Annotated in this window: 54 protein-coding genes and 1 tRNA gene (2 of these 55 cut by a window edge); 32 read left to right on the top strand and 23 right to left on the bottom strand. The window is 43.0% G+C overall.

Annotated features, from left to right (window positions below; all coding sequences use genetic code 11):
• From CXF61_RS10905 to CXF61_RS10890, 4 genes are all read left to right on the top strand, one after another.
• On the top strand, positions 1 to 805 hold the 3' portion of the coding sequence (locus tag CXF61_RS10905; protein ID WP_165598223.1) for a UDP-N-acetylmuramoyl-tripeptide--D-alanyl-D-alanine ligase. It extends 644 nt beyond the left edge of the window; the window shows 805 of its 1449 coding nt (coding positions 645–1449); its start codon lies beyond the left edge, outside the window; the stop codon is at positions 803 to 805.
• A gap of 3 nt (positions 806 to 808) precedes the next feature.
• Positions 809 to 1927, top strand: coding sequence for a phospho-N-acetylmuramoyl-pentapeptide-transferase (mraY, locus tag CXF61_RS10900; RefSeq protein WP_165598222.1), 1119 nt, complete (start codon positions 809 to 811; stop codon positions 1925 to 1927).
• Between the two features lie 139 nt (positions 1928 to 2066).
• Positions 2067 to 3014 carry a putative RNA methyltransferase gene (locus CXF61_RS10895; protein ID WP_165598230.1) on the top strand — a complete coding sequence of 316 codons (948 nt, stop codon included), beginning with the start codon at positions 2067 to 2069 and terminating at the stop codon, positions 3012 to 3014.
• A gap of 433 nt (positions 3015 to 3447) precedes the next feature.
• Complete coding sequence (locus CXF61_RS10890) at positions 3448 to 3729, top strand: hypothetical protein (RefSeq protein ID WP_165598221.1); 282 nt, start codon at positions 3448 to 3450, stop codon at positions 3727 to 3729.
• A 92-nt stretch (positions 3730 to 3821) separates the two neighbouring features.
• Here the strand turns inward: CXF61_RS10890 and CXF61_RS10885 are convergent, their stop codons facing one another.
• Positions 3822 to 4541, bottom strand: coding sequence for a hypothetical protein (locus tag CXF61_RS10885; RefSeq protein ID WP_165598220.1), 720 nt, complete (start codon positions 4539 to 4541; stop codon positions 3822 to 3824).
• Positions 4542 to 5033: 492 nt separating this feature from the next.
• Positions 5034 to 5124 (bottom strand) — tRNA-Ser (locus CXF61_RS10880).
• A 174-nt stretch (positions 5125 to 5298) separates the two neighbouring features.
• On the opposite strand from CXF61_RS10880, the gene CXF61_RS10875 reads away from it, so the two are divergent.
• The 5 genes from CXF61_RS10875 (at position 5299) to CXF61_RS10860 (ending at position 8200) form a co-directional block, all read left to right on the top strand.
• Positions 5299 to 5928, top strand: a complete 630-nt coding sequence (locus tag CXF61_RS10875) for a DNA/RNA non-specific endonuclease (protein WP_227526668.1) — start codon at positions 5299 to 5301, stop codon at positions 5926 to 5928.
• Between the two features lie 70 nt (positions 5929 to 5998).
• On the top strand, positions 5999 to 6139 hold the full coding sequence (locus CXF61_RS14190; protein ID WP_227526667.1) for a hypothetical protein: 141 nt from the start codon (positions 5999 to 6001) through the stop codon (positions 6137 to 6139).
• Positions 6140 to 6365: 226 nt separating this feature from the next.
• Positions 6366 to 7220 (top strand): DNA/RNA non-specific endonuclease, encoded by an 855-nt coding sequence (locus CXF61_RS10870; protein WP_227526666.1) that lies wholly within the window; start codon positions 6366 to 6368, stop codon positions 7218 to 7220.
• 71 nt (positions 7221 to 7291) lie between these two features.
• The gene (locus tag CXF61_RS10865) at positions 7292 to 7555 is read left to right on the top strand and encodes a hypothetical protein (RefSeq protein ID WP_057762038.1); all 264 of its coding nucleotides are present in this window, start codon (positions 7292 to 7294) and stop codon (positions 7553 to 7555) included.
• Positions 7556 to 7816: 261 nt separating this feature from the next.
• Positions 7817 to 8200, top strand: coding sequence for a DUF2147 domain-containing protein (locus tag CXF61_RS10860; protein ID WP_165598218.1), 384 nt, complete (start codon positions 7817 to 7819; stop codon positions 8198 to 8200).
• Positions 8201 to 8393: 193 nt separating this feature from the next.
• Here CXF61_RS10860 and CXF61_RS10855 read toward each other — a convergent pair whose 3' ends face one another.
• From CXF61_RS10855 to CXF61_RS10840, 4 genes are all read right to left on the bottom strand, one after another.
• Positions 8394 to 9656: an ammonium transporter gene (locus CXF61_RS10855; protein WP_160022069.1), complete on the bottom strand. Its 1263-nt coding sequence runs from the start codon at positions 9654 to 9656 to the stop codon at positions 8394 to 8396.
• A gap of 107 nt (positions 9657 to 9763) precedes the next feature.
• Entirely contained in the window at positions 9764 to 10102 is a 339-nt protein-coding gene (locus CXF61_RS10850) for a P-II family nitrogen regulator (protein WP_010197981.1), read from the bottom strand.
• A gap of 478 nt (positions 10103 to 10580) precedes the next feature.
• Positions 10581 to 11435 carry a universal stress protein gene (locus CXF61_RS10845; protein WP_165598217.1) on the bottom strand — a complete coding sequence of 285 codons (855 nt, stop codon included), beginning with the start codon at positions 11433 to 11435 and terminating at the stop codon, positions 10581 to 10583.
• Positions 11436 to 11609: 174 nt separating this feature from the next.
• Positions 11610 to 13109, bottom strand: coding sequence for a SulP family inorganic anion transporter (locus CXF61_RS10840; protein WP_165598216.1), 1500 nt, complete (start codon positions 13107 to 13109; stop codon positions 11610 to 11612).
• 669 nt (positions 13110 to 13778) lie between these two features.
• Between CXF61_RS10840 and murD the strand changes: the two genes are divergently transcribed.
• Complete coding sequence (gene murD, locus CXF61_RS10835) at positions 13779 to 15203, top strand: UDP-N-acetylmuramoyl-L-alanine--D-glutamate ligase (protein WP_165598215.1); 1425 nt, start codon at positions 13779 to 13781, stop codon at positions 15201 to 15203.
• 277 nt (positions 15204 to 15480) lie between these two features.
• Positions 15481 to 16677: an FtsW/RodA/SpoVE family cell cycle protein gene (locus CXF61_RS10830; protein ID WP_182176715.1), complete on the top strand. Its 1197-nt coding sequence runs from the start codon at positions 15481 to 15483 to the stop codon at positions 16675 to 16677.
• 132 nt (positions 16678 to 16809) lie between these two features.
• Here CXF61_RS10830 and gluQRS read toward each other — a convergent pair whose 3' ends face one another.
• From gluQRS to CXF61_RS10800, 6 genes are all read right to left on the bottom strand, one after another.
• Positions 16810 to 17805 (bottom strand): tRNA glutamyl-Q(34) synthetase GluQRS, encoded by a 996-nt coding sequence (gene gluQRS, locus CXF61_RS10825; protein WP_165598214.1) that lies wholly within the window; start codon positions 17803 to 17805, stop codon positions 16810 to 16812.
• 242 nt (positions 17806 to 18047) lie between these two features.
• Positions 18048 to 18485 carry an RNA polymerase-binding protein DksA gene (gene dksA, locus CXF61_RS10820; protein ID WP_057762021.1) on the bottom strand — a complete coding sequence of 146 codons (438 nt, stop codon included), beginning with the start codon at positions 18483 to 18485 and terminating at the stop codon, positions 18048 to 18050.
• Between the two features lie 492 nt (positions 18486 to 18977).
• The gene (locus CXF61_RS10815; RefSeq protein ID WP_165598213.1) at positions 18978 to 19817 is read right to left on the bottom strand and encodes a metallophosphoesterase; all 840 of its coding nucleotides are present in this window, start codon (positions 19815 to 19817) and stop codon (positions 18978 to 18980) included.
• 316 nt (positions 19818 to 20133) lie between these two features.
• Positions 20134 to 20937, bottom strand: coding sequence for a metal ABC transporter permease (locus CXF61_RS10810; RefSeq protein WP_101205961.1), 804 nt, complete (start codon positions 20935 to 20937; stop codon positions 20134 to 20136).
• A gap of 113 nt (positions 20938 to 21050) precedes the next feature.
• Positions 21051 to 21848 carry a metal ABC transporter ATP-binding protein gene (locus CXF61_RS10805; protein ID WP_165598212.1) on the bottom strand — a complete coding sequence of 266 codons (798 nt, stop codon included), beginning with the start codon at positions 21846 to 21848 and terminating at the stop codon, positions 21051 to 21053.
• Positions 21849 to 21920: 72 nt separating this feature from the next.
• Positions 21921 to 22499 carry a Fur family transcriptional regulator gene (locus tag CXF61_RS10800; RefSeq protein WP_165598211.1) on the bottom strand — a complete coding sequence of 193 codons (579 nt, stop codon included), beginning with the start codon at positions 22497 to 22499 and terminating at the stop codon, positions 21921 to 21923.
• A 210-nt stretch (positions 22500 to 22709) separates the two neighbouring features.
• Here CXF61_RS10800 and CXF61_RS10795 point away from each other — a divergent pair, with 210 nt between their 5' ends.
• The 13 genes from CXF61_RS10795 to CXF61_RS10735 all read left to right on the top strand — a co-directional run bounded on the left by CXF61_RS10795 (position 22710) and on the right by CXF61_RS10735 (position 35770).
• The gene (locus CXF61_RS10795) at positions 22710 to 23603 is read left to right on the top strand and encodes a metal ABC transporter solute-binding protein, Zn/Mn family (protein WP_165598210.1); all 894 of its coding nucleotides are present in this window, start codon (positions 22710 to 22712) and stop codon (positions 23601 to 23603) included.
• A 277-nt stretch (positions 23604 to 23880) separates the two neighbouring features.
• Positions 23881 to 24279: an ATP synthase subunit I gene (locus CXF61_RS10790; protein WP_102092097.1), complete on the top strand. Its 399-nt coding sequence runs from the start codon at positions 23881 to 23883 to the stop codon at positions 24277 to 24279.
• 675 nt (positions 24280 to 24954) lie between these two features.
• Positions 24955 to 25821: a F0F1 ATP synthase subunit A gene (atpB, locus tag CXF61_RS10785; RefSeq protein WP_101205957.1), complete on the top strand. Its 867-nt coding sequence runs from the start codon at positions 24955 to 24957 to the stop codon at positions 25819 to 25821.
• A gap of 33 nt (positions 25822 to 25854) precedes the next feature.
• Positions 25855 to 26103, top strand: a complete 249-nt coding sequence (gene atpE / locus CXF61_RS10780; protein ID WP_010197960.1) for a F0F1 ATP synthase subunit C — start codon at positions 25855 to 25857, stop codon at positions 26101 to 26103.
• A 117-nt stretch (positions 26104 to 26220) separates the two neighbouring features.
• On the top strand, positions 26221 to 26691 hold the full coding sequence (locus CXF61_RS10775) for a F0F1 ATP synthase subunit B (RefSeq protein ID WP_101205956.1): 471 nt from the start codon (positions 26221 to 26223) through the stop codon (positions 26689 to 26691).
• 13 nt (positions 26692 to 26704) lie between these two features.
• Entirely contained in the window at positions 26705 to 27328 is a 624-nt protein-coding gene (locus tag CXF61_RS10770; protein WP_057762004.1) for a F0F1 ATP synthase subunit delta, read from the top strand.
• Positions 27329 to 27421: 93 nt separating this feature from the next.
• Positions 27422 to 28966, top strand: coding sequence for a F0F1 ATP synthase subunit alpha (gene atpA / locus CXF61_RS10765; protein WP_057762002.1), 1545 nt, complete (start codon positions 27422 to 27424; stop codon positions 28964 to 28966).
• A gap of 216 nt (positions 28967 to 29182) precedes the next feature.
• Positions 29183 to 30064, top strand: a complete 882-nt coding sequence (gene atpG, locus CXF61_RS10760) for a F0F1 ATP synthase subunit gamma (RefSeq protein ID WP_160022091.1) — start codon at positions 29183 to 29185, stop codon at positions 30062 to 30064.
• Positions 30065 to 30102: 38 nt separating this feature from the next.
• Positions 30103 to 31536, top strand: coding sequence for a F0F1 ATP synthase subunit beta (gene atpD, locus CXF61_RS10755; RefSeq protein ID WP_057761998.1), 1434 nt, complete (start codon positions 30103 to 30105; stop codon positions 31534 to 31536).
• A 114-nt stretch (positions 31537 to 31650) separates the two neighbouring features.
• Complete coding sequence (locus CXF61_RS10750) at positions 31651 to 32067, top strand: F0F1 ATP synthase subunit epsilon (RefSeq protein WP_057761996.1); 417 nt, start codon at positions 31651 to 31653, stop codon at positions 32065 to 32067.
• Between the two features lie 600 nt (positions 32068 to 32667).
• Positions 32668 to 33384, top strand: coding sequence for a response regulator (locus CXF61_RS10745; protein WP_165598209.1), 717 nt, complete (start codon positions 32668 to 32670; stop codon positions 33382 to 33384).
• A 318-nt stretch (positions 33385 to 33702) separates the two neighbouring features.
• Positions 33703 to 35400: an ATP-binding protein gene (locus CXF61_RS10740; RefSeq protein WP_165598208.1), complete on the top strand. Its 1698-nt coding sequence runs from the start codon at positions 33703 to 33705 to the stop codon at positions 35398 to 35400.
• Positions 35401 to 35590: 190 nt separating this feature from the next.
• Positions 35591 to 35770 (top strand): hypothetical protein, encoded by a 180-nt coding sequence (locus tag CXF61_RS10735; protein WP_165598207.1) that lies wholly within the window; start codon positions 35591 to 35593, stop codon positions 35768 to 35770.
• Between the two features lie 38 nt (positions 35771 to 35808).
• Here the strand turns inward: CXF61_RS10735 and CXF61_RS10730 are convergent, their stop codons facing one another.
• Entirely contained in the window at positions 35809 to 37284 is a 1476-nt protein-coding gene (locus CXF61_RS10730; protein WP_165598206.1) for an ATP-binding protein, read from the bottom strand.
• A gap of 509 nt (positions 37285 to 37793) precedes the next feature.
• On the opposite strand from CXF61_RS10730, the gene rpsP reads away from it, so the two are divergent.
• The 4 genes from rpsP to rplS all read left to right on the top strand — a co-directional run bounded on the left by rpsP (position 37794) and on the right by rplS (position 40229).
• Complete coding sequence (gene rpsP / locus CXF61_RS10725; protein WP_021812802.1) at positions 37794 to 38063, top strand: 30S ribosomal protein S16; 270 nt, start codon at positions 37794 to 37796, stop codon at positions 38061 to 38063.
• 165 nt (positions 38064 to 38228) lie between these two features.
• A complete protein-coding gene (gene rimM / locus CXF61_RS10720; RefSeq protein ID WP_101205950.1) occupies positions 38229 to 38762 on the top strand; it encodes a ribosome maturation factor RimM in 534 nt (177 codons plus the stop codon).
• Positions 38763 to 38839: 77 nt separating this feature from the next.
• The gene (gene trmD, locus CXF61_RS10715; protein WP_102092093.1) at positions 38840 to 39604 is read left to right on the top strand and encodes a tRNA (guanosine(37)-N1)-methyltransferase TrmD; all 765 of its coding nucleotides are present in this window, start codon (positions 38840 to 38842) and stop codon (positions 39602 to 39604) included.
• A gap of 205 nt (positions 39605 to 39809) precedes the next feature.
• Entirely contained in the window at positions 39810 to 40229 is a 420-nt protein-coding gene (rplS, locus tag CXF61_RS10710) for a 50S ribosomal protein L19 (protein ID WP_165598205.1), read from the top strand.
• 224 nt (positions 40230 to 40453) lie between these two features.
• On the opposite strand, the gene CXF61_RS10705 is transcribed toward rplS, so the two are convergent.
• On the bottom strand, positions 40454 to 41014 hold the full coding sequence (locus CXF61_RS10705) for a DUF4442 domain-containing protein (protein WP_165598204.1): 561 nt from the start codon (positions 41012 to 41014) through the stop codon (positions 40454 to 40456).
• 514 nt (positions 41015 to 41528) lie between these two features.
• Between CXF61_RS10705 and CXF61_RS10700 the strand changes: the two genes are divergently transcribed.
• The gene (locus tag CXF61_RS10700; RefSeq protein WP_165598203.1) at positions 41529 to 43052 is read left to right on the top strand and encodes a DUF3360 family protein; all 1524 of its coding nucleotides are present in this window, start codon (positions 41529 to 41531) and stop codon (positions 43050 to 43052) included.
• A gap of 154 nt (positions 43053 to 43206) precedes the next feature.
• On the top strand, positions 43207 to 45051 hold the full coding sequence (uvrC, locus tag CXF61_RS10695) for an excinuclease ABC subunit UvrC (RefSeq protein WP_165598202.1): 1845 nt from the start codon (positions 43207 to 43209) through the stop codon (positions 45049 to 45051).
• Between the two features lie 135 nt (positions 45052 to 45186).
• On the opposite strand, the gene CXF61_RS10690 is transcribed toward uvrC, so the two are convergent.
• The 8 genes from CXF61_RS10690 to urtA form a co-directional block, all read right to left on the bottom strand.
• Positions 45187 to 45759 (bottom strand): dihydrofolate reductase, encoded by a 573-nt coding sequence (locus CXF61_RS10690; protein ID WP_160022105.1) that lies wholly within the window; start codon positions 45757 to 45759, stop codon positions 45187 to 45189.
• A 64-nt stretch (positions 45760 to 45823) separates the two neighbouring features.
• Positions 45824 to 46693: a thymidylate synthase gene (locus CXF61_RS10685; RefSeq protein ID WP_165598201.1), complete on the bottom strand. Its 870-nt coding sequence runs from the start codon at positions 46691 to 46693 to the stop codon at positions 45824 to 45826.
• A 148-nt stretch (positions 46694 to 46841) separates the two neighbouring features.
• Complete coding sequence (lgt, locus tag CXF61_RS10680; RefSeq protein ID WP_165598200.1) at positions 46842 to 47726, bottom strand: prolipoprotein diacylglyceryl transferase; 885 nt, start codon at positions 47724 to 47726, stop codon at positions 46842 to 46844.
• Between the two features lie 317 nt (positions 47727 to 48043).
• A complete protein-coding gene (urtE, locus tag CXF61_RS10675) occupies positions 48044 to 48742 on the bottom strand; it encodes an urea ABC transporter ATP-binding subunit UrtE (protein WP_165598199.1) in 699 nt (232 codons plus the stop codon).
• A 78-nt stretch (positions 48743 to 48820) separates the two neighbouring features.
• On the bottom strand, positions 48821 to 49630 hold the full coding sequence (urtD, locus tag CXF61_RS10670) for an urea ABC transporter ATP-binding protein UrtD (protein ID WP_319830349.1): 810 nt from the start codon (positions 49628 to 49630) through the stop codon (positions 48821 to 48823).
• A 44-nt stretch (positions 49631 to 49674) separates the two neighbouring features.
• Complete coding sequence (urtC, locus tag CXF61_RS10665) at positions 49675 to 50745, bottom strand: urea ABC transporter permease subunit UrtC (RefSeq protein ID WP_165598197.1); 1071 nt, start codon at positions 50743 to 50745, stop codon at positions 49675 to 49677.
• Between the two features lie 10 nt (positions 50746 to 50755).
• Positions 50756 to 52582 (bottom strand): urea ABC transporter permease subunit UrtB, encoded by a 1827-nt coding sequence (urtB, locus tag CXF61_RS10660; RefSeq protein ID WP_319830348.1) that lies wholly within the window; start codon positions 52580 to 52582, stop codon positions 50756 to 50758.
• Positions 52583 to 52810: 228 nt separating this feature from the next.
• Entirely contained in the window at positions 52811 to 54175 is a 1365-nt protein-coding gene (gene urtA, locus CXF61_RS10655) for an urea ABC transporter substrate-binding protein (protein WP_193834214.1), read from the bottom strand.
• Between the two features lie 413 nt (positions 54176 to 54588).
• Here urtA and CXF61_RS10650 point away from each other — a divergent pair, with 413 nt between their 5' ends.
• Together CXF61_RS10650 and CXF61_RS10645 are read left to right on the top strand one after the other, a co-directional pair.
• Positions 54589 to 56241 (top strand): DUF4139 domain-containing protein, encoded by a 1653-nt coding sequence (locus CXF61_RS10650; protein ID WP_165598196.1) that lies wholly within the window; start codon positions 54589 to 54591, stop codon positions 56239 to 56241.
• Between the two features lie 108 nt (positions 56242 to 56349).
• A complete protein-coding gene (locus tag CXF61_RS10645) occupies positions 56350 to 57183 on the top strand; it encodes an NRDE family protein (protein WP_165598195.1) in 834 nt (277 codons plus the stop codon).
• Between the two features lie 97 nt (positions 57184 to 57280).
• Here the strand turns inward: CXF61_RS10645 and CXF61_RS10640 are convergent, their stop codons facing one another.
• Positions 57281 to 57671, bottom strand: the 3' portion of a protein-coding gene (locus CXF61_RS10640; protein WP_057761956.1) for an RNA pyrophosphohydrolase. 128 nt of this gene lie beyond the right edge of the window; 391 of the gene's 519 nt are visible here — the last part of the coding sequence; its start codon lies beyond the right edge, outside the window — the gene reads right to left on this strand; the stop codon is at positions 57281 to 57283.

Here is a 57671-nt window from a genome sequence, read left to right as displayed (position 1 = left end):
AGCGCATTTGGGTGAATTTGGTAGCCGTGAAGGCATATGCCAGACCAAAGCAGAGATTTACCATACGTTGACGGACGCGCAGTTTGCGATTGTTCCTGATAAGGATGATTTTACCAATCAGCTACGCCGTATCGCTGAAAAGCACACCTCACATGTGATTGGCTTTGGTAATACGGATGTAAGCGCAAGCCATCTAGACGTAGAGCCTGAGCGTAGCGAATTTAAGCTACATATCGGTAACCAAGTCCATGATATCAACTTACCATTGGCAGGTGAACACAATGTCAATAATGCCTTGGCCGCTGCTGCCTGTGCGCATGCGCTGAATATTGAGGTGAGTGATATCGTCATTGGGCTTGAAAATGCGCGTCCTGCTAAAGGTCGTCTAAATAGTCAGATACTTGGTATGCATCGTCTCATTGATGATACTTATAATGCCAACCCTCATTCGGTACGTGCCGCTGCCAAAGTATTGGCTGCGCAAACGGGTACGCAAGTGATGGTACTGGGCGATATCGGTGAGCTCGGTGAAGCAGCTATTAGTGAACATCAAAGCTTGGGCCGTACTATCGCGACCACAGGTATCAATGTGCTGCTTTGTGTTGGCGAATATGCTCCTTATACCGTTGCGGGTGCACAAGAGGTATCTGATATCAGTGCTCATGCCTTTGCTGACAAAGACAGTTTATTACAGTATTTACAGCCGTATTTGCAAGCGCAACAAGCTAAGCCTTGTACTGTGTTGTTCAAAGGCTCTCGTTCCATGGGAATGGAAACACTTATTCATGCGCTAGTAGAGGAGTAGGCGGTGTTAGTTTGGTTGTTTGGCTGGCTTGGCCAGTATTATTCGCCGTTTTCTGCGGTTTCTTCGTTGACACTGCGAGCATTGCTTGCCGTTGTTACCGCCCTTGTATTTAGCATGATGTTTGGTGGCCGTGTCATTCGGCACTTACGATCGCTCAAATATGGTCAGGCCATTCGTAATGATGGGCCTCAATCGCATTTGGCCAAGACTGGTACGCCAACCATGGGCGGGGTATTGATCCTAAGTGCGATTGGCATATCGACGCTGCTGTGGGCACGATTGAACAATCCCTATGTTTGGATTTTGCTCGTGGTTATGGTTATCTTTGGTGCCGTCGGTTGGGCTGATGATTGGCTAAAAATTAAGTACAAAGATCCAAAAGGCTTAATCGCTCGCAAAAAGTATTTTTGGCTGTCTATGGGGGCACTGTTTGTCGGTGTGTCTTTATATTATATCGCCACGCTACAACCAGATATCAACACCACGCGTGAGATGCAGGATCTGCTATTGCCAGTATTCAAAGACTGGATGATTCCATTTTCAGTAGTGCCATTTGGTATTGGCTTCATCATCTTTACTTACTTTGTGATTAATGGTGCTTCTAACGCAGTCAATCTAACTGATGGTTTGGATGGTTTGGCGATTTTGCCAGTCGTTCTCGTCGCTGCAGGTTTGGGCGCGATGGCCTATGTATCAGGCGATGTACGCTTTGCTGATTACTTACATGTGCCTTATATTCCTTACAACTCCGAAGTCATCATCGTCTGTGGCTCAATGGTCGGAGCAGGTCTTGGTTTCTTATGGTTCAACGCGCATCCAGCACAAGTATTTATGGGTGATGTTGGCGCGCTAGCATTGGGTGCAATGCTAGGTACTATCGCCGTGATGACCCGTCAAGAGATTGCCTTTGCGATTATGGGTGGTTTGTTTGTCGCAGAAGCGCTATCAGTGATGTTGCAAGTTGGCTCGTACAAACTACGCAAAAAACGCGTCTTCCGTATGGCACCGCTGCATCATCATTTTGAGGAAATTGGCTGGAAAGAAACGCAAGTGGTGGCAAGATTTTGGATTATTGCCATTATCCTTGTCATCCTCGGGTTAATGACGCTAAAGCTACGTTAAGCTATAACCGCCGAATATCTATATAGATATCAATTTGCAAAACTCTAAAAAGCCGTTTCAATCATGATTGAGACGGCTTTTTATCGCTCAAGATAGATGAATTTTGTTAGAATGCGAAGCATATTGCTATCACTTTGAGATGCCCGTGTCGTTATTTATTTGTCCACTTTGTCAGTCACCACTACAGCCTGCCGTAGATACTTGGCGCTGTGATGGTAGTTTGCACCCTAAGCAAACTTCACATCCCTTTGATGTGGCGCGTCAAGGCTATGTCAACTTACTACCAGTACAACAAAAAAAGTCCAAAGCACCTGGGGATAGCCAAGAATCTATCGATGCGCGTAAGCGGTTTTTGAATCATGGACACTATGCACCGCTCCAAGGGTTAATTAGCCAAAAAATGATAGAATTGCTGTCTAACGATGAGCTAATAGATAAGCAAGATAACAAGTCAGTCAATTGGCTCGATATTGGCTGCGGAGAAGGCTACTACACGCAGGCAATGGCACAAATGGGATCGGATGTTATAGACACGCTGATAGCCGCTGACATCAGTAAGCCTGCAGTGGTTGAGCTGGCTAAGGTTAGTAAACTATCAGGTCGTCTATGGTATCAGCCGCGCCAAGAAGATACTACCAAGACGACAGCGGTCTATCCATTAGTGACCAGTGCTGCACATTTACCATTACACCCACACAGTGTGACGGGGATTAGTAGTATCTTTAGCCCTATTTTGCCCGAGGCATTTGATAATGTATTGATGGATGGTGGCTATCTGGTTATTGCCAAACCTGATGTCGGGCATTTGGCAACGATGCGTGATGCGCTATTTGATGATGTGCGTGAGCATGACTCTGATAAATTTTTGCAAGAATTGGTACCATATTTTACGTTGGTTGAGACCTGCCGTGTCAGTACAGAGCTGACATTATCCGCAGAGGATTTGGCTGATTTGATGACGATGACACCTTATGCGTACCGTGCTCGCAGCGAAAAAAGGCAAGCACTATTGGCTGCCGTAGAAACAGTAGCATTTAGCACAGAGGCAAAGTTTGTGGTTTATATTTTGCAGAAAACGTCTGTTTAGCACATTTAGAGCATAGCAGTCTGGAGTATTGCTATGTTCGCTTTAAACATTAGCCATTAACTTCTAATGAGTTAGGTTTTTCGAATAGCAGAAAGGTCGATATAGAGAGTTTAGCTTAACCGCCTCCGTATTTGCATTTTTCATTAATCAGCTAGTCATTCGCGTTTTTATAAATATCCTGTTTACGATGCTTACCGATAAAGCATAAATACGCTGTCATTTAACCATACATTACGCCAACACCTAACATGCCTTTAATCGCGCATGCCCTCGTAACAATCGCAACCTTTCTTCAAGTTTCATAAATCTACTTAATACTAGAATCATTTATCATTCTCTTTGTCGATAGAGTAAAGCTTTATCACGATAGTTCATTTAACACTAAGTGAATTATCTATAACGACTCTAAATATAAATTCAAAGGAATAAGATGATGAAAAAGATACTAGTTAGTTCGATTTTAGCCGCTACTGCTTGTTTTTCAATGGTTGGTCAGGCCAATGCTGCACCTAATTTTGATAAGCATCATTCAGCTCAAGTGCAGCAACAAAAGCACAGCAGCAATAAAGCGAGTAATAACTATAAGCATGCCAAAGCTAAGGCAGCAAAGTCACATCACAAAGCGAATGTAGTGGCTGCTAAACACAAAGCAACAGCCAAAAATGTCCATGCTAAAAACAGCCACGATAAAAACAACCATGACCGTCGCTCGTAGAAATATGATCCTACCATCCAAAAATAGCGCCTTAATTAGGCGCTATTTTTTTGTTTATATGACACTATTGATCGTTACTAATTGAGCAAATGCTACTGACTGATAAACGTCATTGATTTGGATGTGCCGCTTTTATTAGGCTGAGTGAGTGTGACCTTACTACTCAAAACATCGCCTTTGGCATTGATTTTATAGCATTCTGACGACGTATCTGCAGCACCAGAAGTCAAAAGTAGATTGCCTGAAGTTTTTATACAAAGCCACGCCGTGTTATTTGTATCTTGTGTGAGCGACCAGTTCTGCTTATAAGTGGCGGTTTTCTGACGCATACTGCTGTCAGCATATACGTTTTCAGTGATGAGCTGATTTGAGTCGCCCACCGTAGCTATCTTAGGGATACTTGTCGTTTGGTTAGCGATTGAATACTCCCCCGTACTATCCGTAAAACCATGAAATACCAATGGATTTAGCGTAAAGTAATTGATAGCGACGGACTGATCCGTAATCTGCTGATTCACAGTGTTGATTGTGCTGACTTCTGCGCCTTGTACCATTTTATTATTAAAGCGCATGCTGCCTTTAGGGGTGATTTGAATATCTGCGGCTACGCTTTGGCCGCCGACAGTAGCGACCAGTTTTTCACTACGTTGTTTGGTATAAATATTGAGTAGGGTAGTCTCAACTGGGTATTGAGTGACCACTTTATCAGAGTTGTTATTTTGATTGGTATTATCTGTTGCCGTGCCGCCTATGCCAGTAGCGCAAGCACTCAATCCGAGTCCTGCTGCGATACACATTCCTAGTGTTTTCATTATTGTATCCTTTAGTTTATTTAAATAAATACTACCAATATCTACTATAATCCAGTTTTTGGACAATGGCATCTGCCAAGTATCAGTGACTCTACCGTTATTACATTTTTGTACGGAATAGCAATGATAGTAAATATAGATATAAAGCTAGATTGAGCGCCACAGAAAAACTCAAAGCCTTTTCGTATAAAGGTTTAATAAGAAAATTAAGCTATTAATAAAACGAATCGTAATAGAGTATCTACTCATTTTATGAGTCACTCTCAGCCCATGGTACGAAATTTTTAGCTTGGTCAATTAATGTGTTATTTGACTAGGTATATAGTTATTAGACTTATACAACATCCGGAATTAAGGCTAAACTGAAATATTTCAGACAGCAGTAGAGGATGAGTATAGACTGAAAGTCTTACTGTTAAAATATATAAAGAATATTTAGGAAAGGGTAGAACAAGATAGAAAAGCTGAGGTTTTACTTAAGCAGAATAAGATTGGCGGTGAAGGAGGGATTCGAACCCTCGATACGCTATGAACGTATACACACTTTCCAGGCGTGCGGTTTCAGCCACTCACCCACTTCACCTTTTTTTGAACGCCTAAGTATAGCGGATACCATTTAAAATGTCACGACTTGCGCGCTATCTTTCTTTATTGGCAAGCGCCTGCTAGGATAGCAAGTATGTAACGGCAAGTATAAATGGTTGAAAGTTGAATGATAAGTTTTAGTAGGCTTAAGTACGGATGTAAGAATAGTGCGATGATGGCAGTATTGCTTGTCGCGACGGGTATTACCCAAGCGCACGCTGATGATTTGACCCAATGTAGCCAGTCTTTTTATGGGGGTGTTTATCCTGAATTTACCAATACCAAGCTAAAAAAAGACACACAAGCGCTATGCATGGATGGTTTTGCGGTTATGTATTCAGGGGTATCGCGTACACCGCTCTGGTCAGCAGAATATCTCGATCGCACACGTCTACAACAAGCTAAGCAGATTGACCGTGAAGACAGCTTCCACGAAGAGAGTAAACTACCAAAGTCAGCACGAGCCTCATTATCTGATTATTCAGGCTCTGGCTACGATCGCGGGCTGTTAGCACCCAATGCCAATATGGCCAATCGCAGCCAGCAGTATGATAGCTTTAGTTTAGCCAATATTGCTCCGCAGTCACCACGTAATAACCGTTATACTTGGCGAAACATCGAATCAGCGACTCGATATCTGACTCAGCAATACGGTGATGTCTATACCGTTACAGGGGTGGCATTTATTGGTAAAAAAACCAAACGTCTTGCTGATCGTGTGCTAGTGCCTAGCCATTTTTTTAAGGCGGTATACATCCCTGCAATCAATCAATCAGGCAGGGGTATATTACGCACCCAATGACGAATCTGAACGCATCGATATCATTAGTGTTGACCAGTTAGCCGCTGAAACGGGTATCGACGTCTTACCAATGCTGGACTCTCAAACCAAAAAACAAGCATCTGACTTACCATTGAAAGCAGGTGAGAGCTCGGGCTTACTTGATGCACCAACAAAAGAGCATACTTGGATGCTGTTTATTTGGGCGATTGTTGAGTGGCTAATGAGCTAGTTTAATGCCTAGATAAGCGCCTATATTGATGATTGATAAATATTATTTGATCAACGCTATACTTGCATAGGTAACTCATATACATATAAATTCGTCGTCTTTATTTACTATTAAGTGCCTGTTAAGATAGGGCGTTAAAGGTACAAATAAATATGGCTAGATGATAAATTTTACATGGGGTATAAATAGTATCAAAAGCATCAAATTTACCATGACAGCTATCATAATGATAAGTACTCCGTTAGTACATGCTTATGATTTTACTCAGTGTAGTGAGTCTTTTTATGGGGGTGTTTATCCTGAATTTACTAATACTAAGCTAAGTGACAACACTCAGGCACTGTGCATGGATGGTTTTGCTGTCATGTATTCAGGAGTATCACGCACACCGCTGTGGTCGGCAGAGCATCTGGATCGTAAGCGCTTGCAACAAGCGAAAGAGATTGATCGTGACGACAGTTTTCATGAAGAAAGTACACTGCCAACGTCTGCACGTGCCGCAGTATCTGACTACTCAAAGTCTGGTTATGATCGCGGGCACTTAGCACCTAGTGCGAATATGGCAACCAGCAGCCAGCAATATGACAGTTTTAGCCTAGCCAATATCGCACCGCAGTCCCCCCGTAATAATCGTTATATTTGGCGAAATATCGAATCAGCGACTCGATATTTGACTCAGAAATACGGTGAGGTCTATACCATTACAGGGGTGGAATTTACCGGTAAAAAAACCAAACGTCTTGCTGGTAGTGTGCTCGTACCCAGTCATTTTTTTAAAGCTGTCTATATCCCAGCGACTAGTCAAGCAGGGGTTTACTATGCACCAAACGATGCGTCAGAGCGTATAGATGTCATTAGTGTTGATGAGCTGGCGACTGAAATTGGTATCGATGTTCTACCTTTGTTAGATCCTAAGACTAAAAAACAAGCATTTGATTTACCGTTAAAGGCTGGTACAAGTTTGGACTTACCTGCTGATAAGCTAGAAGAAGATACCCCTGAGGCACCTGTGGAGGAGCCTGAGTGGATGCTATTTGTCTGGGCTATTTTAGAATGGTTAATTGCACAGTTGCAAGCTTAAGCTGAAAGTAAGACCCAAAAATAGCCTCATTTCGAAAAAAATAAAATGTTACTGATAATAAGGATAATCAAATGATTGAGCCATTCGCCAACGACCATCAAAGCATGCAGATTGGTGATCTTGTCATTGAAAATCAAAAAGACAAGATTATTATATATGGTGATATTGATCTCACTTTTGATGAGTTAGGATACGAGCAAGCCCAACAGCTACATGAGCTGTCGGAGAAAATCGTACAAGCATTTGCAGATAAAAATCTATATAGTAAGAACGATGCTAAGTCAAAGGAAAATGATGACCAATTAGATAAAGATATCGACAATCCTTTCCTATAAGTCTTTGATATGGCTTTATTTTTGTAGAAATAAGAAACTGTAAAAAAATTACTAGGCAAAACCTAAAAATTGCTTATAATGAGTTAAGACATCGCTTGTGTCGCTCGAATCTTTAACCAAAAGCTTATATGTTGTTATGGTAACTATCATTTAAAAAGGTCGAAACCGTAAAGCTCGTAATGAAAGGTTCTAGCAAAGGATAAGCATAGGACAACAGAAACATAACGTTTCGAGTAATCATTGTATGAAGGGAGTCAATCTATGAAATTATTTACAAAGACCACTTTAGTAGTTGCTGGTATTGGTATTGCTAGCATGGCATTCGCCGCTGACCCATTAGCCAACACTACTTGGCAGACATATGATGAAGGCAAGCCAAAAGGTACGGTAAAGATCACTGAGTCAAATGGTGTGTTGACCGGTACTCTTATTGCTACTAACTCAGCTAAAGGCAAAAAGCACGTTGGTACGACCATTATTAAAGGTCTAAAAGCTGACGGTGGTGGTAAATATAGTGGTGGTACGATTACTGACCCTGAAAAAGGCAAAGACTATCGTATGACTGCAAGCTTAAGCGGCAACACGTTGAAGCTTAGAGGTTATATTGGCCCATTCTCTCGTAGCCAAGAATGGAAAAAGAAATAAACTAAAAAACTAGTTTCAGCGTAATACATAAAATCCCGCGTTACCGAAAAGTCTCGCGGGATTTTTTACGTTTTAGATTTAAGCTTATGGCTTCAATAGGGGAGATCTTTAAACACTAAAATTATAAACACCGATACTACAGTAGGTAGTATCAGCGCATTTAACAGTAATCTTTAGCTTACTTAAAAGGAGCTTATCTTATAAATTCTGGGTAAGCTTCCATACCACATTCTGCAATATCAGCACCTTCGTATTCGTCTTCTTCAGAGATACGTAGACCGATAACTAGCTTGATGATAGACCACACCACTAGGCTGGCAATGAATACCCAAGCAAAGATGGTTGCAGCACCCACAATCTGACCGATGAAGGTAGATGCTGGGTTAGTGATAGGTACAATTAGTAAACCGAATAGACCGACCACACCGTGAACTGAGATTGCACCAACTGGATCATCAATCTTGATTTTGTCTAAGGCTAAGATTGATAACACTACAATGATACCGGCGATAACACCAAAGATAGTGGCTTGTAGTGCAGAAGGGGTTGAAGGCTCAGCAGTAATGGCTACTAGACCAGCTAGTGCACCGTTTAGGAGCATGGTTAGATCCGCTTTACCAAAGATGATGCGAGCTAAGATCAAGGCACCGACAGCACCACCAGCAGCAGCAGCATTAGTGTTCAAAAATACTATTGCAACAGAGTTAGCACTAGCGATGTCGCCTAATTTAAGCACTGAACCACCGTTGAAACCGAACCAACCCATCCACAAGATTAGTGTACCGAGTGCCGCCAATGGTAGGTTGGCACCAGGAATAGCACGTATTTCACCGTTAGGACCATATTTACCTTTACGTGAGCCTAAGAGTAGTACACCTGCTAGAGCTGCTGCAGCACCAGCCATATGTACAATACCAGAGCCTGCAAAGTCAGAGAAGCCCATGTCGCCTAGGTTGAATAAACCAAAGACATCGTTGCCGCCCCATGTCCAGCTACCTTCTAATGGGTAGATAACACCAGTCATGACCACAGCGAATAACAAGAATGACCACAGTTTCATGCGCTCAGCAACGGCACCTGATACGATTGACATACAGGTCGCTACAAAGACCACTTGGAAGAAAAAGTCTGATGCGGCAGAGTAGACAGAGTCGCCACCGAAGCCGTTTTCAGCAGAGGCTGCTAGGGCGTCTTCTACTAACGTATCACCGCCTGCAATTCCGCTTAAGAATAGATCGCCACCATACATAATCGCATAGCCGCATACCATATACATGATACTAGCCGTTGCAAATAGTGCGACGTTTTTGGTTAAGATTTCGACTGTATTTTTTGATCGGACCAGTCCGGCCTCTAACATAGTAAAGCCTGCTGCCATCCACATGACCAACGCACCACATATCAAAAAGTAAAACGTATCGAGCGCATATTGGAGCTCAAAGATTTGACTTTCCATTTAAATTCCCCCTTGAATTTATAATATAGATATCGGCATTACCGATAGATAAAAATGCTGTAAGAGTCTGTACCTATAAGTTTATGCCCGTAGGTAGGTCTTCAAATTTAGATAGCGTCAGGTCCCGTTTCACCCGTACGGATGCGGATAACTTGCTCAAGTGCAGTGACGAAAATCTTGCCATCACCAATCTTACCAGTGCTAGCGATACGAGTGATTGCCTCGATAGCAGGCTCAACCATCTCGTCGATCACAGCGACTTCGACTTTTACTTTAGGTAAAAAGTCCACCACGTATTCTGCGCCGCGATAGAGCTCTGTATGACCTTTTTGACGACCGAAACCTTTGACTTCAGTGACAGTGACACCTTTAACACCGATGTCGGAAAGCGCTTCACGCACGTCGTCGAGCTTAAACGGTTTTAAGATCGCAGTGATTAGCTTCATAAAAAATTCCTTATTTGTGTGATGCCGCAGATTGATAGAAGTACTATGGTGCATCATCATATCTCTGCCTTGCTTACTGTAAGTTATTCAAGAACCGTGCCAACCTACTCAAGGGGGGAGGTAGAATTGGCGTGTTCATTAAAAAGTAATGACAGTAGTAACATAGAATATGGGCTACGATGCAACGATTAGAGCCATCGTTACAAGCATAATAAAGGTAGATCAATCTTTAGCGTTTGGTTAACGAAAACTTTATTATAACCAACTTTTTGAGTGCTTGGGGAGGCTATCCCTTTATTTCATGTGACGATTTGCTAACTTGAGTTTGGTCGTTAGCTTGGCCTTTTCATGCAAGCGTATCAAAGATGAATGGCGGAAAGGTAGAGAGAAAATAGAGATAAGCGGAAGAGCCTAACATAGTAGTCAGACCCCTGCGCTTAGGTAGATAAAGGGGTTGGGCGTGTTTATATATACGTCGTTATGCTTTAGGAAAGAGTAGATAAGGGGTTTTTGTACTGACTAATAGCTTTTTTGTGTCGCTACCTTGTAGTAATTCGCGTAGACGAGATTGGCCAAAAGCCCCAGTCATAAGTAAACCGATATCATGTTGGTTTTGATAGTAGTTCAAAGCCGCTGCAACATCTCGGCAGTCAAGCAATGTCTTTTTGGATTTGATACCCGCCTGTTTGAGCTTGGCGTAGGCTTCACGCAACGCATCACAGTTATCAGAAGTTTCCTTGCCAACCATCACAATATGAACCGTTAGTGCACGCACCAGTGGCGTTTTACACAGCCAATTTAGTAGTTTATGGCACGTTGGACTGTTATCAAACGCAAATAAAGCGGTAGTAGGGGGCAAAAATGGTGCATGTGTCACCAAAATGGGGCAGTGACTGACTCGAATGAGTTGGCTCAGTGTTGATTTGCAGGTGACATGATGACCTATAACGATCATTTGTGCTTTGTCATCGACGTAATCAATGCTCTGATTGAGGTTTTCATGACGATGCAGTGTATATGTCTTTAGCTTATGGCGTTGCTGTTCACAATACGAGGTTGCTTGAGATAATAGCAGTCGCCCCTGTGCTTTTAGCTCATAATTGCTCAAATGTTCTTTGGATGTGAACTGTTCGAGCAAAGCATTTTCGTCATCGATATTTAGGCAACCAGAATAATTAATAGCGGCTTTTTGCTGCAAGCTTGGCATCGAGTGCAATAAGCCAACAGGCGCGCGCAGGCGAATAGAAGCCCACATACTGGCCTCTAGTACCGCTTGAACATGATCAGGACAGTCCAAGCAAGCAATCACACTATCTGGTTTTAAATTACTCATAAAACGACCACATCATTTTAATAATAAAAATCGGCTATCTCAGTTTATGGTTGGCGTATGCAAAATACATCCAACCCTTTTACCAATATAACTGTCTATTAATATCCGATATATTAGCCATAGACTAATAATATAGCCACATGGCAACCGCGTAGATTCGCTTAGCAGTTTCGCTTAGTCTAACAAGCCAATGTCTCGGCGGTCATGAACAGAGAAGCGATCAATCAGTGTTCGACTCGCATTGTTGAGTCCTACCACTTTGACATCAATGCCTTCACGTTGCAAGCGCATCACTAGCTTGTCCAAGGTATCAACAGCGCTGACATCCCAGAAATGTGCTTGGCTTACATCAATCTGAATACTATCTACAGCTTCTTTAGTATCGAAACTATGCAAGAACTGAGTGGTCGAGGCAAAGAATACCTGCCCTTGAACATAATAATAACGGGTGTTGCTGCTGTCATCATATTCACTAAAGATGGTTAAGAACTGACCAATTTTATTGGCAAATGCTAAAGCAGATAACAGGACACCTACGCCCACACCGTAAGCCAGATTGTGAGTAAAAACGGTAGTCAATACAGTCGCTAGCATGACAATATTGAACGACATTGGATGCGTTTTAAACTCGCGAATAGACTGCCAGTTAAACGTACCAATCGACACCATAATCATGACTGCAACCAAGGCTGCCATTGGAATCTGACTGACCCATTCACTTAAGAACACGACCATAATCAGAAGAACAACACCGGCCATCAAAGTAGACAAGCGCGTACGACCACCCGATTTGACGTTGATCATTGATTGGCCAATCATCGCACAGCCTGCCATACCACCAAAGAAACCTGATACGACATTAGCCATACCTTGACCACGACACTCTTTGTTTTTATCACTTGGGGTATCGGTCAATTCATCGACGATCGTTGCTGTCATCATAGACTCTAAAAGACCAACGATGGCGAGCGCGATAGAGTATGGCGCAATAATCAATAAGGTATTTAGGTTTAACGGAATGTCAGGTAACAAGAATACTGGTAATGAATCTGGCAAATCACCCATGCTACCAACGTTGCGAATATCGAGATTCATATACATTGCAACAGCGGTCAAACCTACAATACAAATAAGCGGTGAAGGAACGATGCGACCGATTTTAGGGATAAGTGGAAACAGATAAATAATCGCCAAACCAACTGCTGTCATGATATAAACGGTCATGCCGACACGCTCAGTCATTGGGTTCAGTTCTGGTAATTGGGCGGCAAAGATTAATATTGCTAAAGCATTGACGAAACCGATAACCACTGAGCGAGAAACAAAGCGCATCAGATTACCAAGTTTTAGAATGCCCATCACGACCTGAATGGCACCACAAAGCAAAGTTGCGGCAAGCAAATATTGCAGACCGTGGTCAGCAACCAAATCGACCATGACCAATGCCATCGCGCCAGTTGCTGCCGAAATCATACCTGGACGACCACCGACAAAACTGATCACTACCGCGATACAAAATGAGGCATATAAGCCAACCTTTGGATCAACACCAGCGATAATAGAAAAGGCAATGGCTTCTGGAATAAGGGCTAGGGCTACAACCAAACCCGATAAAACGTCACCGCGAACATTGGAAAACCACTCGTCACGCAAGTTATCAATAAAAGATGTCATAAGTAAACTACATAGGGTTAGAGGCAAAAAAAGTAATCATTACTCATTTATAAAATGATCGCGTCGCTAATAATAGCTATTCATTTTTCTTTTACTTCAACATGCACTAGGTCATGTTGCTGTGTTGAATTGTGAGAAACTAATAACCGAGGTATCTACTGATTTTTTTGGTATCAAAAATACGCTCATCAATAATCAATACGATGATAAGGGCAGTAAATTACCTAAAAATATTTTTTAAAAGATTGCTTAAAATAGGCAACTAGATAGATGTACCTACAATAATATATAGAGTCAGCAATCACTTGCTGTAGTAGAAGGTGATATATCACTCGTCAAATTATCAAAATTGTCTGATACACCCTTATCACAACAAGAATCGTTGATGAAGAGGCGTGACAATAGCGCGATAAATGTGACAACATGCTAAACTAAAATGCTTGAGCAATGTGCTCAGCAAAATACTGATAAATATTAATCAAGCTGACTATTATAGCATTAGCCACTTAATATAAAAACAGGCGAATAATAGCATAAACTCATAAAAAATCAGTACCGAAATCTGAACGATGGCGTTAAGATGCTGCACATCTTAGCGGCGTCGATTAGAGTCGCTATACAGCAGGTTTATTTGATACAACTTTTCTCGTTTATATAGAAGGAATAGATATGACCACTAATACAGCAACAGAAGCCTTACTTCATAAGGGTAGTGGTCTACAAGTCGTGGTGGGTTTGGGGCAGTCTGGATTGTCAGTCGTGCATTATCTGGCCAAGCAAGGCTATCAAGTCGCAGTCACTGATGCTCAAGTTACCCCTAAATTGGCCGATCAGTTGCCAGCCGAGATAGATATTCGTCAGTTTGGTGAGATAGATGCCGATTTATTGCAACAAGCGGCACGTATTATTATTAGCCCAGGTGTTTCTCTTGAAACTGCCGCTGTAGCTGCTGCTCGCCAAGCTAATATTCCTGTAGTCAGTGATATTCAACTGTTCTGTGAAGCGTGTACCGCACCCATCGTAGCGATTACAGGCTCTAACGCTAAAAGTACAGTCACTACGTTAGTTGGTCAAATGGCGGTAGATGCTGGCGTTAATGTGGGTGTCGGCGGCAATATCGGTGTACCAGCTTTAACATTGCTAGATAATCCTGATATGGAACTTGCGGTACTTGAGCTGTCTAGCTTCCAATTAGAAACCGTCACTAACTTGGGCGCAAAAGTAGCAACTGTGCTTAATATGTCGCCTGATCACTTAGATCGTCATGGAGACATGCTTGGCTACCATCAAGCCAAACACCGTATCTTCCAAGGTGCTAAATCAGTGATGATTAACCGCGAAGATGCACTTACTCGTCCATTGGTCGCAGACAACCTACCGAGAATTAGTACGGGTATTCATGCCCCTGATAAAGGTCAGTATGGTCTTATTACCGACACAGAAGGCCAAACTTATCTTGCTCGTGGTACAGAACGATTACTGTCGGCAGATAAATTGTTGATTAAAGGTCGTCATAATCTACTGAATGCGCAAGCGGCTCTGGCACTTGGTGAGCTTGCAGGATTACCGCTAGAGAGCATGCTGACCACTTTGCAGCAGTTCACAGGTCTTGAGCACCGCTGCCAATATGTGGCCAATGCTGCTGGCATTGATTATTTCAACGATTCTAAAGGCACAAATATTGGTTCGACCATGGCCGCTATTGAAGGCTTGGGTGCAGTCTATGCGCCAAAAGACGGTAAGCTATTATTGATCTTAGGCGGGCAAGGCAAAGGGCAACAGTTTGGTGAATTAACGCCTTTTATCAATCAATATGTGAGCCAAGTCTTGTTTATTGGTGAAGATGGTCAGCAGATTGAACAACATCTAAGAGCTGCAAAATTGAGTGATGATGTCGCACTACATCAGTGTCAGACATTAGAGAATGCCTTTGCGACTATCCAACAAGTCACTACCAGTAGTTTATCGCAAGTACAGGCTGTATTGTTGTCACCTGCCTGTGCTAGTTTTGACCAATATAGTGGTTATGCGGCTCGCGGTGACCACTTTAGCCAACTGGTCAATCAATTAGATACCGCACAATCAGAAGCTTGATAGGTAGTCGAATATATTAAGCAGCTATATAGATTGGCATAGCAGATGTCTCTTTTCTAGCAACAGCCAGTATATTCTGGATAAATGATTGTTTTGCTTATAGATTGCTGCTACTGTCAAGCATATAATCTTGATTACTGAAATAGGTGTTAGCTCAGACGTTTGCCGAGGGTTAAGGGCTTTCTAGCATCTATCTAGTACGATTTACTTTATGATTTTTTAAACGGTGGCGTTTCATAGACGCCGTGTTTTTTCGTTTGTTAGTGTATATAAAATTATGGCGCTCTCTTCTTTTTTTCGTTCCTCGCCCCAAACCAAGCAAACCTCCGGCTCAGATGGTGTCCTATCTATGCCATCAGCGCGCGCAATTTTATTATCAAGCGTCGGCTGTATGATGGTGCTTAGTCTGCTGATGGTTGCTTCTGCTTCTATTCCTTTTGCGCTTAGCCGTGGTATGACTGAGCTGTATTTTTTCAAAAACCAGTTGTTGTATATGACGATTGGTTTAATCGTTGCGGTCATTCCTTATTATGGCGTGTCTTTACGCACCCTATATAAGACTGAGACCCAGTTTGCTTTGCTGGGCATCACGGGGCTATTACTTGTTGCCACACTGTTTAGTACGCCAATTAATGGCTCCAAACGCTGGCTCACAGTAGGCGGCTTTAACTTTCAGGTAGCTGAGTTGGCCAAACTGGTCATGATTGTGTTTGTATCTGATTTTGTGGTGCGGAGATCTTTTGAAGTTCGTAATGGCTTAGATGGCTTCTTGCGAATTATGCTAGTAGTGGCGCTGATAACGATACTGTTATTATCGCAGCCAGATTTTGGTTCTTTTGTCGTCATTATTGGTACGCTGTTCGCGATTTTTTATATTGCTGGAGCACCTTATAAGCACTTCTTAGCCTTGGGTGCTGCTGCTGTTGGCGGTGCAGTGTTGATGGTGACTACGGCAGAGTACCGACTGGTGCGTGTGATGTCGTTTATGGATCCATTTGACGATGTACAAGATACTGATTATCAGCTCGCACGTAGTTTGATCGCCTTTGGTCGTGGGCAGTTCACGGGTGTTGGCTATGGCGAAAGTGTACAGAAACTGTCGCATTTGCCTGAGGCACATACGGATTTTTTATTAGCCATTACAGGTGAAGAGTTAGGGTTTGTCGGTGTCAGTATGGTACTGATACTTGAAGCGTTGATCATCGGTAGTGCGATGCGTATCAGTTACAATGCGCTGAAACGTCGTCAAATGCGCATGAGCTATACTGCTTTCGGAATCGGCGTGGTATTTATTGCCCAGACGATTATTAACGCTGCGATGAATATGGGTGCTATTCCAACCAAAGGTCTCACTATGCCGTTCTTTAGTTATGGTGGATCGTCTATGTTGATTAGCTTGGTTATGGTTGCGCTATTATTAAAGATATATAAAGAAAGCCCTGAAATCGAGAAAAGCCAATGCCGTTATTACTAATAGGCTTTGCCTATAATTGGCTGAGTGTCATGTAACTTTAAGATTTCGGTAAATCATGCCCAGTACGATTGGCATCAAAGCGTCACTCATAGTGGCGCTTTTTGTTGTCTATTTATAGCCTTTGAACTCTTATTAATAGGACAAGTTTAATTGCTGCTTGCCTTGTAGTGGGGTATTGTCCCATTGAGCAATGGCTTGTTTGAGCATGTTTTCTGGGGTATCGATATCAACCTTTGGTTGCTGCAGTAGCGATAGGGCTTCAGCAATAAGTTGACTCGGGTCTGATGTGTCGATGGGTTGAGCAAGGTTTTGCTTAGAGAGCTTTTGGCCATCGGCATTATTAATCAATGGCAGATGATACCATTGGTCAATAGTGGGTAGGCGGGCTGCTTGCATGATACCGATTTGCGCGGTCGTCATAGGTAGAATATCAAGGCCACGCATGATATGAGTAACCTGCTGTAGACCATCATCGAGGCTGGCCGCCAGTATATAGTTAATCATGCCATCCTGACGACGAGCGACCATATCGCCTAACGTCTGTTGCGGATTATCCCATTGTAGTCCCTGAATACCGTCATTGAAGCCAATCCGATAGTCTGGTAGCTGAATACGTAGCTTATGCTGCTGTCTATCAAGGTCAGCTGCCACACAGCGACGTGGATAGCGCTGCCGATTTGGCTGTACTTGGCCAATTGATGAAACTTGTTCGTCTAATAATGTCTGATCGGTCGCCGTGGTTAAGCTGGCACTACTATGGTTTTTATTTATCTCTTCTTGCGCCCAGTACTGTTCTAAGTCTTTACGAGAGCATTGGCAGCCATAGGTCAACGGATCCAGATATGATGACAGATAATCGTTATAGATATCAATGCGCTCAGACTGATAAATAACATCACCATCCCAATGCAATCCAAGTGCCTCAAGATCCATCAAAATTTGCTCAGTGAACTGTCTATCACAGCGTTCAGTATCGGTATCTTCCATACGCAACAGCCATTTACCACCGATTGATTTGATATGGCAAAAGCTGGCAAGCGCAGTCGTTAGAGAACCAAGATGTAACTCACCCGTTGGTGAAGGCGCAAAGCGACCAATAGGCTGTGATGGTAGCGTTTGAGTCGGCATGGTGGTAGGCGTTGTTTTCAAAATAAATGGCTGTCTATAAGAGGTAATAAAGATAGAATAATAAATATGAGTATCAAAAGATATTCATTAAATGAGATTGTTTTGTTAGTCATGTCATTATTCAGGCGATTATATTTGTCAGAGCAAAGTCAGTAACGCAGCAAAATAGTGACAGTCTAAAATACAAAAAGCGACCTATTACAAGGTCGCTTCTGCTGACATTTATATCTGTAATATCTGATCTAAGCGCCTTGGTTTTGACGTTCTTTGATTTCAGATAAGGTTTTGCAGTCGATACATTGAGTTGCGGTTGGACGTGCTTCAAGGCGACGTAATCCAATCTCTACACCACAAGTCTCACAAAATCCATAGTCGTCATTTTCAATTTCTAACATAGATTTGTCGATTTTGCGGATAAGTTTGCGCTCACGGTCACGAGTACGTAATGCCAATGCAAACTCTTCTTCTTGAGTGGCACGGTCATTGATGTCTGGCATGGCGCTTGACTCATCTTGGATGTAGTTTTTGGTACGATCCGCTTCGCCAATCAGTTGGTTTTTCCAATCCAATAAAATAGCCTTAAAGTGCTCCAACTGCGCATCAGACATATACTCTTCGTCTTTGGCCGGCACATAAGGAGTAAATTTAACTTCACTCGGATTCGTGGTCAGGGTGCTCATATGGGTATCCTACTTTTTCAAATTAATTCAATAAAACGACGTATCAAAAGACAAGACGTTATTAATGCTACAAACGCTACAATTTGTCCTTTTATCAAACGTTTCACCACTTGGTAATACAAGTAACACAGCTGATCAAATAATATCGTAGACTTTATATCTTGACAGTTATACACCGATTGTTAGATAGGTTGTTATATAAACTTCGGTTTTAATAATACTGTCTAAAGCATGCCGTAGGTCATTGATTGTGAAAACTGAGCTTGTGGTTAATGGGCCATCCTAGCTATCGTGCAGTGGCTTCATATTAGATATTTGGCCACCCTTGCTTTATTTCATAAGTTGTATCATTGTTTGTAATAATAATGAAGTGATTTTTTATATTGAATGCATATTTTATTTGTTCATCACTGCATTTTTGATTGGGGATTATTGACGGAAGCTATAAGTAATAAGGGCTAAGACTTATACCAGTACCAATAATTCTGGGCATCAAGTATCCAGTCTTTCAACCCAGCTTGCAACTGTTCCATTGTTGGCTAATTGCAACCAGCGATATCCTGGTAATGCCTGCTCATCATAAGAGAAATCATCTTCATAAGGTTTGAACTGATAGCAGGTAGATGGCGTGCTATACACCGTGACGCCTTGGCGCAGTCGAACTTGCTCTTGGTGAGTATGCCCACTGATCACCACTTGTAGCTGTTCAAATGGTGCCATATGCTGCCAAAAACTCTCAGTGTTTTCTGCCATATGGGTATCAATCCAGTCAGAATCAACTGGAACAATATGATGGTGTAGGGCGATTAATGCGGGCTTATCACAGGTGCTGAGTCTCTCACATAACCAATTGATATCAGTGGGCGTAATCTCGCCTGCGACCTTACCAGAAATGGAGGAGTTTAATAACAACAGCTGCCAACATTCAGTCTCAATGACATGACGACTTAACAAACGTGAGTCAGCAGGCTGAGCGATAAGCTCTCGCTGAAAAAACGGCAAGTCTTTACCATTTTCATCCGTCACATCATGATTACCAGCAATACAAGCAAACGGAATCTGAGTCGCCTGTAATACAGTAAAGATATGATCGTAAATTGAAGACTTTACTCGATTGACCAAGTCACCGGTCACAATAATCAAATCACAGCGAATATCTTCACTAAGTGCCTGCTGGAGCACTGCTTCAAAACTATGCTGACAAGCCATGTCATCACTATAGATGTCACTCTCATCAACAAAGACAGGCGTCGATAAATGCAAATCAGTAATCTGTAAAATATTTATCGTTTGGTCAGAGGTGCTTAACTTATTGGCAGGATAGTTTGGCATTGGTTCAGTCCCTTATCGAATCACAACAATAAGTATTGTTAGCGCGAGTATGGATAAATGAGCTACTATTTTTCACTGGGTATTTATAATTATCATCAATCTACTATAAAAGAGCACAGCGTTTGCCTTGAGCTTACTTTGACTCTAATCAACGATATTTATACTATCAACTAGCAATAGCAAATTTAAAGTCTAGAGCCACCTTATAGTATTATCGAGCTAAAGTATTCATTATATTAATAAAATAAAGTCGAACAAAAAGATAGCGAAAAACAGTCGTAATTTATTCATTATAACGTATTTACAGCGACGCTAACTAAAGTTTTATCTTTATTAACTTCGAAAAAATGAGTGCAGTAAAAAATAAAGCAGCTAATATCAAGACGATAGAAAGACCTGTTTGAATATCTAGCCAAATACTGCCCCACACACCAAGTGTCACACCCAGTTGAGCGATTATCAACGCTATAATCACCATTTGTTTTGGTGATGCTGACCATAGACGTGCGGTCAGTGCAGGTAGCACTAATAATCCGCTGATTAATAAACTTCCAACCGCTTGTAGTGCAATCGCACAAAACCCTGCTAGTACACCCATAAAAAACAGCCGTTGCCGTGTTGGATTGATACCTTGAATACGTGCCAATGCTTCATGCGTTGCGAGCTTGATTTGCGCAGGCCAAATGTAGATAAGCAGTCCCAAGCCAGCTAGTACGCTACCAGCAAGTAAAGGCAAATCTGCCCAATCAAGATCCAACAAGTTACCGAATAAAAACCCGAGCACATTGGCCTGTTGGTCAGTCAATTGGGTCAAAGCCAGTAAGCCTAGGCACAAGAGCGACACTGACACGACTGCCAATACAGCATCCACTGGCAGACGCTCATCATCAATCAAGACCAGTCCCAGTACGACCATGACACTGACTAATGCAATGCCGATACCCATTGGTAATTGCCACCACACAGCCAAAGCCACACCTAGCAACGTGCCATGAGCTAAGGCATCGGCGAAAAACGCCATGCGCCGCCACAATACCAAGCAACCTAACGGCGCTGATAATAACGCTAATATACTGCCAGCGATCCAAGCAGGCGCAATGATGGCTAACCAAGCAGTCATAATGAATGTCCGTAAAATTTTTTATAAAAGAGTAAAGCCGTATTATTTATATGTTTAATATTTTTGGCTTTAATGAGCTGGATTTTAGCGATTTTGAGCCTTGATTACTAACGCTATAACTCGCTTGGCGCATGGTGTTCACAGGCATGAGGCTGATGCACGTATGGCTGCTCATAATGATGACCAAATAGCTTTTGAAATTCAGTACTAATGGCCAGCTCGCTTGGTTGTCCTTCACAGCAAATATGCTTATTCAAACAAATGACGCGGCGGCTGCCTTTCATGACCCAGTGCAAATCATGAGACACCACTAGCATGGCGCAACGTAAGAAATCAGGCAGCTCATCAATAAACTGATATAGCCAAACTTCAGTATCGGGATCGAGACCTTGCATCGGCTCATCTAAAATAAGCAAGTTAGGTTTGTCTAGTAGCGCTCTAGCTAGCAACACGCGCTGCGTCTCACCACCTGATAAATGCAACATCTGCCGTGACAGTAAATGCGTTAATGATAAGTTATCAAAGATAAACTGTCGCTGCTCAGAGGTTAAACGTTTTTTATCTGCTTGCCCCAACAAGTCGCAGACACGCAGTGGTAATATCGGTGGCACAGCAAATCGCTGCGGTACATAACCAAGCCGTAGCGGCTTATGTGCTGTCATAGAGCCATCAGTTGACTCAATCAAACCTAAGATGAGTTTGACTAGTGTTGATTTACCAGCGCCATTGGGACCGATAAGACTGACCGTCTCATTAACAGCAATGTCAATATCGATGTGAGAGAGCAGGCGTTGAGGCCCAATATGGTAACTGATATTGTTTAAGCTCAATAATTTGTCAGCATTACTCACAGTACTGCTATTCGCAACAGTAGTATTTAACTGATTAGAAGGTAGGGTAGAGATATTCATAATATGACAACGCATAGTTAAATAGACAATCGACGAATCATGCTTAAAACGTTTACACGAACCACAGTAGCCTTACTGACAAGCTTGGCAACGACCGCTAAGCTCAATGACGCTACGCTCAACCACAAACCCCACATCTTGCTCGGCAAAGCTCATCATTTCCTGAACGGGCAGGCTGCTGCATTCTTGCACCCGTTGACACTGATCGCAGATCAAAAATGCGGCTGTATGCTGGGCGCGAGGATGACAGCAAGGAACATAAGCATTAATAGAGGTTAATTGATGAATCAACCCTTCACTTAGCAAAAATTCTAAACTGCGATAAACCGTTGGCGGCGCGACATTTTTCGGCGTGCGTTTTTTGGTTATCTTAGTTTCTACCGACACTGTTGGTGAACTCGCTACTTTTTGAATATTACTATCATTAGGTATAGACAACCGCATTTGCTGCAACTGAGTGATTAGGTCATAAGCGCCAACGGGCTGATCTGCCTCCAAGACTAATTGGTATATCTGCTGACGCAAAGGCGTAAAGCGCGCGCCATTTAGACGGCAATGCTCTTTAGCTGCTGCTAAGCGTTCATGAACATCATGCGGAGTCAGATCTTGCACATCATGCAAATGTTCGCAGATCGATGAAGTAATAGACATGGTACAAGCTCCTAAAAATAGCATGGTAATCGCATGACGTTTTTTATGATAGCGTTTTTTATTGTTATAGTATAACATACTACTATAAGAAATGAGTTAATTTTCTTATAGTAGTCTTGTATATCTACCCTTTTTACAGGAGTGGGGCAGGACACTATTACTTGTACGTTCGTTATCCAACAATGCTATCTAACAATAAAAGAGCTTACTATGAACGCTGTTTTTACTTACTCCGTACGTTCGCTTATTACATTACAGCGCTTGCTAATGACAGGACTGATAGTTCTAGGAACTTTCACACTGAATGCACAAGCTGCAACGGTCAGTGTTAGCAATTATCCGCTATTCTTGTTAAGTGAAGCAGTAACAGAAGGCGCGCCATCAGCCAATCGACTATTGCAAGCGGGGGAGGTAGGACATCATGGTAGTATCAGCCCTGGTGATATCAAAGCAATCAAAGACAGCAAGTTCGTCGTATGGTTCGGTGAGCCGCTAGAAAACAATCTAGCAGCGAGCCTGAAAACAGCCCCAAATGCCATTGCTTTATTTGAGTTCGATGCATTCAATCGACATCCATTACGTGATGTAAAGGGCGACGCTATCGCGGGTACACTAGATCCACATATTTGGTTAGACCCTGAAAATGCCAAAGCCATTACCCGTGCATTGGCTGTGATTCATAGTCATGCCAATCCACAATATAAAGACCTATACCAAGCTAACGCGAAAAAATTTGCGCAGCAGCTAGATGAAGAAGTTGCTACATTTGAGCAAAGCTCTACTCAGAGTGACTCAAAAACACGACCTTATTGGGCTTATCATGATGCGTATCAATATGTCGAAGATAGCTTACACTTAACGCTCGTTGGCAGCCTGAGCGTAGATCATCATCTCTCACCCAAAGCAAGCCAACTCCGTTGGTTGAATGAGCAGCGCCCAGCCAAGCAAATGTGTTTGGTTAGTCCAAGTGAGCCAGCGAAAGGCTTACTTGCGAAATTGCAGCCAGTGAAGAGTACGGTACAACCAGAAGACATGAGTAGTAGCGATGACTTTATCAGCGGTTGGCAGAGTATGGCCAAACAGATATATCAATGTATTTCGTAATGTAGCCAAAAACAGCAATTTGCTCAGATTGATTGAGTTGGTTGTATAGCTTCGCTTCAAGCATTTATTACAGACTACATAATATAATAATCTTAGCAAAATGCGTTAGGTGACTGATAAAAGTCATATTTTACTTGCTTAATAGTTACGCTCTACCTATAATAAGTAGCGTTTTATTTTGGCCGAAAGGTAATGCCTGTAGAGTAAGTCATTCACGGATAAAATTATCATAAGTATGATATATTGTCCCAATGCTGTAAGGGCTATAGGAATACCGATGACCAAGCCTGCCAAACGCACGCAAAAAGACAAGATTGGCATCTATATTAAACGACAAGCATGGATACTATTTATCCTTATTATCATTGCTTGGTTAGTAGATACTATTTGGTTACATAGTGAGCTTACGATAGCAAAAAGCACTGCAATTGGTGCGCTACTAAGTTTTATCACTCAGGCAGTATTTGCGTTTTTTATTTTTTGGTACACCGGATATCGCGCGCGCCAACATATCGTTAGCCAGCTATATCGGGGTCAAATGTCAAAATGGTTATTGACCGTGTTTGGTTTTGCACTAATTTTTATTACCGTACAACCCCTATCTGCGCCAGCGCTGTTTATCGGTTTTATGGTAATGCAAATTAGTCACAGTTGGATGTTGTGGCATATACGCTAGCGCTAATAAATGATCGCTAAACAGATGGTTTATTAATAGTACTGGCAAGTCACCCTGCCGTCCAGCTTCTCTATGACTAGTTCGAAAAGTCGAACACAACGCTGTCTTAGGATAGCACCAGTGATTATAAAGACCGCACTATGAGTCTCAATGTTAGACGTAGTATGCAGTGAGAGGGTAGGGGGTATTCAACTATCTGTATCGCTGATAATTAGATTACTGATATCTGATTATGGTTAGTGGCTATATTAGCAAGTAAAACTGGTGGCTAACTTATTCATACAGTGGATAAAAAAATCACAATTGACTTTACACGAATACAACGCTGCATTAATATAGGCGGCTAAATATTTTGCTTATAAGCGCTACATTAAGCGCCGATCGTAAAAAACGGTCAGTGGGCAAGCACATATATAATAATTTTGCGTATAAAAATGCAAGGGCTATTACTGAGTTATCATAAGCCCTTTTTTGATAGCTAAAATTTATCTCACGCTATCAAATATTGCATATTAGTAATAGAACTATGGGTTGGATGTTGTTGGTTACATGAGTGATTTAGTACGGTTTATTTATTTGTTTAATAGCAAGATAGATATAAATACTACACCTCATCAGATGACAACCATATTTTTGGTAGTTGATTAAATCGTTGATTAATAAGAAGCTTACATTATGGCATCCGAGCAAACATCATCAGAATATATCTCTCACCACTTAACGAATTGGACGTATGGCTATCTGCCGGGCGAAGGTTGGAAAGTTGCTCATACTGCTGAAGAAGCAGGGGCAATGGGCTTTAACGCTATCCATCTTGATTCTATGCTATGGTCGATTGGTCTAGGTATCTTATTTTGCGCCGTCTTTTGGATGGTTGCCAAAAAAGTCACTTCAGGCGTGCCAGGAAAAACTCAGGCAGCAGTTGAGATGATCGTTGAGTTTGTTGATAACAACGTTCGTGATTCATACAGTGGTACATCAAAACTGATTGCGCCATTGGCGTTGACCATTTTTGTCTGGATCTTTTTGATGAACTTGATGGATTTGATACCTGTTGATTTCATTCCAGGTATTGCTGGGCAAATCGGTGCCGCTATGGGCCATGATCCACATCATGTTTTCTTTAAGATTGTTCCAACGACTGATCCTAACATCACGCTTGGTATGTCGTTCTCTGTCTTTGCACTGATTATCTTTTATAGCATTAAAGAAAAAGGTTTGGGCGGCTTTATCGGTGAGTTAACACTGCATCCGTTTGGCGCCAAAAACCCAATCGTACAAGCGATTTTGATTCCCATCAACTTCATCCTAGAAGCAGTTACTCTAATAGCCAAACCTGTATCACTTGGTTTGCGTCTATTCGGCAACATGTATGCTGGGGAATTGATTTTCATACTGATTGCTCTAATGCCGTTTTGGATTCAATGGGCGTTATCGGTACCGTGGGCTATCTTCCACATCTTAGTTATTACACTTCAAGCGTTCGTATTCATGATGCTGACGATAGTTTACATGTCGCTTGCATCATCAACTGAACATTAATTAGACATTCAATAGGTAAATGAGGATACATCAATGGATCCAGTATTAGGTGGTTACACAGTTATCGCAGTAGCACTACTTATCGGTCTTGGCGCACTTGGCACAGGTATTGGTTTTGCTATTCTAGGTGGAAAATTCTTAGAAGGCGTTGCGCGTCAACCAGAGCTTGGCTCACAATTGCAAACTCGTATGTTCATCGTAGCAGGTCTTCTTGATGCTATTCCGATGATCGGTGTTGGTATTGCTATGCTATTGTTGTTCGCTAACCCTCTAGCAGGTTAATCCGAAAGCTCAGTTGTAAATGTTTGGTATTCGGAGACTTTCTATCAAATATAGTCAAGATTTGACTACCAAACATGATCAATGAAACTGATTTTTCATTAACAAAGAGGTGATCACGTGAATATCAATTTTACCCTCGTCGGTCAAGCCATTGCTTTTGCAATATTTGTGATTTTTTGCATGAAATTCGTGTGGCCACCACTTATCGGTGCCATCAATGAGCGTCAGCGTAAAATTGCTGAAGGTCTGAATGCCGCAGAAAAAGCAAAAGCAGATTTGGCGACCGCGGAGCAAAATGTCCAGCAGGAACTTGATCTTGCAAAGACCAAGGCTGCCGCTCTAATCGAGCAAGCGAACAAGAGTGCCAATCAGCTCGTCGAAGATGCAAAATCGCAAGCCCAAGCGGAAGGCGAGCGCATTCGTCAACAAGCGCAAGCATCTATCGATCAAGAAATCAATCAAGCGCGTGAATCATTGCGTGCCCAAGTTGCTGAACTGGCTGTACTTGGTGCAGAGAAGATTTTGCAAGACAAAGTCGATGTGCAAAAACATGCCAGTATGTTAGACCAACTGGCGGCGAAGCTGTAATTGTGAGGATATAATGGCTGACTTATCAACCTTAGCACGACCGTACGCTAAAGCCGCGTTTGACTATGCCAACGAAAACGGCGCAGTCAACGAGTGGGAAAACTTCTTACTTGTTGCTAGCACTGTTGTCAATGACAAGTCGTTCAGTACTTGGCTAGACAATCCAGCTGTTTCTGCTGAGCATAAGTCAGCTGCTTTGGTCGATCTTTATGATACGCAAGTAGCTAGCGCTAATGATTCTGCTTTTAAGCAGTTATTAAGCGAAGCTCAAGGGACTAGCCTTGACAGTAACGTAAGCTATCCAAAAGTATCAGTAGCACTTAGTAACTTCGTTAAACAGTTATCAGAACAAGAGCGTCTGGCGCTGCTTCCTGAAGTTTATGAGCATTATCGCCGTCACAAGGCAATAAGCTTAAAGCAGCTTGACGCATATGTGACCTCTGCCTACCCATTGACTGATGAACAGCGTCAAACGCTACAAACGCGTCTTGCTGCCTCGCTAAATGCTAGTGTAGTGATTCACGAATCAGTTGATCCAAGTCTATTGGCAGGCGCTACAATCAAAGTCGGTGACAAAGTCATTGATGATTCGATGCGCGGCAAGTTACAACAGTTAAAAACACAGCTAACTGCCTAATGCCAATCATCAATACAGTCAAATATTGACTGTATGATTATAAGAGCAATTAAGTCAGTGGGCGGGTTATCATAAATTAAAGGAAACAAGGCAATGCAACAATTGAATCCAGCGGAAATCAGTAACCTGATTAAGCAGCGTATTCAAGACCTTGATGCGGGTGCAACTGCAAAGAATGAAGGCACGATTGTCAAAGTATCTGACGGTATCGTGCAGATTCATGGTCTTGAAGATGCCATGTACGGCGAAATGATTGAGTTTGAAGGCGAAATCTACGGAATGGCTCTAAACTTAGAGCGTGATTCTGTTGGCGCGGTAGTACTTGGTGATTACCTAAAGCTGCAAGAAGGTCAAAAAGCCTATTGTACTGGTCGTATTCTTGAAGTACCAGTAGGTCCTGAGCTGTTAGGCCGTGTTGTTGATGCTTTGGGTAATCCTATTGATGGCAAAGGTCCTATCGATGCCAAGATGACTGATAAAGTCGAAAAGATCGCTCCAGGCGTTATCGACCGTCAATCAGTAGATCAACCAGTAATGACTGGTTATAAAGCTGTTGATACCATGATTCCAATCGGTCGTGGTCAGCGTGAGCTTATCATTGGTGACCGTCAGACTGGTAAAACAGCGATGGCTATCGATGCGATCATCGCACAGAAAGCTTCAGGTATTAAATGTGTATACGTGGCTATTGGACAGAAACGTTCGACTATCGCTAACGTAGTACGTAAGCTTGAGCAAACTGGCGCACTAGAATACACCACTGTTGTGGTTGCTTCAGCATCAGAGCCTGCAGCACTTCAGTATATCGCACCGTACTCAGGTTGTACGATGGGCGAATACTTCCGTGACCGCGGCGAAGATGCACTGATTGTATTTGATGATTTATCAAAGCAAGCAGTCGCTTATCGTCAGATTTCACTACTATTACGTCGTCCGCCAGGTCGTGAAGCTTATCCTGGTGACGTATTCTATTTACACTCACGCCTACTTGAGCGTGCATCACGTGTAAATGCTGATTATGTAGAAAAGTTCACTAACGGTGAAGTGAAAGGTAAAACTGGTTCTTTAACCGCACTACCAATCATTGAAACACAAGCTGGTGATGTATCTGCATTCGTACCAACCAACGTGATTTCGATCACTGATGGTCAGATCTTCCTAGAGTCTAGTTTATTCGCCTCAGGTATCCGTCCAGCAGTAAACGCTGGTATCTCGGTATCTCGTGTTGGTGGTGCCGCTCAGACTAAGATCATCAAAAAGCTATCTGGTGGTATTCGTACCGCTCTAGCTCAATATCGTGAACTAGCAGCATTTGCTCAGTTCGCATCAGATCTTGATGACGCAACTCGCGAACAGCTTGATCATGGTGAGCGTGTGACTGAATTGATGAAGCAGAAGCAGTATCAGCCGATGTCAATCTCTGAGCAAGCAGCCGTTATCTATGCTTCAAACGAAGGCTTCTTAGCTGACGTACCTGTCGAAAAGATTGGTTCTTTCGAAGAAGCGTACCTACGTTATATGCATGATGAGCAAAGTGAATTGATGCGTGAGATTGATGACACTGCGAACTACAATGATGATATCGCAGGTCGTTTAAAGTCATCTCTAGAGACCTTTAAACAAAATCACAGTTATTAATTTAACGGGTTAAGCCGAATTGGTTATAACTGTAGCTTAGAGCTGATAAAGTGGCGCGTTGTCTGACCAGATATTTGCGCCACTGTTTTAACCATTACCGGTATTAGATCGCGTAATGCCACAAGATATAAAATGTTATTCTATAATATTGATGTTGTATATCAAACGATTGTCGCATGCGCCAATGCTTTTTAACCCTCTTATATTGGAATCATTATGGCAAGCTTAAAAGAGATACGTGCCAAAGTCACCAGTATTAAAAGCACCCAGAAAATTACTCGTGCTATGCAAATGGTAGCGGCAAGTAAAATGCGCCGTGCGCAAGAGCGCATGGACGTGGGTCGCCCGTATGCTGATAGTATGCGCCGGGTTATTTCACATTTGGTGCATGCCTCATCAGACTACAAACATCCGTATATGGTATCGCGTCCAGTCAATAAGGTTGGCTATATTGTCATTACCTCTGACCGTGGCCTAGCGGGTGGTTTGAATATTAACTTATTCAAAGCCCTAACTAAAAGTATCCAAGATTATCAAGATCAGTCTGTACAAGCTGAGTTTGCAGTCATCGGTGCCAAAGGTGTGAGTTTCTTCAAAAACTTTGGTGGTAAAGTTACGTCGGCTGTGACCGATTATGGCGATAAACCAACGTTTGAACAATTGAATGCACCGGTTCAAGCAATGCTTGAAGACTATAGTAACGGTAATATTGACCGTATCTATGTGGTCTATAACCGATTCGTCAATGCGATGACTCAGAAACCAACAGTTAATCAGTTGGTTCCTCTACCAGAGCAGTCATTTGATGATGAAGACAGTGGTCTACAGACAGAACTTAGCTGGGATTATATCTACGAGCCTGACATCAAGACGTTAATTGATGAATTGCTTGGTCGCTATATTGAGTCGATTGTTTATCAAGCGGTAATGGAAAATATTGCCTCTGAGCAGTCTTCACGTATGGTTGCGATGAAAGCGGCAACAGATAATGCTGGTGACCTTATTAACGATTTACAGTTGGTTTATAACAAGCTGCGTCAAGCGGCGATTACCCGAGAAATCTCGGAAATCGTTGGCGGTGCTGCTGCTGTTTCATAATTGACTACACCTATATATAGAAGTTCAAGGAGAACGCAATGAGTAGCGGTCGTATTGTACAGATTATTGGCGCGGTTCTTGACGTTGAGTTCAACCGTAATGAAGTTCCTCAAATTTTTGATGCCTTGCAAGTAGACGGTACCGAAACTACCCTAGAAGTACAGCAACAGCTAGGTGACGGTATTGTACGTACTATTGCAATGGGTTCAACCGAAGGTTTAAAGCGTAACCTACCTGTTACTAATACTGGTGCACCTATTTCTGTGCCTGTAGGTACTGGTACGCTAGGTCGCATCATGGATGTTCTTGGTCGTCCTATCGATGAAGAAGGTCCTGTTGTTGCTGACGAAAAATGGTCTATCCACCGTGAAGCGCCAAGCTACGCGGATCAGTCGAACAGTACTGAGCTACTAGAGACTGGTATTAAAGTTATCGATCTACTTTGCCCGTTTGCTAAAGGCGGTAAAGTTGGTCTGTTCGGTGGTGCTGGTGTTGGTAAAACCGTTAACATGATGGAGCTGATTAACAACATCGCTCTAAAACATGAAGGTTTGTCAGTATTTGCTGGTGTTGGTGAGCGTACTCGTGAAGGTAACGATTTCTATCACGAAATGCAGGAAGCTGGCGTTGTAAACACTGAAGACTTCAGTAAGTCTAAAGTAGCAATGGTGTATGGCCAGATGAATGAGCCACCGGGTAACCGTTTACGTGTTGCACTGTCTGGTTTGACCATGGCTGAGTACTTCCGTGATACCAAAGATCCTGTTACTGGTAAAGGTCGTGACGTCCTATTGTTTGTTGATAACATCTACCGTTATACACTAGCGGGTACAGAAGTATCAGCACTACTTGGTCGTATGCCGTCAGCGGTTGGTTATCAGCCAACACTAGCTGAAGAGATGGGCTTACTACAAGAACGTATTACGTCAACTCAGTCAGGCTCTATTACTTCAGTTCAGGCGGTATACGTACCTGCGGATGATTTGACCGATCCATCACCTGCTACAACGTTTGCTCACTTGGATGCAACAGTTGTACTAAGCCGTGATATCGCATCACAAGGTATCTATCCTGCGGTTGATCCATTGGATTCAACATCACGTCAGTTAGATCCACAAGTAATCGGTGAAGATCATTACAATGTTGCTCGTGGTGTTCAGGAAGTTCTACAGCGTTATAAAGAGCTTAAAGACATCATCGCTATCTTGGGTATGGATGAGTTATCAGAAGAAGATAAACTGGTTGTTTATCGTGCTCGTAAGATTCAGCGCTTCTTGTCTCAGCCATTCCACGTAGCTGAAGTCTTCACTGGTGCACCTGGTAAATACGTACCATTACGCGATACTATTGCTAGCTTTAAAGCAATCATCGCTGGTGAATACGATGACCTACCAGAGCAGGCGTTCTACATGGCTGGTAGCATCGATGAAGTAGTCGCTAAAGCTGAAAAAATGAAGTCTAAGTCAGCGTAAGTTGTATGAGCATAAGCTAACGAGTAGATATAATATAAATCTTGTATCTACTCTTCAGTAACGCATCGCAGTTTTACTGTTTTTTGATCGCGCTTTGATGGTAAGGAATTAAGTATGGCAACGTTACAATGTCGCGTCGTAAGTGCTCGTGAAGAGTTGTATTCAGGCGAAATTAGCATGTTAATAGCTACTGGTACCGAAGGCGAGATTGGTGTATTGCCAGGTCACACACCGCTTATTACTTTGCTAAAGCCAGGTGCAATGCGAGTGCAAACACCAAACGGTGAAGAAGAAGTAATTTACGTCTCAGGTGGCGTACTAGAAGTACAGCCTAAGATGGTTACGGTATTGGCTGATACAGCCATGCGTGCACACAATCTTGACGAAAGCAAAATCGTCGAAGCACGTAAAAAGGCTGAGCAAATGTTAGTTAACCAGTCTGATACGCTACAAACCAATGCGGCTTTGGCCTCACTTGCAGAGTCTGTAGGACAATTACAGACTATTCGTAAGTACAAAAACCGCGCATAGTTTATTACTGATAGCTCTAGCCAATCATTTAGAGTTATCGCTATAAGTAATGATAAAAAGACAGTCCATTATATGGGCTGTTTTTTTATGTCTATTCATTATGAAATTAACGGTTCTGCATTGAATACACATGATTATCACTTGGATAATATTTGTGGCAGTTCACTCTATTCTCAGGAAAAATCTTTTATTATCAATGAATCATCGCCTATTGGAGTTTTCTTAAAAAGACACTGGCGACAACGGTAATATATGGTTATATTAGACATAACGTATTATAAGCAACGAGCAGTAATTGTACGCGATAACGTTGGCTCGATGGTTTGGATAATTAGCAACCGATAGATAATACAGATTGCAATGTACTAACGAAGTAATTGACGTAATTTCTGGACGCAAACTAAAGTTTTGATAGGGGTAGTTTATAGGTTTTGTTACCGACTATCAGCTATAGTATAGGAAGCTGATAATTTAATAGTATACTGTGCTACCAAGTTTGTAACAGCTATACGAACATCAATTGTGCCACTATATGGTGCTATTAATTTTACCGCTCTTACTTTTACTGCTTTTAAATTAGATGTATTAGAGGATATAACAATGACAACGAATGAAGAAGACAACACCCCCCGAATCTTGATTGTTGAAGATGATGAGCGTCTGGCCATGTTGACTCAAGATTACTTGGTCAAAAATGGTTTAGAAGTGGCAATTGAAACTGATGGTAATCGTGCTATTCGCCGTATCGTCAATGAGCAGCCAGATATGGTTGTACTTGATGTTATGCTACCTGGTAGCGATGGTTTGACCGTATGCCGTGAAGTACGCCCGCATTATCAAAATCCAATTTTGATGTTGACTGCACGTACTGAAGACATGGATCAGGTATTGGGTCTTGAGATGGGTGCTGACGATTATGTTGCCAAGCCTGCTCAGCCACGTGTATTGCTTGCCCGTATTCGTGCGCTACTGCGCCGCTCAGAAAATGCACCATCAGAAGATGTGCCACAACGTCTAGAGTTTGGTGAGTTAGTCATTGATAACGGTGGTCGTTCAGTTAATCTAGGTGATGAGTTCGTCGATTTCACCAGTGCTGAATATGATTTACTATGGTTGCTTGCTTCTAATGCAGGTCGTATTCTATCTCGTGAAGATATCTTTGAGCGTCTACGCGGTATTGAGTATGATGGTCAAGATCGTTCAATTGACGTACGTATCTCACGTATTCGTCCAAAAATCGGTGATGATCCAGAAAATCCAAAACGTATCAAGACCGTACGTAGTAAAGGCTACCTGTTCGTGAAAGAAGGTAACTAGGTCGAACTGATTCATATAATCATGAAATATTGAGAATCACTTCACAAAAAAACCAGCCATTATGCTGGTTTTTTTGTGGCTAAATTTTAATTTTTAAACTTAAATGTAGTGTTATGTGGTTTAATTAAGCACTTATTATAGACGCGAACTAAATGCATAAAATGTCTATTCTGTTTGGATGATCATTGCACATCCATTAAAATGTACCATTTAGCGTCTGATAATCCTATTCAACAGTGTTCGATATCAATTACATAGCAGCGATTATATGCTAGATGATGTCAGCAGTTTTTATCTATTAAGTTGGTCACGGCACGTATGTCATTAGTCTCTTCTTTAAAACACAGTATTTTTGTTCGTATCTATGCTGGACTACTCATAGTCTGTTTGTGCGTAGCATTGTTTGCGCAGTTATTGATGGGTACTATCAATAAGGAGCGTGTACAGTCCTACCGTGAAAACATGGCAATGGGGGCTTTTCATTTGGTGAGCGAAGGTATCTCTCACCAAAACACTGTAGAAGAGCGGGAATACTGGTTGTCTGATGCCAGTAGTTTGTTTGGTGCAAATTTTAAAATCATACCTATTGATGACATAGATTTTACCGCAAGCGAGCTGAGACGTTTTGAAAATGACAATACCGTTGTGCGTTATGTCGAACAGCCTGTGTATGCAGATGTTTATTATCGCTTGCCGGATAATGAGAATGTCCTAACAGCACGGATATCGGAGGTTACGGAGCAGCAAGTCAGAGCAATTGCTGTCTTTTTATTGGATGATTTGTCTTATGAAGTCACCTTGTCTGATAAACGTGCACGCTTGGCCGAACTTGAGGAGAAATTTTCTTTTCCTCTGGCATTTGTGCCTGTTAACACGCTCGATTTAGATTCAGATCAAATGTCACGCCTACGCCGCGATGAAGTGGTCATCTCATTACAAGACCCTAATAGTAGTACCAGTAGCTCAGCCATCAAGATAGTGGTTCCGTCTGAAATCAATGATATGGCAGTCTTGATAGGGCCTGTACCCTTATTTAACTGGTTTCCACTTAATTTGATTATTAGTATGATCCTGATTAGTATGTTTTTAATCAGTTTGGGTGTTTATGCGCTCATTTTTCCACTTGAGCGCAAGCTACAGCTGATTCAAGTTGGTGTTAATGAGGTGAGTAAAGGCAACCTTGATATTCAAGTACAGGTTATTGGTCAAGATGAAATAGCACGTTTGTCAGCGACTTTTAATGCCATGACCTCGCATATTAAGCGTTTGATTGAATCACAGCGAGAGCTTACCCGAGCGGTTTCACATGAGCTTCGTACTCCAGTGGCTCGTATTCGATTTGCCGTAGATATGCTTGCTGATACAGATGACGAAGACTCACGTTTTATGCAGCGTGATTATATTGATGAAGATATTGAATCGCTTAATGGTTTGATTGATGAAATTTTGACCTATGCTAAGCTTGAGGAAGGGTCACCAAAGTTAGATTTAGAACCAGTAAACTTAAGAGAGCTGTTAGAGCAGATCGAGCGCGAAACCAATGCGCTAGGTAAACCTATCAAAATAGTAACCAGTTTGCCAAATGCAAAAGTAACAGCAGTGGCAGATAGACGCTACTTACACCGTGTGATTCAAAATCTTGCAGGTAATGCATTACGCTATGCAGAAACAACCATTATCATTAGTGCTGGTGTCAAAAAAGGCAATGCCTTCGTTAGTGTCGAAGATGATGGACATGGTATTCCTGAAGCAGATCGCGAAAAAGTATTCATTCCATTCTCACGCTTAGATGACAGCCGTACACGCGCGTCAGGTGGCTATGGCCTAGGCTTGTCTATTGTATCGCGTATTGCCTTTTGGTTTAATGGTAGTATGAAGGTAGATGAGAGTCGTGAGTTGGGCGGTGCAAGGTTTGTGATGACATGGCCTATCAAACCATTGACGCAAATTCTGGCTGCTGATGAATTGATGCAGGAGAAAAGCGAGCGCGACTTCGATACTAAGTTGTCAGATTAGACCAAGTTATACGGCTAAGCTATAAGAGCAAGCTATCAGACTAAGTTATCATACTACGCCATAATTATTAGTCATGTTCCTAAAGAGAATCAGCGTCATCTTAACGGTATAACACGATAGCGCTTTATAGCTAGGTGACGCACTTGTCGCTATTTTTAAGACAGTTGGACAATGTCATAGGAGGCATAGGATGCCATATTTATTTGGTGGCTTGGTAGTGTTGAATGCGATTACGCTAGGCTATTATTTATTTTTAAAACAGCCGTCAATGACCCAAACACTACAAACAGCTCAGGCTGAAATTACCCAGCCATTAGCTTTTACTAACAGTGCTGAGTATATTCCACCGGCTATTGGTAGCAAAGACTAGCGTTGACCTCTTTGCTTATTCAAATTAAAGTTTCATCGCTATTTTGAATTTGTCACCGTACTGTCTACCTCAGATACCTCTTCTACGTCAGCCGCTAATGTCGTATCTCCAGCGACTTTAGAGAGTAGGGGAATACGTACGCATACTTGTAGCCCACCTTCAGGGTGGTTGATGGCTTCGACGGTACCGTGATGTAATCGTGCAATACGATCAACAATCGCAAGACCTAGTCCGCTACCTTGGGTAGTCCGTGCCGTCTCTCCACGTTCAAACGGTTGCATAATCCGCTCTAATTGATCGTCGGCGACGCCATCACCGCAATCTCGTACACAAATCACTAGTTGTTCTTGAGCTTCTTTGTTCACCACATTTTCGCTGACCACATCCGTATCTTCGTCTTCGATAGTTTCGATAAATGTCGGTATAACCGTAGCCGATAAATAAATAGGTGGCTTTCCATAACGATTGGCATTGTTGACCAAGTTGATAATCAGACGCTTGATGGATAATGGACGTACGGGAACGACCTTGTCGCATTCTGACTCATATACAAACTTCATAGGCGCAAACTGCACCATGATTTCGTTAAATATAGTGTCTAGATTGGTCAAACTGACTGGCTCATCAGAACCATCTTTCATAAATGAGATGAACTGCTCCAAAATAGCATCCATATCCTCAATATCGTAGATTAGCCCTTCACGAAAGAAGTCATCTGGTAGCATCTCTGCGGTCAAACGCATACGTGTCAACGGCGTCCGCAAATCATGTGAGATGCCCGCGAGCATAATAGTTCGCTCTTTTTGCGCTTGATTCAATGTCGTAAACAGTCGGTTAAACGCCATGTTAACTTGACGTATCTCTGTGGGGCCTTTCTGAGTGGGCAGTGTGGTTGCATGACCAAGCCTAATATAGTTAGTAGCTGCACGTTGTAGGTAGCGTAGCGGGCGATTCAACTGACGCGCTAACAGAATAATCGTGAGTAACGATAGGATAGGCAGTCCAATCAAAAACAGCACCAATAACGTTGGGCTATATTGTGAATAGTAAACCACAGGCTCACGTATCCAAAAACTGCTATCACGGCTATCTTGTACCCATAGCTGGGGTGTTGGCTTAAATTTAAAATAAACTTCTACAGGGCGGCCGAGCTGCGCACCGATTTCACGTTGTAGTACGTCAGTAAAAAAGCTCACGAATGGCTTGTCAGCGACTTCTGGAAAGTCGCTCGGATTGTTTACCACGACGACATGAGAGTGCTGGTAAATCCATTGGCGTACTTCGGGACGACCTTGCCAGTCTTTATTAACGCTATTAATCAGCTGCAACTCACTCGTTAAATAGCGTGCATGGTTTTTTAACTCTGGCAGATACAGACTGCGCCAAAAGAACAAAATCGATAAGCTCACACTGATAAGCACGATAAAGGCAACCATCAAGGTCGTTAGCCAAGTGTTGGAATAAGAGCGTGGCAGCCAACCTTTACGACGCGGCTTTGGGTTCGGAGAGATCATATGTGTCCAACAGAGTAAAAGAAAAGTTAGCGTGATATAGCGTGTAGCTCTTTAATTGCGATTGCCTTAAAGCTAGTCCGTGCATCAATCTATAGCGGTATATCATAGAATAGCATAATCAATAAATAGTACTGATACAGTATGCAATCGACGAGCGAGCCAAACAGTTATTGGAATAGATATAAAGTTAAGCTTAAGGATAAATGTATTTAGCAATCATCTATTTTTCAGAGAGAGCGACAGTAATCTATAGAATAGACCTCTTGCATAAGTCATCGCTAGCCCTCGTAACTCCGTCAACGGAGGTCAATGAACTGGTACTTTCGCAAGAGGTCTAATCTAAAGAAAAACTTTAAAAATAAGCCATTATTATCAGTTATATTTTACTTAGGTCGACATTTAAGCTATTGTTAATAAATAATTAAATATGCACAGTTTATGTTTTCAACAAATAAAGACTGTGATATAATTATGCCCTTTTTGGTATACCTGCGAAAGAGAGAATTCACATGGTTGTTATTCGTTTAGCACGGGGCGGTGCCAAGAAACGCCCATTTTATCAAGTAGTTGTTGCTGATCAACGCCGCGCGCGTGACGGTCGCTATATTGAAAACATCGGCTTTTTTAACCCACTCGCTAAAGAGTCTGAAGAAGCAGTACGCCTAAACATGGAAGCGTACAATGCGTGGATCGCAAAAGGTGCACAACCTTCAGATCGCGTTGCTTCATTAGCAAAAGCTTACAACAAGTCTGCAGCTCAAACTGAAGCAACTGCTTAAGTTTTGGTTGTTACTGAGACGTTCATAGCAAAACTATGACATGACTCAGTAGACTTTAGAATACATAGCGTAACTGGTCTGACCAGGGTGCGCCATTAACTGTTTATCGCTTTTGACGCAATTGTTTTTGCAATTGCTGTTTTAATCATTGTTAGGTTAGCTGCTATGTCATCTGTTCCAAACGCTAGTGCCCTTATGAAAATTGGTCAGCTTAAGAAGCCTTACGGCATTAAAGGCTGGCTTTGGGTATTCAGTGATACTGATGACCGTACAGCGATATTCGACATGAAGCCTTGGTGGATGAAAACTGCCACTGGCATGAAACCTTTGACTGTGAAGGCTTGGCGTGAGCAAGGAACAGGAATTGTGGCTCAATTTGAGCAGATTCCTGATCGTAATGTTGCTGAGACTATGAACGGTGTTACCGTTTGGGTCGAGCAAAACGTCCTACCTGAAACAGCTGAAGACGAATATTATTGGTCGGATTTGGTCAGTCTGCGCGTGATGAACGAGCAGGATGAGTATCTAGGTAATATCACTGAAATGTTTGAAACCGGTGCCCATGACATCATGCGTGTAACGGCAAATTCAGACAGTTTGGACAATGAAGAACGCCTGATTCCATGGCATAAGCAGACTGTGATAGAAGTCAATATGACTGAAAAAACAGTGCTTGTGGCATGGCCGAGTGATTACTAATAGCGTTTCTGGCTTTTTAGTCAGACGTTATTATTACTTACACCGATTGTTTTAGCCTCAACGCAAGTAGACATCAGATGTATTTTGCCGTAATTAGTATTTTTCCTGAGATGTTTGCCACGATTCGTGAATTTGGAATCACGGGCCGAGCAGTGACTCAAGAGCAAGTTACGATTGAATGCATTAATCCACGTGATTATACCACCGATAACTATCGCCGTATTGATGAGCGCCCTTATGGGGGTGGTCCTGGGATGGTGATGATGGCTGAGCCATTATCGAAAGCCATTGAGGATGCACGATTGCGTGCCAGTCAACATGGTTGCCGTGTCGATAGTGAGCACTGTCCGGTGATTTATATGTCACCGCAAGGACAGACGCTTAGTGAGAGTAGCGTAGTCAATATGACTGATTACGATGGCATGATTTTATTATGCGGTCGTTATGAAGGTATTGACGAGCGTTTACTATCACAATATGTCGATATGGAAGTATCGTTAGGTGATTACGTGTTGACTGGTGGCGAGTTGCCAGCAATGGTGCTGATGGATAGTGTGATACGTCGTCTGCCCGATATCATGGGTGATGACAAGTCAGCGGAGCAAGACTCTTTTGTCGATGGCTTGCTTGACTGTCCACACTATACTAAGCCGCATGAGTTTGCGGGTATGGCGGTTCCTGAGGTATTACTTTCAGGTCACCATGCCAATATCGCTAAGTGGCGCTTTAGTCAGCAAGTCAGTCGTACGCAAACGCGTCGTCCAGACTTATGGCAAGCGTTTACCCCAACGGTAGAGCAAGCGAAGTGGTTGAAAGCATTGGCCAAAGCAGATAAAAAGTAGATTTTTAAAACCTGACTTTATCGTTACTAGGTTTGATAAACAGTTAAGAAACAGAATTTTGAGCAATAATAAAACGAGTCATCACATAGTGGCCGTTGGTTATAACCCATTTACGTTGTGTCTCACTATAAAGAGATGCGATTAATTATTACAAACAGGTGATATGCGTTAAGCCTCTATTATCTAATGTGAGGAGATAACTCTCATGAGCAACAAGCATCCATTGGTTCAGGTCATCGAAAACGCTCAATTGCTTGAGCGCCCAAGCTTTGCACCCGGCGATACCGTTGTGGTACAAGTAAAAGTACGTGAAGGTGAGCGTGAGCGTTTACAGGCGTTTGAAGGCGTTGTAATTGCTAAGCGTAACCGCGGTTTAAACTCAGCGTTTACCGTACGTAAAATCTCAAGCGGCGTTGGCGTTGAGCGTGCATTCCAATTGCACTCACCAATCATCGATAGCATCGAAGTGAAACGTCGCGGTGCTGTTCGCCGTGCGAAACTGTACTACTTACGTGAGCGTTCTGGTAAATCAGCACGTATCCGCGAAAAACTTGCGCCACGTCCAGCTCAGAAAAAAACTGACGCTGGCGTACCTGATGCAGTTGATACTGCACCTGGTATCTAAGCACAAGTTTGCCGTTTTGAGTTAGTCCTATAATTTTAGTATTGGCTCAAGACAAGGTAATAGTAGATACAAGCCCTTATTCATAGGTTTATTTATAAATAAGCGGGCCATACCAAAAAAGACGAAACCCCAATCTATGCGCAAGCTAGATTGGGGTTTTTGTATGTATAACATTAATAATTTAAGTTTTATCAGCTCTGACAGTGCCAGTTATAAGCTAAAACTTATTGAGCATCAAACGTATCGATGCGGTTGATTTGCTCTTTGGACTTACTGTATTTGCGCAGTCTAATGTATAACGTCTTGGTAACGGTTGCGATTAGCTTTTGCTGCTCATCAACGATGTCGACTTTATACTCACGGAATACTGCTTCGCCTCCTTTTGCTAGCTCTTGAATAGTAATAATTTCAGAGCTAGGTATTTTCATGCGCGCAGTGACCTTGCTATTGCCAGGCGCAACAAAATCAATGTGCGAGCTTTTGTCCCACACTACATAATTGCTACCCAGTTGATGCATCAGCATAAGCATATAAAAAGGGTCAACCATCGAATACAAGCTACCACCGAACTGAGTACCGACGATATTTTTGTTCAGAGTATTTAGTCCCATGCTTACCACACATAAACCCTGATCGAGACTGATATGATCGATTTTGATACCTGCGCCAATGTATGGTGCATAAGTATTAAGGCGCAGCTTTAATAAGTGCGGTGTCAGCAGCGGCATGATGCTTTGCTTGGCCCGACGTTTCAAGGTCTCAAGGTTGGTAGGTAATACGCTCATAAACTTGTCCTGTTGCCTTTTTTCTCAATTTTTTGATTGTATCAATAATGCGGTTTTACACAGTGTCACTGAGAAATAAATCGATAAAAAGTATTTATCATAATTAAAAAGTACTCAGCCCGCTAGCTCTAAAGCGTAACCGAAATGACATATTTATGCCCACTTATAAGTAAAGATCGTTATTTATTATAACTATCTTTGCTATTCATCTATGTGATAAAAAATCATCTAGATGCAAATCATTATCCATAAAATGGTCATTTATCCTAATTCAAAGTCCATAACAGAGAGATTTTTTCCTCATAGTTTTCTATTAAGGTTAATTTTGTCTCAAATAGAAACTTTAGTTTATATATTATAATGAGATACATAGTATCTTTAAATGGTTTTAGGTTCGCATTTCATCAAGTCTTGGCATACAATAGTTCGCAGTTTGTAATAGGCGCTTTGGTCTATGACATTAGAGCAGAGCGTGTGCAGTCAATCAAAGACGTAATCGACACAAGGAAATGTGATGAGTAACCCTCAGACCCCCTCTTCAGGGTCTAATCCGCCGACCTCGAACGTAAACCACGACAGTCAAGTACAAGGCAGTTATGTAGATTTGCATAAGCCCAGTTCTAGTTTCGACAGTCGTGATGCTTATTTAAACCATGAATTACAAATCATGCAGCCGAAACGCTGGCGTCCTAATTTACCATTCCGTGATTACCGTTTTGAATACGAAGATACTATTCCAGCAATGGCCGCGACCATCGGTAAAGTTGTTATGGTGGGCGCCATTGCAGCAACCTTTGCAGGTCCACTTGGCCTAGGTGATGCGTTTGTTCTAGAAAACGTGCGCTATGAGCTATTGATTGTCTCTTTCTTTATTATTTTATTTTCGGGCTTTCTACTGCCGACAGCCAACCTTGCTGGTACTCACGGCCCACTAATCCCTCTGATTCCTATTGTGGTAGCAGCTGGTGGGCACCCGATGGCTTTTGGTTTGCTTATCGGTGCTTTTGGTCTGCTCCTCGCGATTAGTAAAGGGGGGAGTCTGCTTGCTAACTTGACCAGTAAAGGTGTGTGCGGTGGCCTCTTGATTTACTTGGGCTTTATCGGAACCACGTCACAGGTCAAAAATCTCTTTGCTTGGGCAGAAGGGATTGGCATGTCACATATCGCTTTCTTTATTATTCTGGCGACTATCCTGCTGTATGCATTGCTTGAGCATTGGCAGAAGCGTTGGCTCGCTGTACCGCTAAGCTGTGTGTTAGGTGGTGGTCTTGCCTTTGCATTGGGCGCACCTTTTGCGTTCAAAACAGCACCAGGTCTACCAAACATGAATCCAATGTATTGGTGGGGCGAAAATACAGGTTGGATGCTAGGTCTGCCGACGATTGAAAGCTTCATTGTAGTATTGCCGTTTGCTATTTTGGCTGTGGCGATGTGGTCACCAGATTTTTTGGGCCATCAGGTATTTCAAAAAATTAGCTATCCTAAGCGTACTGAAAAAGTGCTTATGGATATCGATGACACCATGACTAGCGCTTCATTTCGTCAGGTAGTCGGCTCTGTATTGGGCGGCGCCAACTTTGCGTCATCGTGGGGAACGTATATTGTTCCTGCGGCGATTGCTAAACGTCCAATTCCTGCCGGTGCTTTATTGACGGCTCTATTTTGTATTATCGCAGGGGTTTGGGGCTATCCAATGGATTTAGCCATCTGGCAACCAGTGATGTGTGTGGCCTTGATCGTTGGGGTGTTTATTCCATTACTAGAAGCTGGTATGGAGATGACGCGTGAAGGCAAAACCACGCAGTCTGCTGCGATTGTGGTGTTTGCCTCTGCATTGGTGAATCCTGCCTTTGGTTGGTCGCTCACGTTGTTGCTTGATAACTTGGGCTTGATTGGCTCTAAAGAGCGTAGTGCGAATTTGACTAAGATGAGCCGCTGGATCATACCGGGTATTATGTTCGTGGTACTGACAGGCGTCATGGCTATCGTCGGTATGCTACCGGGTATCCCAGCATTGATGGCAAACTTCCGTCATTAGCAGTAGGTTATTGCATAAACGATAATAGAACAAACTAAGCCGGCGAAAGCTGGCTTTTTTATGGGTAGCACTGCGATAATAATTAGCTTGTAAAACAATGACTCCCGCCCCATAACTAGCAGTATTACTAAGATTTTTAAGAGCAATAAATTCTATGGTTAATGTCTCAGAATCGAGTCCTGTCGATGATAAAAAAGCCCGTCTTAAGCATCTGATTAAACGCCTTCCTAACTTGCCAGGAGTGTATAAGATGCTGGGTAAGAACGGCGATATATTATACGTTGGTAAAGCTAAGTCGCTAAAAAGTCGGGTAAATAGCTATTTTGCCAAGACGATTGACCATCCAAAGACACGGGCGCTAGTGGCGCGGATTCATAATATTGAGACTATTATTACGCGTAGTGAGACCGAAGCGCTGTTGCTTGAACAGAATCTAATCAAGGAGCATCGTCCGCCCTATAACGTGCTGCTGCGTGATGATAAATCCTATCTTTATGTGTTTATCTCAGCCGATAAGCCTTATCCACGTTTAGCCTACGGTCGCGGCAAAGGCAATCATCAAAAGGGTCGATTCTTTGGCCCGTTTCCCTCTGCACATGCGGCAAAAGAAACGTTGGTATTGATGCAAAAGATGTTTCAAATGCGTCAATGTACTAACACCTTTTTTAAGCAGCGTCAGCGTCCTTGCCTTGAGTATCAGATTAAACGTTGTCGTGCGCCTTGTGTCGGTTTGGTATCGCCAGAAGAGTACGCAGAAGATGTGAGTAATACCATTCGTTTTCTAAAGGGCGACTCTAGTGACATCCATAGTACGCTGATTGAAAAGATGGAAGCGTCAGCTGAAGCATTAGATTTCGAAAAGGCGGTATTTTATCGCGATCAGCTGTCTATGTTACGTGAAGTACAAGCAAGGCAAGCGGTCTATACCGTACAAGGTGAGGCAGATGTGATTGCGATTGCTAGTCAGGCTGGCATGACTTGTGTGAACGTACTGACGGTACGTGGCGGTCGTGTGTTGGGCGGGAAAAACTATTTCCCTGATGTGGATAGTAGTGAGTCGCTAGCGGATAATTTATCGGCTTTTATTACGTCATTTTATTTCCAAGTGACCGATGATTTGCCCGCTGAAATCATATTGAGCCATCAGATACCAGATCAAGTGGCAGTTAGTGAAGCATTGGCAACGCATTTCGGCAACAAGGTGGTCATCAAGACCAATGTGCGTGAGCACCGTTCAGAGTGGCTGGACTTAGCAACACTAAATACCAGTAATGCATTAAAAACCAAGCTTGGCGATTATCTAGAGCTACATGCGCGCTTTGGTGTGCTAAAAGACGTACTGGCGACTGTCACCGATCGGACGATTGATCGCATTGAGTGCTTCGATATCTCACATACGATGGGTGAGGCGACCATTGGTAGCTGCGTGGTGTTTGACCAAGGTGGCTCGCGCCGTCGCGATTACCGTCAGTATGCTATCCATGATATCCAAGGTGGCGATGATTATGCGGCGATGAAACAAGTGCTGACCAGACGTTATAAAAAGCAGCCGTTGCCGGATTTACTATTGGTTGATGGTGGTAAAGGTCAGCTTGGCATTGCTAAAGAAGTATTAACTGAGTTAGGTATTCTTGGCGATACCTTGCTCATCAGTGTGGCAAAAGGGGAAGGGCGCAAGGCTGGGCTTGAGGTATTGCACTTTATCGATCACGAACCGTTAGATTTACCGATGGATAGCAAAGCATTGCACTTGCTGATGCATATTCGTGATGAGGCGCATCGTTTTGCGATTACTGCTCACCGTAAAAAACGCGATAAGCGTCGCTCGTCATCAGTATTAGAGGTAATACCGGGACTGGGTGAGAAACGTCGTCGTGACTTGCTCAATCACTTTGGTGGTATGCAGCAGCTGCTTGGTGCTTCACAGCAGGAGTTGGCAGGCGTACAAGGTATCGGACCAGTACTCGCAAAAACGGTTTATAAAGTATTGCATGAGTAAAGAGTTAGATATTATCAAGCATCAGTTTTTATCTTATTAATTGACTATAAATAAGACTGTGTGAAGATTAAAAAAAAGGGGCAGTCTTGGATAATTTTACTTATCCAAGATTGCCCCTTTTTTAATAGGCTTTTACTACTTATCAGTTTCTACTTTATAAGTGGTAAATTTAAAGCTTAAATCGCTTTTTTCATCGTGCATCTGCTCAGACTCGTCTGCTACTTTAAAGCGTTCTGGCAGCTCAGGGTAAAATGCATCGCCGTCTGCAATATCAGTATTTACATGAGTCAGCTCAATACGGTCGGTGTACATCAGAGCATCACTAAATACGCGCTCTCCGCCAATTACCCAAATCGTATCGAGATGCGCGCCATGTGCTAGGCTAGCTGCCTGTGTCAGAGCGTCGTCTAGGTTGTGTACCACATAAGCATTGCTGCTATCTGTAAGACCTTTCGTCTCAGCATAATCCATCTGTGTCGTAACAATAAAGCTCACACGCTTTGGTAATGGTTTGCTACCCATCGACTCAAATGTCTTACGACCCATGATCACAATACCTTGAATCTTACTATCATTTTCTTTGGTCGTCATGCTTTTGAAATGTTGCAAATCTGCTGAGATATGCCACGGTAGCTCATTGTTTTTGCCGATACAACGATTGCTACTAATAGCAGCGATTTGGGCAACTTCGGTATGGGCATAGCTCATAATATATCCTTTTTATTATATTCTTAAGTTTTACTTTTATTTAGCGTAGTTAATCAAACTAACTTTATACGGCAACTTTGGCTTTGATAGCAGGGTGCGACTCATAGTCATTGACGCTAATGTCTTCGTACTCAAACGCAAATATGTCTTTAACATCAGGATTCAAAGACAATGTCGGCAGTTTATATAGCGAGCGTGTTAACTGTAGCTCAGCCTGTTCACGGTGGTTTTGATAGATATGGCAATCACCACCTGTCCAAACAAACTCTCCAACTTCTAGACCACACACCTGCGCGATCATATGAGTCAATAGCGCATAGCTCGCAATGTTGAAAGGCACACCTAAAAATAAGTCAGCCGAACGCTGATACAGCTGGCATGACAGCTTATTGTCTGCGACAAAGAACTGAAATAACGTATGACATGGTGGTAGGGCTACTTGCTCTGCCTCACCTGGATTCCAGCCTGACACAATCAAGCGGCGCGAGTTAGGGTTTGTTTTGATTTGCTCAACGACCTGTGCGATTTGATCGACGCCATCAGCGTTATAACTGGCATCTTCATTTTTGGTCGCGCCGTAGTTACGCCATTGATGACCATAGATAGGACCCAAATCACCAGCAGGTCTGTTGAAGCGTGCTGTCTGTTCTGCTGTCGCCCACTCATTCCAGATACGAACATTATTCTGTTGTAGATAATCGACATGAGTGCTGCCACTTAAAAACCATAATAGTTCATAAGCGATAGATTTAAAGTGAACCTTTTTGGTCGTTAGCAGTGGAAAGCCATCTGCTAAGTCAAAGCGTAGCTGCGCGCCAAAATGGCTAAGCGTACCAGTACCAGTACGATCGCCTTTTTCGCTGCCATTGTCGAGAACGTGGCGTAGTAAATCTAAATAGCCTTGCTCGTTATTACTTTGGGTGCCATTGATCATAAAATGCTCTTTAGTTACTGCTGACAGTACATACAGGCTAGATGGATAGTCGATATATACACTGTCATTATTGAAAGTATTGCTAGGATAAGCGTTTTGACAGCTTACCCTATTTTAAGTCATCAACCTTTATCACAAAAGGGTAGGCTTAATAAGCAGCTTGCTTACCCCAGTCGTAGATGCCACGTTTGTAAGCGTAACCGATCAAGAACAGACCGATAATTATCATTGGGGCGCTTAGTATCTGACCTTTGGTCATCCAACCCAGCAAGATGAATCCTTGGTCGATGTCTGGCTGGCGAAAGAACTCAATGATAAAGCGGCTAAAGCCATAACCAAGCATAAAGACACCGGTCACTGCCATCCGAGGACGGGGCTTCGATGAGTACCACCACAAGAATAGAAATAACAGGAGACCTTCTGCAAGGGCTTCATACAGTTGCGACGGGTGACGAGGCAACAGGTACTGACCATTGACTTCAGTCATCAGATCTTGTAGCGCAGGATTAGCTTGTAGCTGCTGCATATCAACACTAGCGGCCTGCGGGAAGTAGGTCAACCAGTTATAGCCACCGTCAGATATGCGGCCCCATAGTTCGGCATTGATGTAATTACCAATACGTCCGAACAATAAACCAGTTGGTACGCAGGGAACGACAAAATCGAGCACTTGGAAAGGTGTCTTTTTATATTTGCGGGCAAAATACAGCATACCCAACATGACACCAATCAGACCGCCATGGAATGACATACCGCCTTCCCAGACCTTGAACAGATAGGCAGGGTTTTGGAGTAGCTCACCGAACTGATAAAATAATACATAGCCGACACGGCCACCTAATATCACACCAAGTGCGCCAAAAAACACTAGGTCAGAGACCATATCTGTCGTCCAGCCTTCACGCTTGGTACTGCGGTGCCATGCCAGTCCGTAAGCGGCGGCAAATGCCAACAAATACATCAGCCCATACCAATGGACTTCGACAGGTCCAACTGCTAATGCTACAGGATCGTACTGAGGATGAATCATCATAAGGGCATCATAATATTGATAATAAAATGCTGACTATAATAGCAAATTTCGTTCAATGGGCATACACAATTGCTATGACGCCAATCAGAGGATATTGGTAATGTGAGTTTTTGAAATGGCACAGAATATATAGGCTAAGAGTCAAAAAATAAGAAGTGAGGTAAAAAGTGACTTTAATTAAGGAGTGTTTTCGTGATGATATGTAATCTTGGTAGCTAGCAGCTCAGAATAAAAGCGTGATTTCTGTTGTTTTAAGCGGTCACTACCAAGTGTTCGTAAATAAACGCAGTTAAGCCAATATAGCTAAGTAAATGCAGCTAGATGGCGACTAAGTCTTGTACTTTGTTTTCGACCATCGTGTCGCCTGCGCCTTGTGAGACTACCTTGCCGCGTGATAATACCGTGTAATTGTCAGCAAGATCTTCGGCGAATTCATAGAACTGCTCAACCAGTACAATGGCCATGTCACCTTTGTCAGCCAAGTCACGTAGTACTCGGCCAATATCTTTGATGATAGAAGGCTGTATACCCTCAGTTGGCTCATCTAAAATTAACACAGTCGGCTCGGAGGCTAAGGCACGGGCGATAGCAAGTTGCTGCTGCTGACCACCAGACAAATCACCACCGCGGCGATGTTTCATCTCATCGAGTACCGGAAAAATATCGTATAAATGCTTGGGTACATGTTTGGCCTTACTGCGTGAAAACTTGGCCATACCAATTAATATGTTATCTTCTACCGTCAGTGTCGAAAAAATATCGCGGCCTTGTGGTACATAAGCCAATCCTGCTCGTACCCGTTGCTCTGGAGACATCTTGCTGATGTCTTTATCATTAAGCAAAATTTCTCCTGATTTAATCGGTAGTATCCCCATCAGGCATTTAAGCAGAGTAGTTTTGCCCACGCCATTACGTCCAAGTACCACGCTGCATGCGCCTACAGGCGCTGTAAACGAGACATCTCGTAAAATATGACTGCCGCCGTAATACTGGTTGATATCGTTCACTTGTAACATGGCTGTCTCCTAAACTCTAAAACTTTTCTAATATTTCAAAGGGAATGTTCGTTTGGCTCGTCTAGATGATACGTTTAGCTATCGACCTAAGTAGGACTCAATCACTGCTTCATTGGCTTGCACTTCCGCTAACGTACCTTCGGCCAAAATCGCCCCTTGTGCCAATACTGTGACTTTTTCACTGATAGCATCGATAAAGGTCATGTCATGCTCAACTACTACTAAGGTATGATTCTTTTTAAGGCGTAGACACAGCTCAGCGGTATGTTCAGTTTCTGCATCAGTCATACCGGCCACAGGCTCATCAAGCAGAATTAGCTTGGGGCTTTGCATCAAAAGCATGCCAATCTCTAGCCATTGCTTTTGTCCATGTGAGAGCAAGCCAGCAGGTTTATTGATCTTATCGATCAGGCGAATTTGTTGTAGGGTCGCGTCGAGGGTATCGCGAGTATCGGCATTGAGTTTGTTAAATAAGCTTTTAACCACACGTTTGTCTTTTGGCGCAGCAAGTAACAGATTATCCATTACCGTAAAATTCTCAAAGACAGTAGGTTTTTGAAACTTACGGCCGATACCTGCTTCAGCGATTTGTTCGGTAGATAAGCTGGCAAGGTTGTGAGTCTGACCAAAAAACACGCTGCCTTCGGTAGGGCGGGTTTTACCTGTAATGACATCCATTAGTGTGGTTTTGCCAGCGCCGTTGGGGCCGATGATACAGCGTAGCTCGCCTTCTTCGATATAGAGTGACAGATTGTTGAGTGCGCGAAACGAATCAAACCAAACACTTAAATCTTCTAAATATAATGCAATACCATGGCTAAAATCGACGCCAGATTTTTTGGGATGACTGAGACCGTCACGTCCATCAGTATGATCATATTCAGACAGCGCCTTAGTCGATTGTTCGGTCGATGGTGATTTATCATTTAGCATTATTGTTTCTCCTTTTTGAAGCGATCGAACAAGCCCATAATGCCATTGGGTAAAAATAACGTCACGACGACGAACAGTCCGCCTAATATCAATAGCCAAAACTCAGGGTAGGCGACGGTAAAGTAGGTTTTCACAGCATTTACCACACCAGTTCCTAAAATCGCGCCAATTAAGCTTCCTCGACCACCAGTCGCTACCCAGACGGCTATCTCAATTGAGTTCACTGGGTTCATCTCACTCGGATTGATAATTCCGACTTGTGGCACGTATAGCGCACCAGCGACACCAGCGATGACAGCGGATAATACCCAAGCGGATAGCTTGTACCATAATGTACGGTAGCCCAAATATTGCAGGCGGTTTTCGCTGTCACGAATCGCACCAAGTACTCGACCATAAGGTTGGTTCATTAAATGACGCAAACCCATATAAGAAATTAACAATGCTAAGGCCGTGACAAAGCACAGCATTGAACGAGTAGAGGCAGCGGTAATGTCGTAGCCGAGAAGGGTGGTAAAACCAGTAAAGCCGTTATTGCCGCCGAAGCCTGTCTCATTACGGAAGAACAGTAAGGCTGCCGCGTAGACCATGGCTTGAGTGATGATAGAAAAATAAACGCCTTTAATTTTTGAGCGGAAAGCAAAAAAACCAAATATAAAAGCAACTAATCCAGGTACTAATACGACCAGTGCGACTGCCCACCAAAAATGCTGCGTGCCAGCCCAATACCAGGGCATTTCAGTCCAGCTCAAAAAACGCATAAAATCAGGAAGCGCGTCGCCAGCAGTCTCACGTGTTAGGTACATGCCAAACGCATAGCCACCTAAGGCAAAATACAAGCCATGTCCCAAGCTCAAAATACCGGCATAGCCCCAAACGAGATCTAGCGCCAATGCCACCATCGCTAGCGCCATGATTTTACCAATCAGGGTAATCCAGTAGGCTGAAAGGTGAAAAGCTGAAGTCTCCGGCATAAGATGTAGCCAAGGTAGTATCAATAGTATGGCAAAACATAAGCCAATTAAAACAGCACTACGCGGCGTATCAGACAGTAATTTGGTCAGTATCATAGAAGTCTCCTTATTCGACAAAGCGGCCTTTGAGTGCAAATAAACCTTGTGGCCGTTTCTGAATAAACAGAATCACAAGAACCAACAACACAATCTTTGCCAATACCGCACCGATACCAATCTCAAGTATCGTACCGCTGACTCCAAGTCCTAAGGCGGCTAGTACAGCTCCCCATACTTGGCCGACACCGCCGACGACGACAACTAAAAACGTATCAATGATATAGGTTTGACCCAAATCAGGACCCACATTGCCCACTTGAGCAAGCGCGCAGCCTGCCATGCCTGCAAGTCCAGAACCTAAACCAAATGCCATCATATCGATACGTGCAGAGGGGATACCGACAGCACGTGCCATTTGGCGATTTTGGGTGACAGCTCGTATAAACAATCCAAAGCGCGTTTTGTTGAGTAAGTACACCAATAGCGCCACGACGATGACGGTAAAACCAATAATGGCAATACGGTTGTAAGGCAGTACTAAACTTGATGACACCTGATAGGCGCCGCTTAACCATGCCACGTTACTGACTTCAACATTCTGCGCACCGAAAATCATCCGTACTAACTGCATCAAAATCAGACTGACGCCAAAGGTCGCTAGTAAAGTCTCTAGCTCACGACCATATAGTGGGCGAATCACAATGCGTTCAATAATCATACCGATGACAGCGCTGACTAAAAAAGCGGCTGGAATAGCGGCAAGCAAATACCAACCTGCCATATCTGGCATATAAGCTTGAAAGAAGTTTTGTACCATATAAGTGGTATAAGCCCCGATCATAATCAGCTCACCGTGCGCCATATTAATTACGCCAAGCAAGCCAAAGGTAATGGCGAGACCAAGTGCGGCGAGCAGTAAAATACTGGCGGTACTCATACCGGTGAAGATATGGCCGGTCCATGTGCTGATTTCGATACGGCGTGACACGCTAGATTCAGCATCGATAAGTGCAGCTTTAAGCGAGGCATCTAAGTTATCCGCAGCGAAGGCAGATTCAATATCGACCAAAACTTGTGGGTTATCACTATCAGCAAGTAGCTTTACGGCTGCGATTTGAGTGGGTAGGTCACCGTTTTTGAAATCAATACGAGCTTGTAGTGCGGTTAGTGCTTTTTGAACTTTAGCGCTGTCTTCATTTGCCGCTGCTGTCGTAATAATGGCTGGATCTACTTGGTCAATATTGTCAGCCAAAATCTCTACAGCTTGCAGGCGCTGTGCGGGCTTGTCAGAAGCCAGCTTTACCTTAGCCTGTCCAAAGATAAGCGCTGAGCGAAGGGCATTAGTCAGGGTGATTTGTGATAAATCACTTGGCCAATCGTCAGTCTCTTTTTTATCAGGATAAGTAAACAGCTGATCTTCTTTATTCAATAAATACGTTTGCCCACCGTTGCCTTGATATAGCTCATCATTGGCAATAAATTCAACCAAACTATCTAAACTCTCAACGGATCCTGGCCAATCACTTAGCATGGCTTGGCGCTTACTAAAATCGCCGGCCACGAATTGTTGAATGGCATCACCTGAGCTTGTAGTTGCTGTTGAAATATTTGAGGTGCTGGCTTGAGTAGAAGTAGATACGTTCGCAGTCGTGACCAGTGATTGCTCACTATGAACGGTATTCGTATCGTGGTCATGTACCTGACCATCATGATCCGCATACGCTGTGGTGGTGAAAGTTGTTATGCATAATGCTATCAATGCAAGTAACCGCAGAGGCACATAAATTGAAAAACGAGCCGCCTGCTGCATGACTTCACTGACTGATGCTTGTGGGTTATTACCATTTTTAGACGATGTTTGCCCTACAAACGGGCGTAAAGTATGGTGCTGCATGTGCGGCTCCCTGTTTTTCACAGACAACAAACCCTTAGCCACTACTACTTAACGGATTAAGCGATAGAAGAGTTGATAAGGTTTGGTGTTATTTAAAAGTTGAGAATAAGTGTTGAAAATAAATGTGAAAAGTAGGCGTTAGGATTGTTATTAGTGTCATTTATCCATCCGCCTACTATTCAATTACTATCCACGTGCTTTTCAGTATCATTTTATTTTTAGGGCAGCTTATTTAGGAATGTACTCGCTCCAAGGCTGCGCTTGGATAACTTCTGGCGTTTTGAAAATCGTATCAAACTGTCCGTCGGCACGAATTTGACCAATCATGACAGGCTTCCATAGGTGATGGTTTTCTTCATCCATTTTTAGCGTGTAGCCAGAAGGTGCGTCGAACGTTTGTCCCGCCATGCTAATACGTACTTTATCGACATCAGTCGTACCGGCTTTTTCGACAGCTTGCTTCCACATGTTGATACCGACATAAGTCGCTTCCATTGGATCATTGGTCACGACTTTTTCAGCATTCGGTAGTTTTTGGTCCAATGCATACTGCTTATAGCGTTTGGTGAAGGCACTGTTGGTTGGGTTTTTGATCGACATAAAGTAGTTCCACGCCGCCAAATGCCCTTGTAGCAGACTGGTATCGATACCGCGTAGCTCTTCTTCACCGACAGAGAATGCCATGACTGGAATGTCTGACGCTTTGATACCTTGGTTCGCTAGTTCACGATAGAACGGAACGTTTGAATCGCCATTGATGGTCGAGATAACCGCGGTCTTTTTGCCCGTTGAGAACTTTTTAACGTTAGATACGATGGTTTGGTAGTTGCTAAAACCAAATGGCGTGTACTCTTCCATGATGTCTGCATCAGCCACGCCTTTTGATTTCAAAAATGCCTTTAAAATCTGGTTGGTGGTGCGTGGATAAACGTAATCAGTACCTAACAATACAAAGCGCTCTGCACCGCCGCCTTCTTCGCTCATCAAATACTCGACCGCTGGAATGGCTTGCTGGTTTGGTGCCGCACCAGTGTAAAAGATATTTTCTGATTGCTCTTGTCCTTCGTACTGCACTGGATAGAACATCAATCCGTTTAACTCTTCAACTACAGGCAACACGGATTTGCGTGATACTGAGGTCCAGCCACCAAATATGACATCCACTTGATCTTGAGTAATTAGCTGGCGGGCTTTTTCAGCGAATAATGGCCAATCAGAAGCAGGGTCAACGACGACTGGTTCGAGTTGCTTGCCTAGCACGCCGCCATTGGCATTGATTTCATCAATCGTCATCAACGCGGTGTCTTTTAGAGAGGTTTCAGAGATGGCCATGGTGCCAGACAACGAATGTAATATGCCGACTTTAATGGTGTCGCCATCAGCAGCAGGCTCAGTGGTTGTTTCTGTACTCGTTTCTGTACTCGTTTCAGCGGTTGTCTCTGTCGATGCCGTAGTTTCGGCAGGTTTTTGACATCCAATAAGGCTTAAGCTGCCAACGACAGCTACCGCTAGTAACGATAAACGCGATTTGATTTTTCCGTGTGATTGAGGGGCTACTACTTGAGTATTGGCTAAAGTTGGTAACGAAAACATGGACATCTCCTAAATAAACACAAAAGATAAAATATGGCTCCTGAACACTTATTAAGAGTTCAAGTTCCGTGCCAAGTAGAAAAAGCCAATAATCGTGTAATAATTGAGCAATAATTAAGTATTGTTTAATATATTCATTAATTTAGTGCAGGAAGGTTAATAAACTGCACCATAAAGGGGAGATGAACAAAAAAATGGTGCAGTATTAAAAAACAAATTTTAAAAATTGAATAGCTATCATATGAAGAGATTTATCGTTAAAAGTGCTTATTGCTAAAAGTGCAGTCTGCCAAAAGCATTTATTGCCAAAGACCTGTAAAACGGCTACGGTAATATCTCTAAGATAGTTGCTATTTTGCGCGTTGAGCCAATGCGTGACTGCCATGAGGGATTTTACTGCTAAGGAATGATGTATGAACGCACAATTAACAGAGTCATCTGTCTCAACAGGCCATGGCAGCGTATTGCCGCCGCTTAACCAAATGACTAGATTTACTATCTTGCCATTTGTACTTGGTAGTAGTGCTATTTTGGGATTGTCTTCGGCAAAGGCAGCCACCAGTAGTGTCGAGCAAGTGACTATTTATCAAGGGCTGGCAAGCGTGACGCGCGCATTACCAGTCACAGGTAGCGGTGAGCAAACGGTAGTGTTTTCGTGCCTGTCACCTTATATGGATAAAGAAAGTCTAAGCGTACAAACGATGGATAATGTCAACGTTGGGGAAGTCAGTATCGAAGAGCTGACAGGTGAACAGGCAGCCCAATGCCAATATCAAGGTGACGCTAAGGTACAGACGCAGCAAAATACCCTAGCCAATATCAATGCTGAATTAGAAGCAGCACGATTAGCAAAGGCCTATTTGAAAAATCTGACCAAAGCCACGCAAGTCAATACGGATAGTACGATTGCCAATAATGCCCGCGATATAGAAACTCAAGCGACCAGTATTAACCAAAGAATTTTAGAGATTCAACACCGACAAGCGCGTGCCCAAGACGCACTGAATCAACTGATGGCAGGCAGCGCGACATCGACCTTTAACAAGGTGACACAGGTAAGTGTACGTACAGCAAGTCGCTCGCCAAGTAGTATTAAGTTGCATTATCAAGTGCAAGGTGCAGGTTGGGAACCTGCGTATCAAGCTCGTCTAAACACAAATAGTGATCAATTGAGTATCACAGCCTCTGCGATTATTGCTCAGCAAACTGGCGAGAACTGGACAAACGTACCACTGACACTCAGCACCGTGAACCCCAATCAAAGTACGACGGGGCAACTGCCATATGTGCAGCGCCTATCATTGTATGAAGAGAGCGAAGATGCCCGAGTAAGACGCGAGCTACCTATGATGGATGCGTCCCCTGTTATGATGGAAGAGCCTGCTTATAATAAAGGAGCAGGGGCAGCTATGGCACCGCTACCGAATTTCACGGTCAGTAGCCAAAATAAAAATGGCATTATCGAGTATCGTTTACCGCAGTTGGTCAGTATTCCGAGTGACGGGAGACGCGTACGAACAGTGATTGGGGAGCAGGCAGGTAATAGTAAGCTCTGGATTCGCAGTACGCCAAGTGTTGAGACTGCTGCCTACTGGTATGCGTCAGCGCCGTTTTTGACGCCGGATTGGGTCGACGGTTCGCTACAGTTGTACCGTGATGACAACTATGTAGGTCAGTCGCGTTATAATTATCAAGTGCTAAAAGAGCAGGGGATTGGATTTGGTCGTGACTCAAATATGCTCGTAAAAGAGCTGACCAATGAAGATAAGCAAGGTGAGAAAGGCGTGCTAAACCGTACGCAAACACTGACGACCACCAAAGCCTATCAGTTTACCAATCAGCACAATCGTAGCGTACGCTTACAAGTACTGGGCAGTGAACCTATCAGTCGTGACGATAGTTTAAAGGTTGCGGTGACGCATACGCCGCCTGTGACTGAGCGAGATTGGAATGATAATCAAGGTATGGTGGCGTGGGAATTTAACTTACCAAGTAAACAATCACAAGTAATACGTTCAACCTCCCAAATTAGTTATCCTGCCAATAAATTGCTAACTGGCAATTAATAAGTACTGCCTGTAAGTGCTACCTTATTAATAGGTAAAGTCTGAAATAATATCTTTGCCTCTATTAAGAATTACTCGCATAACGAAAATTATTATAAAAGGAAAGCTATGTGTATTGTCGCTATTGCTTGGCAATTATTTGATGAGTTACCGCTGGTACTACTGTCTAATCGTGATGAGTTTTTGCAGCGCCCAACTGAGCCGCTCCACCAGTGGTCTGACCAACCTATTTATGCTGGTCGTGATAAACAAAGCGGTGGCACGTGGTTAGGCATTCATCAGAACGCGTCACCAGCGCAGAGTGCAGAGTATTATGAACAGAATGGGCGCTGGGCTGCGGTGTTGAACTTTCGTGATGGGGTGCAAGCAAGCAGTGATGAGCGCTCGCGGGGCGCGCTGGTCACCGAATTCTTGATAGGAACTCTAAGTCCAATGGATTTTGCACGGCAGATTGATTTGCAAGATTATGCGGGCTTTAACCTGATCATTGGTGACGCTGCGCAAGCTGTGATCGTTAATAATCGTGGCCATGCACCCACGCCATTATACTCAGGTCTGTATGTTATCTCTAATGGACAACCAGAGGGCAGCTGGTTTAAGACAGAGTGGTTGCGCGGGCGACTACGTCAAGAAGTGCTGCCATTGATTGCAGAGGATAGCTCACCTGCGTACTGGCAAGAGGCGGCTTTCAATGTCTTGTCAGATAGTACCAAAGCACCAGAAGACAAACTGCCTGTTACTGGCGTGGCATTTGAAGTAGAGCAGATGTTATCGTCTGTTTATATTGAACCCGTCGCTTTTGGCGATACTGAAACTAGCAAACCTACTTATGGTACCCGCACTCAAAGCATCTTAACGTTACGCACAGAGAGAGATACGGGAGCAAACTACACGGCGAATATTATTAGCCGAGAGTTTGACAATCATAATCATAGTCACTAACAATGACTGTTAGTAGATTATAAAAAAACACCCACGGTAATTGCTAACATTCTAGCTACTATCGTGGGTGTTTTGCATCGTACTATTAAGTGACTCATTACATCAGCAAGTGATTATTTTGCTCAGGAATGATCAGCTCTTGTTTTAGGGGGAGTTCGCGTACCAATTCTTGCAAGGCACGACGATAAACGCCTCGTTTAAAGTGAATCACTTGTCCGAGTGGATACCAGTAGCTGACCCATTGCCAATGGTCAAATTCAGGTTTCCCTTCATCAAAGCGGATATGTTGAGTATTTGGCTCATCTAAGCGTAGCAAAAACCATTTTTGTTTTTGCCCAATACATAAGGGATGCTGACCATGACGTACATAACGTTTTGGCAAACGATAGCGCAACCAGTCTTGCGTGACTGCCAATAAGTCTACGTGACGCGGATGTAAGCCGACCTCTTCCCAGAGCTCGCGATACATTGCATCCATCGGCGTCTCC

Origin of the sequence: Psychrobacter sp. 4Dc (genome assembly GCF_002836715.1) — a bacterium.
In the GTDB taxonomy this organism is placed as follows: domain Bacteria; phylum Pseudomonadota; class Gammaproteobacteria; order Pseudomonadales; family Moraxellaceae; genus Psychrobacter.
Note: the sequence above shows the minus strand (reverse complement) of the source record. Positions and strands in the feature narration are given on the sequence as shown.

Coding starts and splice junctions, on each gene's coding strand:
- CXF61_RS10770 (WP_057762004.1), top strand. CDS start 26,705: ATGGCTGACTTATCAACCTTAGCACGACCGTACGCTAAAGCCGCGTTT.
- CXF61_RS10735 (WP_165598207.1), top strand. CDS start 35,591: ATGCCATATTTATTTGGTGGCTTGGTAGTGTTGAATGCGATTACGCTA.
- CXF61_RS14190 (WP_227526667.1), top strand. CDS start 5,999: ATGCTGGACTCTCAAACCAAAAAACAAGCATCTGACTTACCATTGAAA.
- atpE (WP_010197960.1), top strand. CDS start 25,855: ATGGATCCAGTATTAGGTGGTTACACAGTTATCGCAGTAGCACTACTT.
- dksA (WP_057762021.1), bottom strand. CDS start 18,485: ATGAGCACCCTGACCACGAATCCGAGTGAAGTTAAATTTACTCCTTAT.
- gluQRS (WP_165598214.1), bottom strand. CDS start 17,805: ATGCCGACTCAAACGCTACCATCACAGCCTATTGGTCGCTTTGCGCCT.
- urtA (WP_193834214.1), bottom strand. CDS start 54,175: ATGTTTTCGTTACCAACTTTAGCCAATACTCAAGTAGTAGCCCCTCAA.
- urtC (WP_165598197.1), bottom strand. CDS start 50,745: ATGATACTGACCAAATTACTGTCTGATACGCCGCGTAGTGCTGTTTTA.
- CXF61_RS10855 (WP_160022069.1), bottom strand. CDS start 9,656: ATGGAAAGTCAAATCTTTGAGCTCCAATATGCGCTCGATACGTTTTAC.
- CXF61_RS10700 (WP_165598203.1), top strand. CDS start 41,529: ATGAGTAACCCTCAGACCCCCTCTTCAGGGTCTAATCCGCCGACCTCG.
- CXF61_RS10685 (WP_165598201.1), bottom strand. CDS start 46,693: ATGATCAATGGCACCCAAAGTAATAACGAGCAAGGCTATTTAGATTTA.
- CXF61_RS10815 (WP_165598213.1), bottom strand. CDS start 19,817: ATGCCAAACTATCCTGCCAATAAGTTAAGCACCTCTGACCAAACGATA.
- atpA (WP_057762002.1), top strand. CDS start 27,422: ATGCAACAATTGAATCCAGCGGAAATCAGTAACCTGATTAAGCAGCGT.
- uvrC (WP_165598202.1), top strand. CDS start 43,207: ATGGTTAATGTCTCAGAATCGAGTCCTGTCGATGATAAAAAAGCCCGT.
- trmD (WP_102092093.1), top strand. CDS start 38,840: ATGTATTTTGCCGTAATTAGTATTTTTCCTGAGATGTTTGCCACGATT.
- CXF61_RS10805 (WP_165598212.1), bottom strand. CDS start 21,848: ATGAATATCTCTACCCTACCTTCTAATCAGTTAAATACTACTGTTGCG.
- CXF61_RS10850 (WP_010197981.1), bottom strand. CDS start 10,102: ATGAAGCTAATCACTGCGATCTTAAAACCGTTTAAGCTCGACGACGTG.
- CXF61_RS10810 (WP_101205961.1), bottom strand. CDS start 20,937: ATGACTGCTTGGTTAGCCATCATTGCGCCTGCTTGGATCGCTGGCAGT.
- CXF61_RS10875 (WP_227526668.1), top strand. CDS start 5,299: ATGATGGCAGTATTGCTTGTCGCGACGGGTATTACCCAAGCGCACGCT.
- atpB (WP_101205957.1), top strand. CDS start 24,955: ATGGCATCCGAGCAAACATCATCAGAATATATCTCTCACCACTTAACG.
- CXF61_RS10800 (WP_165598211.1), bottom strand. CDS start 22,499: ATGTCTATTACTTCATCGATCTGCGAACATTTGCATGATGTGCAAGAT.
- CXF61_RS10885 (WP_165598220.1), bottom strand. CDS start 4,541: ATGAAAACACTAGGAATGTGTATCGCAGCAGGACTCGGATTGAGTGCT.
- atpD (WP_057761998.1), top strand. CDS start 30,103: ATGAGTAGCGGTCGTATTGTACAGATTATTGGCGCGGTTCTTGACGTT.
- CXF61_RS10895 (WP_165598230.1), top strand. CDS start 2,067: ATGCCCGTGTCGTTATTTATTTGTCCACTTTGTCAGTCACCACTACAG.
- CXF61_RS10795 (WP_165598210.1), top strand. CDS start 22,710: ATGAACGCTGTTTTTACTTACTCCGTACGTTCGCTTATTACATTACAG.
- CXF61_RS10645 (WP_165598195.1), top strand. CDS start 56,350: ATGTGTATTGTCGCTATTGCTTGGCAATTATTTGATGAGTTACCGCTG.
- CXF61_RS10745 (WP_165598209.1), top strand. CDS start 32,668: ATGACAACGAATGAAGAAGACAACACCCCCCGAATCTTGATTGTTGAA.
- atpG (WP_160022091.1), top strand. CDS start 29,183: ATGGCAAGCTTAAAAGAGATACGTGCCAAAGTCACCAGTATTAAAAGC.
- urtE (WP_165598199.1), bottom strand. CDS start 48,742: ATGTTACAAGTGAACGATATCAACCAGTATTACGGCGGCAGTCATATT.
- rplS (WP_165598205.1), top strand. CDS start 39,810: ATGAGCAACAAGCATCCATTGGTTCAGGTCATCGAAAACGCTCAATTG.
- CXF61_RS10845 (WP_165598217.1), bottom strand. CDS start 11,435: ATGAGTAATTTAAAACCAGATAGTGTGATTGCTTGCTTGGACTGTCCT.
- CXF61_RS10705 (WP_165598204.1), bottom strand. CDS start 41,014: ATGAGCGTATTACCTACCAACCTTGAGACCTTGAAACGTCGGGCCAAG.
- rimM (WP_101205950.1), top strand. CDS start 38,229: ATGTCATCTGTTCCAAACGCTAGTGCCCTTATGAAAATTGGTCAGCTT.
- lgt (WP_165598200.1), bottom strand. CDS start 47,726: ATGATGATTCATCCTCAGTACGATCCTGTAGCATTAGCAGTTGGACCT.
- murD (WP_165598215.1), top strand. CDS start 13,779: ATGACCACTAATACAGCAACAGAAGCCTTACTTCATAAGGGTAGTGGT.
- CXF61_RS10650 (WP_165598196.1), top strand. CDS start 54,589: ATGAACGCACAATTAACAGAGTCATCTGTCTCAACAGGCCATGGCAGC.
- CXF61_RS10865 (WP_057762038.1), top strand. CDS start 7,292: ATGATTGAGCCATTCGCCAACGACCATCAAAGCATGCAGATTGGTGAT.
- urtB (WP_319830348.1), bottom strand. CDS start 52,582: ATGCAGCACCATACTTTACGCCCGTTTGTAGGGCAAACATCGTCTAAA.
- CXF61_RS10740 (WP_165598208.1), top strand. CDS start 33,703: ATGTCATTAGTCTCTTCTTTAAAACACAGTATTTTTGTTCGTATCTAT.
- CXF61_RS10730 (WP_165598206.1), bottom strand. CDS start 37,284: ATGATCTCTCCGAACCCAAAGCCGCGTCGTAAAGGTTGGCTGCCACGC.
- CXF61_RS10860 (WP_165598218.1), top strand. CDS start 7,817: ATGAAATTATTTACAAAGACCACTTTAGTAGTTGCTGGTATTGGTATT.
- CXF61_RS10830 (WP_182176715.1), top strand. CDS start 15,481: ATGGCGCTCTCTTCTTTTTTTCGTTCCTCGCCCCAAACCAAGCAAACC.
- CXF61_RS10690 (WP_160022105.1), bottom strand. CDS start 45,759: ATGAGCTATGCCCATACCGAAGTTGCCCAAATCGCTGCTATTAGTAGC.
- CXF61_RS10790 (WP_102092097.1), top strand. CDS start 23,881: ATGACCAAGCCTGCCAAACGCACGCAAAAAGACAAGATTGGCATCTAT.
- CXF61_RS10870 (WP_227526666.1), top strand. CDS start 6,366: ATGATAAGTACTCCGTTAGTACATGCTTATGATTTTACTCAGTGTAGT.
- CXF61_RS10890 (WP_165598221.1), top strand. CDS start 3,448: ATGAAAAAGATACTAGTTAGTTCGATTTTAGCCGCTACTGCTTGTTTT.
- rpsP (WP_021812802.1), top strand. CDS start 37,794: ATGGTTGTTATTCGTTTAGCACGGGGCGGTGCCAAGAAACGCCCATTT.
- CXF61_RS10750 (WP_057761996.1), top strand. CDS start 31,651: ATGGCAACGTTACAATGTCGCGTCGTAAGTGCTCGTGAAGAGTTGTAT.
- CXF61_RS10840 (WP_165598216.1), bottom strand. CDS start 13,109: ATGACATCTTTTATTGATAACTTGCGTGACGAGTGGTTTTCCAATGTT.